The following is a 46680-nucleotide window of genomic DNA, read 5'->3' on the forward strand; positions in this document are numbered from 1 at the left end:
AGACGACGTCCCACACGTTGGTGAGGACCAGGATCTCCGGGGCGGTGTGCAGGTCGAGGAGGGTGCGGGCGCGGGTCGCGAGGTCGGTCACGAGACCTGACCGTACGGCCTCGTCCAGAGGCTCGCCCCGAGCCTGCGAGGGGTGAGGAGGACGAGGTCCTTCATCAACGGTCGCGCAGCGCCCGCAGGGCCGCCTTGCGGGCGTCCCCGGTGAGCCGGTCGAGGAACACCTTCCCGTCGAGGTGGTCGACCTCGTGCTGCAGGCAGCGCGCCATGAGGCCCGAGCCGGACAGCCGCAGCGGCTCGCCGTGCACGTCGAACCCCTCGACGACGGCGTGCATCGCCCGCACCGTGGGCGCCCAGATGCCCGGGATCGACAGGCAGCCCTCGTCGCCGTCCTGGGTCTCCTCCGACAGCTCGACGACCCGCGGGTTGACCAGGTGGCCGATCTCGCCGTCGACGTTGTAGCTGAACACCCGCGCGCTCACACCGATCTGCGGCGCGGCCAGCCCGGCGCGGCCGGGGTGGTCGACGGTCTGCTCGAGGTCGCGGACCAGGGCGGCCAGTTCCCGGTCGAAGGCCCGCACCTCGTCGGCGGGGGTGCGGAGCACGGGGTCACCGAGCTCGCGGATGGGGCGGATCGTCACCCGGGCAGTCTCCCAGCCGCCCGCGGGCGCCCGACCAGCACCATCTCGTCGCGGTGCACCACCTCGCGGCGGTACTCCGGGTCGAGGTCGGGCGTGCGCCGGCCGAGCAGGCCGGGCAGCTCGCGGGCGTCGTAGGCGACCAGCCCGCGGGCGACGACGGCGCCGTCGGGGCCGACCAGCTCCACCGGGTCGTCGGCGAGGAAGTCGCCGTCCACCCCGGTGATCCCGGCGGCCAGCAGCGACGCCGACCGCTCGCGCACCGCGCGCACCGCGCCGTCGTCGAGCACCAGGCGCCCGCGGGGGCGGCTGGCGTAGCGCAGCCAGAACTGGCGGCCCGACGGGCGGCGGCCCGAGGGCTCGAACAGCGTGCCCACCCGCTCCCCCGCCAGCGCGGCGGCGGCCTGCGGCGTGGAGGTGACGACGACGGGCACGCCGGCGCCGGACGCGATGAACGCGGCCTCCACCTTGGTCGCCATGCCGCCGGTGCCCACGCCGTTGCGGCGGGCGGTGCCGAGGGTGACCGCGGCGAGGTCGGCCGGCCCGGTCACCCGGTCGACCAGCTGCGCCGGGCCGGTGCGCGGGTCGCCGTCGTAGACGCCGTCGACGTCGGAGAGCAGCACCAGCGCGTCCGCGGCGGCCACGTGCGCGACGAGCGCGGCGAGGCGGTCGTTGTCGCCGAAGCGGATCTCCTCGGTGGCGACCGTGTCGTTCTCGTTGACGATCGGCAGCGCTCCGAGGGTGAGCAGCCGCTCCAGCGTCTGGCGGGCGTTGCGGTAGTGGCCGCGCCGGGTGAGGTCGTCGGCGGTCAGCAGCACCTGGCCGACGGTGATGCCGTGCCGGTCGAAGGCGTCGGCGTAGGTCTGCACCAGCCGCAGCTGCCCGACGCTGGCCGCCGCCTGGGCGGTCGCGAGGTCGCGCGGGCGGCCCTCCACGCCGAGCGGCGCGAGTCCCGCGGCGATCGCGCCGGAGGACACGAGCACGACCTCGCGGCCCTGCGCCCGCACGGCGGCGAGGACGTCGACCAGCGCGGTCAGCCGGGCCGGGTCGAGCCCGCCGGGCAGCGTGGTGAGCGAGGAGGAGCCGACCTTGACGACGACCCGGCCCGCCCCGGCGATCCCCGGGCGGGCGGTCACGCGTCGTCCTCGCCGGTCGGGTCGTCGGCAGGCAGCTCCTCGTCGGTCCAGGTGTCGGTGACCTCGTAGGGCACCCGGCGGGCCTTCTTGGCCGCCAGCCGCTCGGCGGCGCGCACGCGGTGCGGGGCGTCGATGCGGCTGTCGGTGCCGCGGCCGCCGAGGCCCGCGGTCTCCTCCGCCAGCGGCGTGCCGGCGGGCAGGCTCGGCTGGAAGTCGAAGGCGACGTCGCCGATGACGACGGTGTCGCCCTCCTGCGCACCGAGGCGGGTGAGCTCCTCCTCCACGCCGAGCCGGTTGAGCCGGTCCGCGAGGTAGCCCACGGCCTCGTCGTTGCTGAAGTCGGTCTGGCGCACCCAGCGCTCGGGCTTGGCGCCGCGGACGACGAAGGTGTCCTCGTCCTCGGCCGTGACGGTGAAGCCGGAGTCGTCGACGGCGCGCGGCACGATCGTCACCCGCGCGGGCTCCGGCGCCGGCAGCGCGGCCCGGTACTCCTCGACGGCGGCGGCCAGGGCGTAGCCGAGCGCGTCGAGGCCCTCACCCGTCGCGGCGCTGACCGGGAAGACCCGCAGCCCGCGCGCCTCCAGCGCCGGGCGCACCAGGTCGACCAGCTCCCGCCCGTCGGGGACGTCGATCTTGTTGAGGACGGCGACCCGCAGCCGGCCGACGAGGTCCAGCTCGTCGCCGCCGTACTCCGCGAGCTCCCGGGTGAGCGCGTCGATGTCGGTCTCGGGGTCGCGGCCGGGCTCGAGGGTGGCCATGTCGACCACGTGCACCAGCACCGCGCAGCGCTCGACGTGCCGGAGGAACTGCAGGCCGAGGCCCTTGCCGGTGGCCGCGCCGGGGATCAGCCCGGGGACGTCGGCCATCGTGAAGACGGTGTCGCCCGCCCGCACGACGCCGAGGTTGGGCACCAGCGTGGTGAACGGGTAGTCGGCGATCTTCGGCCGCGCCGCGGACATGGCGGCGATCAGCGAGGACTTGCCGGCCGAGGGGAACCCGACCAGCCCGACGTCGGCGACGCTCTTGAGCTCCAGCACGGCGTCGAAGGCCTCGCCCGGCTCGCCGAGCAAGGCGAAGCCCGGCGCCTTGCGGCGGGGGTTGGCCAGCGCCGCGTTACCGAGGCCGCCCTTGCCGCCCTGCGCCAGCACGACCCGGGTGCCGGCGCCCACCAGGTCGGCGACCACCTCGCCGCCGACGCTGACCACGGTGCCCTCGGGGACGCGCAGCACGCGCTCCTCGCCGTTGGCGCCGTGCCGGTGGCTGCCGGCGCCGGGGCGGCCGTTGCCGGCCTTCTGGTGCGGGCGGTGGTGGAAGTCCAGGAGGGTGTGGACGTTGGGGTCCACCTCGAGGACGACGTCGCCCCCGTTGCCCCCGTTGCCGCCGTCGGGGCCGCCGAGGGGCTTGTACTTCTCGCGGTGCACGGACGCGACGCCGTGACCGCCGTTGCCCGCGGCGACGTGCACGACGACGCGGTCGACGAACGCGGCCATCTCTGCTCTACCTGCTCACTGCCTGCTCAACGCCGACGAGCGCACGGGCCGGACGGCCCGTGCGCTCGTGGCGGTACGGAGATCTGGTCCCGAGCCTGCGGCTCAGGCGTCGACCGTCGTGATCGAGACGGTCTTGCGGCCACGGCTGGTGCCGAAGGTGACCGCGCCCGGGGTCAGGGCGAACAGCGTGTCGTCGCCGCCACGGCCGACGCCGAGACCCGGGTGGAAGTGGGTGCCGCGCTGGCGCACGATGATCTCGCCGGCCTTGACGACCTGGCCGCCGAAGCGCTTCACGCCGAGGCGCTGGGCGTTCGAGTCGCGGCCGTTGCGGGAGGACGAGGCGCCCTTCTTGTGTGCCATGTCGTCGTCAGCCCTTCGTGATGTCGCGGACGACCACGTCGGTCAGCGGCTGACGGTGGCCCTGACGCTTGTGGTAGCCCGTCTTGTTCTTGAACTTGTGGATGCGGATCTTCGGGCCCTTGCCGTGCCCGACGATCTCGCCGGTCACGGTCACGCCGGCCAGCGCCTGCGCGTCGCTGGTGACGGTGTCGCCGTCGACCAGGAGCAGGGCCGGGAGGGTGACGGAGTCGCCCGCCTCACCCGCGAGACGGTTGACCGTGAACCGGTCGCCCACGGCCACCTTGTGCTGCCGGCCACCGGCCTTCACGACTGCGTACACCACTGAACTCCTCGATCGCTGCTGTCTGTCCCGCGATGCGTCCTGGGCGCACCCCGGCGCGGGCACCGGGTGCTGGACGGGCCGCACCGCCTCCTCGGCCCCGGGAGGGAGCCCGGTCCGGGGCGGTGCAACCCGACCAGCGTACCCGAGCGCCCGGGACCGGGTCGAACGCGGCCCCGGGCGCCCGGAGGTCAGCTGGCGGGCGGGCCCGCCGGGCGGCTGGCGGCCCGGCGCCGGCGCGGGCGGGCGGGCGGGACGGCCGCGTCCTCGGCGCCGGCGGCGTCGCCGGTGCCGTTCCCCGCGACGCCGTCGGCGGGCACCGGCTCGTCGTCCCCGGGACCCGCGTCGTCCGGACCGGCGCCCGGGGGCACGTCCTCGTCCGCGGCCGCGGCGGTCTCCGGCTCGGGCTCGGCCGCGGCGGGCTCGGGCTCGGTCACCTCGGCCCCCGGGACCTCGGTGCCGAACTGCACCGTGACGTCGACCTCGGCCGGCCCGGCGACCGCGTCGGCCGCGGGCAGCTCCGGGGTGGTCTCGTCGGGGACGGTGACCTCGGTGGCGACGTCGGCGGGCGTCGGGTCCTGGGCCGGGGCGTCCTCGGTGGCGGCGTCCTCGGCCGGCGCGACGTCCTGGGCGGCGTCGGCGGCGGTGTCCTCGGCAGCGGTGTCCCCGGCAGCACTGTTCGCTGCCGCGTCCGCAACGGCGGTGTCCCCGGACGCCGTGTCGCCCCCGGCGGCCGCGGCGAGCACGGCGGCGTCCTCGGCGGCGCGCTCCTCACCGGACTGGCCGCGGTTGCGGCGTCCCCGGTTGCGGCGGCCGCCCGAGCGCTGCCCCTCCCCCGGGCCGTTGCCGGCGCCGGACCCGTCGCCGGAGCCGTCGGCGTCCGTCGCGGCCTGCTCGGCCGAGGCGGTCTCGGTGCGCTCGGTCTCCTTGCGCTCGGCGTCCTTGCGCTGGTCACCGCGCTGGTCGCGCCGGCCGTTGCCGCCGTTGCCCCCACCGGAGCCGCCGGAGCCGGAGCCGCCGCGGCGCTTGTCGTCCACCGGGTCGGTGTGCACGAGGACCCCGCGGCCGCGGCAGTGCTCGCACGGCTCGGAGAACACCTCGAGCAGGCCCTGGCCGACGCGCTTGCGGGTCATCTGGACCAGGCCCAGCGAGGTCACCTCGGCCACCTGGTGCTTGGTGCGGTCGCGGCCCAGGCACTCGGTGAGCCGGCGCAGCACCAGGTCGCGGTTGCTCTCGAGCACCATGTCGATGAAGTCGATGACGATGATGCCGCCGATGTCGCGCAGCCGGAGCTGGCGGACGATCTCCTCGGCCGCCTCCATGTTGTTGCGCGTGACGGTCTGCTCGAGGTTGCCGCCGGAGCCGGTGAACTTGCCGGTGTTGACGTCGACGACGGTCATCGCCTCGGTGCGGTCGATGACCAGCGAGCCGCCCGAGGGCAGCCACACCTTGCGGTCGAGCGCCTTGGCCAGCTGCTCGTCGACGCGCAGGTCGCGGAAGACGTCGCCCTCGCCGGTGTGCCGGGTCAGCCGACCGGTCAGCTCCGGGGAGACGTGCGCGACGTAGGCCTCGACGGTGTCCCACGCGTCGTCGCCCTGGACGACGAGCTCGGTGAAGTCCTCGTTGAAGACGTCGCGGATCACCCGGATGGCGAGGTCGGGCTCGCCGTAGAGCAGCGCCGGGGCGTTGCTCGTCGACTGCGACTTCTGCTGGATGACCTCCCACTGCGCCTGCAGCCGGGCGACGTCGCGGGTGAGCTCCTCCTCCGAGGCACCCTCCGCGGCGGTCCGGATGATCACGCCGGCGTCCTCGGGGACGATCTTCTTGAGGATGTCCTTGAGCCGCTGCCGCTCGGTGTCGGGCAGCTTGCGGCTGATCCCGGTCATCGACCCGCCGGGCACGTAGACGAGGAACCGGCCGGGCAGGTTGACCTGCTGGGTCAGCCGGGCGCCCTTGTGGCCGATCGGGTCCTTGGTGACCTGCACCAGCACCTTGTCGCCGGACTTGAGCGCCTGCTCGATGGAGCGCTGCTTGCCGGTCAGGCCGGCGGCGTCCCAGTTGACCTCACCGGCGTACAGGACGGCGTTGCGCCCCTTGCCGATGTCGACGAACGCCGCCTCCATGCTGGGCAGCACGTTCTGCACCCGGCCGAGGTAGACGTTGCCGGCGAAGGACGTCGCCTGCGCCTGGGTGACGTAGTGCTCCACGAGCACGCCGTCCTCGAGGACGGCGATCTGGGTGCGCTCGCCGCGCTGGCGGATGACCATGCGGCGCTCCACCGCCTCGCGGCGGGCGAGGAACTCGGCCTCGGTGAGGATCGGCGCGCGGCGGCGCCCGCTGTCACGGCCCTCCCGGCGGCGCTGGCGCTTGGCCTCGAGCCGGGTGGAGCCGGTGACCCCGCGGACGTCGTCGTCGCTGGTCGCGCGGCCGTTGCGGCCGGCGCGCTCGGGACGGTCGTCGTCGTCCTCGGCCGCCGCCTCGCCCGCGGGCTCCCCGCCACGGCGGCGGCGACGGCGGCGGCGCCGGGTGGTCGAGCCGCCCTCGGCCTCGTCGCCCTCGGCGTCGTCTCCGGTGTCGGCGTCGTCGTCGGTGTCCTCGGCGTCCTCGTCGGCGGCGCGCTCGCCGCCGCGCTCGCCGCTGCGCCCGGCGTCCTCGTCGACGTCGGCGTCGTCGCGGTCGGCCTCGTCGGCGGCGTCCTCGCCGCTGCGGCCCCGGCCGCGGCCCCGGCGGCCCCGGCGACGGCGGCGGCTGCTCCCGCCGGCCTCCTCGCGGTCGCCGTCCTCGGCGTCGTCGCGGTCGACCTCGTCGTCGGCGTCGTCGTCCCGGCCGGTGTCCCGGCCGGTGTCGGAGGTGTCCTCGAGCGGGGCCTCCTCGGCGGGCGCCTCGGCGTCCGCGGCGGCGCGGCGGCGGGAGCGGCCGCGGCGGGAGCGCGGCGCGGGCGCGTCCTCGTCGTCCGCGGCGGGCGCGGGGACGTCGTCGAGGCCCTCGAGCTCCTCGACGTCGGGCGACTCGGGCAGCGGCCGGCGGCTGCGGCGGCGCGGAGCGGGCGCGACCTCGGGCTCGAGCGGTGCCACGAAGCTGACGAAGGCCGGCCGCGGCGGTGCCGGCGGCGGGGGTGCGGCCTCGACGCTGCCGGGGTCGGCGGCGCCGGCGGGGCGGGTGGCCCGGCGGCGGGGTCGGGCGATGACGGCGGTGGGCTCCGGGGAGCTGAACTGGGCGCCGAAGCGGGGGCCGACCGGCTCCTCGTCCTCGGCCTCGTCGGCGGGATCCTCAGCAGTGGCCTCAGCAGGGGCCTCAGCAGGGGCCTCGACGGGAGGCGCCTCCGCGACGGGCGCCTCCTCGGCGGGGGCCTCCCCGGCGGAGGCCTCGGCCCCCGGCTCCGGGAGCGGCTCGCCGACGCTCTCTCCGGTCGCCGCCTCCCCGGTGAGGACCTCCGCGGCCGCGGCGTCGCCGGGTGGGAGGTCGGGGGTGCCGCTGCCGGCTCCCCCGGGCGTGGTGGTGGTGTCGTCGTCCTGGTCGGCCACGAGGGCTCGCCTCCTGTGTGGTGCTCCCGGGCGCCGGTCCCCGGCGGGGACAGGCGGCCGCGCAGGAGCACGGGTTGGGCGGGCCGGGCGGCCGCACTGGGTACGGCGGGCTCGCCCGGCCTGCGAAGTCTGTGGGTCGGTCCCGGGTCGGCGGTCGCCGCGGCCGGGGCCGGACTGCAGGTGGTGCGGACTGCAGGTGGTGCGGTGGTCTGGGTGGTGCGGTGGTGCCGGTGGTCTCGGGTGGTACCGGTCGGGGTGCGGCACGTCTGGCAGCCGTGTCGCGCGACGGCGGGTGGCTCCCGGGCTGCTCCGGTCAGACCGCGGCGTGCTCCCCCTGGCAGCGGGTGCGCGCCTCTCGGTCGGGACCGAGCGGATCGGCCACGGTCCCGCTGCCGTCGAGCCGGCCCTGCGCCTCACGCACGGCCCGTGGGGGCGACGGCGGGCGCAGGTCGGCGACGGCAGCCAGAGCGGCCACCACGTCGTCGGGTCGAACGGCGGGCGTCACCTGCCGGACGACCACGTGCAGTATGGCACGCCCTGCCGCACCGCCCACGGACGCCGACGCCACGGGGCCCCGCGCATCGACGTCGCGCAGGCCGTTCTTCGTGCGCTTGGCCACGGTCACCTCGTCGCGGGCGAGGAACTCCGCGACCACCGCCGACAGGTGCTCGGGCTCTATCCCGGGCAGCTCGATGCTCCACCGCGCCGCGTCGATCCGGTCGGCCAATGACCCGCCGCCCTCGGCCGCCTCGACGCACTCGAGGACGTCGATGCCCGGCGGCAGCGAGGCGTCCAGCGCCGCGCGGACCTCCTCCGGGTCGCGCCGCTCGGCCAGCCCGATCTCCAGGTACTCGGCCTCGCTGGCCGCCCCGGTGGGCGCCGCCCCGACGTAGCTGATCTTCGGGTGCGGGGTGAAGCCGGCCGAGTACGCCATGGGCACCCGCGACCGGCGCAGCGCCCGCTCGAGCGCGCGGGCGAGGTCGCGGTGGGAGGCGAAGCGCAGCGGGCCGCGCTTGGCGTAGCGCAGCCGCAGCTTCTGGACCGTGGGCGGCGGAGGCGGGCCCTCCGGCGAGCGGGCCACCCGTCAGCGCCCGACGACGGTGAGCGGCAGCAGGCTGCGCCCGGTGGGGCCGATCTGGATCTCGGTGCCCATGGTCGGGCAGACGCCGCAGTCGTAGCAGGGGGTCCACCGGCAGTCGGCGACCTCCTCCTCCGAGAGCGCCTCCTGCCAGTCGTCCCAGAGCCACTCCTTGTCCAGCCCCGAGTCCAGGTGGTCCCAGGGCAGGACCTCGTGCTGGGTGCGCTCGCGGGTGGTGAACCAGTCGAGGTCGACGCCGAACGCGGCCAGCTCCTCGGCCGCGGCGGCCGTCCACCGCTCGTAGGAGAAGTGCTCGCTCCAGCCGTCGAAGCGGCCGCCCTCGCGCCACACCCGCTCGATGACCCGCCCGACGCGGCGGTCGCCGCGGGAGAGGAGTCCCTCGATCACGCCGGGCTTGCCGTCGTGGTAGCGCAGGCCGATGGAGCGGCCGATGCGGCGGTCGGCGTTGATGGCCTGCCGCAGCACCCGCAGCCGGTGGTCGATCGTCTCGGCGCTGGCCTGCGCGGCCCACTGGAACGGGGTGTGCGGCTTGGGCACGAACCCGCCGATCGAGACGGTGCAGCGGATGTCCCTGCGCCCGCTGGCCTCGCGGCCGGCGCGGATGACCTCGACGGCGAGCTCGGCGATCTCGAGCACGTCCTCGTCGGTCTCCGTGGGGAGGCCGCACATGAAGTACAGCTTCACCTGCGTCCAGCCGTTGGCGTACGCGGTGGTGACCGTGCGGACCAGGTCCTCCTTGGACACGGTCTTGTTGATCACCCGGCGGATCCGCTCGCTGCCGCCCTCGGGGGCGAAGGTGAGCCCCGACCGGCGGCCGTTGCGGGACAGCTCGTTGGCGAGGGTGACGTTGAAGGCGTCGACGCGGGTGGAGGGCAGCGACAGGCCGGTGTTGGTGCCCTCGTAGCGGTCGGCGAGCTCCTTGGCCACCTGCGCGATCTCGGAGTGGTCGGCGCTCGACAGCGAGAGCAGCCCGACCTCCTCGTACCCGGTGGCGCGCAGCCCCTGGTCGACCATCGAGCCGATGCCGGTGATCGTCCGCTCGCGCACCGGGCGGGTGATCATCCCGGCCTGGCAGAACCGGCAGCCGCGCGTGCAGCCGCGGAAGATCTCCACGCTCATCCGCTCGTGCACGCTCTCGGCCAGCGGCACCAGCGGCGTCTTCGGGTAGGGCCACTCGTCGAGGTCCATGACGGTGCGCTTGCCGACCCGGGCGGGCACGTCGTCGCGGGTGGGGGTCACCGCGGCGATCGCGCCGTCGGGGCCGTAGGAGACGGCGTAGAAGCGCGGCACGTACACGCCGTCGACGCGGGAGAGGCGCGCGAGGAGCTCCTCGCGGCCGCCCGGGCGGCCCTGCTCCTTCCACGCCGCCACCACGTAGGTGACGTCGCCGACGACCTGCTCGCCGTCGCCGAGGACGGCGCAGTCGACGAAGTCGGCGACCGGCTCCGGGTTGAACGCCGCGTGCCCGCCGGCGACGACGACGGGGTGCGTCTCGTCGCGGTCGACCGCGTGCAGCGGGACGCCGGCGAGGTCGAGGGCCTCGAGGAGGTTGGTGTAGCCGAGCTCGGTGGCGAAGCTGACGCCGAGGACGTCGAAGTCCCGCACCGGGCGGTGCGCGTCGACGGTGAACTGGCCGACGCCGTGCTCGCGCATGAGGGCGGCGAGGTCGGGCCAGACGGCGTACGTGCGCTCGGCCAGCGCATCGGGGCGCTCGTTGAGCACCTCGTAGAGGATCATGAGCCCCTGGTTGGGCAGCCCCACCTCGTAGGCGTCGGGGTACATCAGCGCCCAGTGCACGGCGACGTCGTCCCAGGCCTTGACCTGGGCGTTCAGCTCACCGCCCACGTACTGGATGGGCTTCTGCACCTGGGCCAGCAGGGGCTCGAGACGGGGGTAGAGGCTCTCTCCGCTCATGACCGGTCCAGGGTAGACGCCGTCCCGCCCGGTTCCGACCGCCTCCATCAGGAGGCGCCGATGCGTGATCGTCTCTACACTGACGGTGACCAGCGGGGGCGGTTCCGAGGGGGAGCATGACCCAGCCGGCCGGGACCACCGGTACGCAGCCCGACGCCGAGGGCGTCGCTCCGACCCGACCCCGCGGCTGGGCGCGGGCGGTCCTCCCCGCGCTCCCGCACGGCCGCGCGATGCCGGCCGAGCAGTGGGACGCTCACCACGCCTTCGTCCTGCGCGCGCTGGCCGTCCTGGTCGCCGCGGTGCCGGTCTACGCGCTGCTGCGGGGCACCGGGCCGGGGCCGGCGGTGCTGGCCACCGCTCCCCTGCTGGCGCTCGCCTCCGTCGCCCGGCTGCCCTCGCTGCACCGCAGCACCCGCGCCGCCGCCGCCGCCCTCGGGCTCATGGCCACCGCCGCGGTGGTGGTGTACCTGTCCGACGGCGCCACCGAGGCGCACTTCCTGTTCTTCGCGCTGCTGCCGCTGGCCGCGCTGTACGCCGCGCGGGCGCCGTTCCTGCTCGCCGTCGGCTTCGTCGCGGCGCACCACCTCCTGCTCGGCACCCTCGTGCCGCACGCCGTCTTCTCGCACTCCGCCGCGCCGCTGCCGATGGCCGCCCTGCACGCCGGGTTCGTCCTGCTGGAGAGCTGGGCCTGCCTGGCGGCGTGGCGCCGCTTCGACGACCGGCGCGAGCAGATCGAGCAGGTGGTCGCCGAGCGCACCGGCGAGCTGCGGGCGCAGCGCGACGAGCTGGCCCGGCTGGCCGCCGTCGTGCAGTCGACCGATGACGCCGTCGTGACCACCACGGTCGACGGGACGATCACCAGCTGGAACCCCGGCGCGGAGCGGCTGTACGGCTGGCGGGCCGAGGAGGTGCTCGGCCGGCACGCCTCGCTGCTGTCCGGCGGCGCCGCGCTGCCTGCCGACATGACGACGCTGCCGCCCGGCGCCCAGGAGCGGGTGCACCGCCGCCGCGACGGCTCGGTGTTCGACGCCCTGGTGACCTTCTCCCTCATCCGCGGCGAGGACGGCCGGCCCACCGGCGTCGCCGGCATCAGCCGCGACATCACCGGGACCAAGCGCCGCGAGGCCGAGGCCCGCGCCGCCGCCCGGCAGCTGGAGGCGCAGGCCGGCGAGCTCGCCCGCCGCGCGCTGCACGACCCGCTCACGGGGCTGGCCAACCGCGCGCTCATGCAGGACCGGCTCGAGCACGCCCTCGCCGACCGGCGGGTGCGCCGGCACGCGGTGCTGCTGCTCGACCTCGACGACTTCAAGGCGGTCAACGACGAGTGCGGCCACGAGGCCGGCGACGCGGTGCTGGTCGCGGTGGCCCGGCGGCTGGAGTCGCACGTGCGCCCGGCCGACACCGTGGCCCGCCTCGGCGGCGACGAGTTCGTGGTGCTCATGGAGGACGTCGAGGGCCGCCGCGACGTCGTCACCGTGGCCGAGCGGCTGCTCGGGGCGCTGCGCGAGCCGGTGCCGTGGGGCGACGAGCGGTTCACCGTCGGCGGCAGCGTCGGCGTCACCCTCACCGACCCGACCGACCGCCGCGGCATGGACGACCTGCTGCGCGACGCCGACCTCGCGATGTACGTGGCGAAGTCCGGCGGCAAGAACCGGGTGCGGGTGTTCGAGCGGGGCATGCGCGAGGAGGTCGCCGCGCAGGACGAGCTGGTGCGCGACCTGCGCGCCGCCGTCGACGGCGGGGAGCTGCGGGTGCTCTACCAGCCGCAGGTGGACCTGCGCACCGGCGCGGTCACCGGCGTGGAGGCGCTCGCGCGCTGGCAGTCGGGCAGCCGCGGCCTGGTCGAGCCGGCGGGGTTCATCCCGGTCGCGGAGGCCACCGGCGTCATCGACGCGATCGACGACTGGGTGATCGGCCAGGCCTGCGGCCAGCTGCGCGCCTGGGACGACGCGGGCCTGCCCGAGCTGCGGATGGCGGTCAACGTGTCGCCGCGGCGGCTGGCCACCGGAGACCTCGCCGTCACGCTGGCCGCGGCCACCCGCGCCTCCGGGGTCGCCCCGTCCCGGCTGGAGATCGAGGTGCCCGAGGCGGTGGCGTCCGGGCCCGACGCCGCGGCCGGCATCCGCGACGTCCGGGCGCTCGGCGTGCACGTGGCGATCGACGACTTCGGCACCGGCTCCTCCTCACTGGCCCGGCTGCAGGACCTGCCGCTGGACCGGCTGAAGATCGACTCGTCGTCGGTGGCGCTGCTCGCGGCGGGCCAGGCGGCCGGCTCGCTGGCCGACGCCGTCATCGCGCTGGGCAACAGCCTGGGCCTGCAGGTGGTGGCCGAGGGCGTCGAGCAGCCCGGCCAGCTCGCCGCGCTGCGGTCGCTGGGCTGCGACGCCGCCCAGGGGCACCTGTTCGGCTCGCCGGTGCCGGCGTCCGCCGTGGAGCACATGGTGCGCTCGGGCCGCCCGCTCATCGCCGTGGCGTGACGCGCGAGCGTCAGCGCAGCAGCAACCGCTCCAGGCGGCGGGCGCCGACGGCCAGCCCGGCGACGCCCATGACCACCAGGTAGGCCGCCGACCCGAGCAGACCCCAGCGGACGTCGCCGGTCACGAGCCCCCGGACCAGCTCGATGCCGTGGTACAGCGGCGTGCACTCGACCAGCACCTGCAGCGCCCGCGGGTAGGTCGACAGCGGGTAGAAGGTGGTCGAGAACAGGAACAGCGGCAGGACGGCGACCTGCACGAACTCGAAGTCCTGCCAGCCGCGCAGCCAGGTGGTGGCGGCGAGGCCCACCGCGGCGAAGGCGAAGCCGATGAGCACCGCCGCCGGCAGCGCGAGCAGCGCCCACCACGAGCCGACCAGGCCCATCGCGAGCATCACCAGCAGGAACGCCGTCGAGTAGACCGCTCCGCGCAGCAGCGCCCAGACCGTCTCCCCCACCGCGGTGTCGGCCGCCGACAGCGGCGTGGCCAGCACGGCGTCGTAGGTCTTGGCGTGCCTCAGCTTGAAGTAGAGGTTGAAGACGGCGTCGTAGACCGCGCCGTTCATCGCCGCCGAGGCGAGCAGGGCCGGCGCGACGAACTCCTGGTAGGTGAGCGCCGCGCCGGTGTCGGTGACGACGTCGCCGACCAGGCCGCCGATGCCCACGCCGATCGAGAGCAGGTAGAAGAACGGCTCGAAGAAGCCGGAGACGAACACCAGCCAGCTGCGCCGGGCCACGAGCAGGTTGCGGTACACGAGCTGGCCGGCCCGGCGGGGCGAGAGCGGGTACAGCGGCACCACCCGCAGCAGCAGGGCCACCGGGGCGGGCGTCGCGGGGGTCGGGGGCGCCGTCACCGGACCAGCCGCCGCTCCAGCGCGCGGGCCGCCAGCGCCGCCCAGGCCGCCGTCCACACCAGCAGGTAGCCCAGGTGCAGCAGCGCCGAGCCGCCGTCGACGGTGCCCAGCGCCAGCTCCCGGGCGAGGGTGACCCCGTGCCACAGCGGGGTGGCGTACGCGAACCACTCCAGCGCCGCCGGCAGCTGGCTCACGGGGAAGAACGTGCCGCTGAACAGGAACAGCGGGACGACGAGGAAGCGCTGCAGCGCGGCGAACGCGGCGTCCTCCTCCAGCCGGGCGGCCATGGCGGTGACCGGCGCGGCGAACGCCAGCCCGGTGAGCAGCGCGACCGGCACCGCGAGCACCACCAGCGGGCTCTCCGCGGCGCCGAACAGGAGCAGGACGACGAGGAAGGCGGCGGCGGACGTCGCCACCCGGAACGCGACGTAGAGCAGGTGCCCGGCGAGCAGGTCGACGGCGCGGGCCGGGGTGGCCAGCACCGCCTCGTAGACCCGGTCCCACTTGATGGCGCCGAGCACCGGGTAGCTCGACTCGCCGGTGGCGGTCTGCATGGCGGCGGCCACGAGCAGGCCGGGCGCGAGGAACGCGAGGTAGCCGGCGCCGCCGGGCACGCCGGGGCCGCGGTCGACCAGCGTGCCGAGGGTCAGGCCCATCGCGGCGAGGAAGAGCACCGGCTCCAGCACGCTGCCTATCGCGCTGCTGCGCCAGTAGTGGCGGTGCGCGGTCAGGCGCTGGCGGAAGAACGAGACCGCGGCGGCGGTGGGCACGGTCAGTCCACCAGGCTGCGGCCGGTGAGGCGGAGGAAGACGTCCTCCAGCGAGCTGCGCCGCACCAGCGAGGAGACCGGCTGCAGCCCGTGCGCCAGCACCGCGGACAGGGCCGCGTCGCCGTCGGCGGTGTAGAGCAGCAGCCGGTCGGGCAGCACCTCGACCCGCTCGGCGAGCCCGCGCGCGACCAGCGGCGCCAGGGCGTCGGCGTGCGCGGCCGGCCCGGGCCCGCCCTCGGTCAGCGGGAAGCGCAGCTCGCACACCTCCCGGGTCGACCAGGTGGCGATGAGCTCCGCGGGGCTGCCCTCGGCGGCGATCCGGCCTCGGTCCATGACCACCAGCCGGTCGCACAGCTGCTCGGCCTCGTCCATGTAGTGCGTGGTGAGCACGAGGGTGACCCCGCGCTGCTTGAGCCGGTAGAGCCGCTCCCACAGGACGTGGCGGGCCTGCGGGTCCAGGCCGGTGGTGGGCTCGTCGAGCAGGACGACGTCGGGGTCGTTGACCAGCGCGCGGGCGATGGTCACCCGCCGGCGCATGCCGCCCGACAGCGGCTCGACGCGGTCGCCGGCCCGGTCGGTGAGCTGGACGAAGTCGAGCAGCTCCGCCGTCCGCTCGCGGACGACGGCCCGCGGCAGGCCGAAGTACCGGCCGTAGACCAGCAGGTTCTCGGCGACCGTGAGCTCGAGGTCGAGGTTGTCGGTCTGCGGGACGACGCCGAGCCGGGCGCGGATGGCCGGGCCGTCGACGGCCGGGTCCATGCCGAGGATGCGCAGCTCGCCCGCGGTCGGCGGGGAGACCGCACCCACCATCCGCATGGTCGTGCTCTTGCCGGCACCGTTGGGCCCGAGGAAGCCGAAGGCCTCCCCGGGCGCGATGTCGACGTCGATGCCGTCGACGGCGGTGTACGTGCCGAAGCGCTTGACCAGCCCCCGGGCCCGGACGAGCGGTTCTGCCATGGCTCCCATGCTCACCCGGGCCCCAGGGGCGCGGTCCACCCGATTACAGACCGGGGAAGAACAGCCCGATCTCGCGCGCGGCCGACTCGGCGGAGTCCGAGCCGTGGACGATGTTGGACTGCACCTCGAGGGCGAAGTCGCCGCGGATGGTGCCGGGGGCGGCCTTCACCGGGTCGGTGGCGCCGGCCAGCGCGCGGAACGCCTCGACGGCGCGCGGGCCCTCGACGACGAGGGCGAGCAGCGGGCCGCCGGTGATGAACTCGACCAGCGAGCCGAAGAAGGGCTTCTCGCGGTGCTCGCCGTAGTGCTCCTCGGCGACCTCGCGGGTCAGGGTGCGCAGCTCGGCGGCCACCAGGCGCAGGCCCTTGGCCTCCAGCCGCGAGACGACCTCTCCGACCAGGCCGCGGGCGACGCCGTCGGGCTTGACGAGGACCAGGGTGCGATCAGTCACGAGGCGGCACCCTACGGGACGTCGCGTGTCAACCCGAGTTGACATCGAGCCGGATGTCAACGATGGTTGACACATGGCCACTCCTACCGACGTCACCACCGCAGCCGCGGCCGACGACCCGGACACCGGCCTGCGCGCCGTCCGGGCGCTGCGCGAGCTGGCCGAGCGCCTCGAGGCGCTGCAGGTCGGCAACGCGCGGGCGCGCGGCTGGTCGTGGCAGCAGATCGCCGGGGCCCTCGGCGTCAGCCGGCAGGCCGTCCACAAGAAGCACGCCCGGAGCAGGAAGGACGTCTGAGGTGTTCGAACGCTTCGCCCACGAGGCCCGCACCGCGGTGGTCGTGGCCCAGGAGGAGGCCCGCGACCTGCGGGCCGGGCACATCGAGCCGGTGCACCTGCTGCTCGCGCTGGCCCGCGACCCCGGCCGCGGCGGGGCGGCCCTGCGCGCAGCCGGCCTCGACCACGCCACCGTCCGCGACGCGCTGACCCGGTCGGCCGGGCCGCTGGACGCCGACGCGCTGGCCGCCGTGGGCATCGACCTCGACCGCGTGCGCGCGGCGGCGGAGTCGGCGTTCGGTGCCGGCGCGCTCGACCGGGCGCCGGGCGCCCGCACCGGCCACCTCCCCTTCACCGACGGCGCCAAGCGGGCGCTGGAGGCCGCGCTCCGGCACGTCCTGGCGCAGCCGCGCCGGCGCCGCGTCCGGGTCATCGACACCGGGCACCTCGTCGTCGGCGTCCTCGCCCTCGCCGACCCGGTGGTGCAGCGGGTGCTGCGCTCGCTGGGCACCGACGTCGTGCGGCTTCGGGACGCGCTCGACGGCGCCTCCGACGCGGCCTAGCTGCCGGGGGGCGCCTCCGGCGGCGCGGTGGGCTCGCGGAACGGCGAGCCCAGCAGGTCCTTGCGGATCTGCAGCAGGTACAGCCAGATGAGCAGGAACAGACCGCCGACGAACCACATCGAGGCGTCGATCAGGCCGGTCAGCAGCAGCGGGACCTGCAGCGCGGTGCCGATCTCCAGGCCGCGCGGCCGCCGCTGGATGCCGCTGGCCAGCACCAGGAGCAGCGCCAGGACGAGCAGGATCGTCAGCCGGGCGCCGCCGAGGCCCGCCTCGGTCTGCGCGATGGCCCGCGGCACGAACAGCACGGCGATGCCCTCGAGCAGCAGGACGGCGGCGGCCGCGCCGCGCAACGCCCGCGCGGCGCGGACCGGGTCGGGCGCGGTCACGCGGTCCCGCCGAGCACGGTGCGGGCCTCCCCCGCGGTGATCACGCTGCCGGTGACGAGCACGCCGGAGCCGCCGAGGGCGTCGTCGGGACCGGCCTCGGCCAGCTCGATCGCCTCGGTGATCGCCTCGGGCAGCCGCGGCGACACGCTCACCCGGTCGGCGCCGAAGACGTCGACGGCGAGCGCGCCGAGCTCGTCGGCGGGCATCGACCGCGCCGAGCCGTTCTCCGTGACGACCAGCTCGGCGCAGACGGTCTCCAGCTCGCGCAGCATCCCCTCGACGTCCTTGCCGCGCACGCAGGCGACGACGCCGACGAGCCGGGTGAAGTCGAAGGACTCCCGGATCGCCTCGACGGTGGCGGCCATCCCGGCGGGGTTGTGGGCGGCGTCGACGAGCACGCTGGGGCTGGTGCGCACCCGCTCCAGCCGGCCGGGCGAGCGCACGGCGGCGAAGGCGGCGCGCACCGTCTCGACGTCGACCGGCCCGGTGGCCGCGCCCGCGCCGAGGAACGCCTCGACGGCGGCCAGCGCGGTGGCGGCGTTCTGCGCCTGGTGCGCACCGAACAGCGGGAGGTAGACGTCCTCGTACTCCCCGCCCAGGCCCTGCAGCCGCAGCTGCTGCCCGCCGACGGCGACCTTCCGGTCGAGCACGCCGAACTCGGTGCCCTCGCGGGCCACCACGGCCTCCACCTCGACGGCGCGGCGCACCAGGGCGTCGAGCGCGCCGGGCTGCTGGCGGGCGAGGACGGCGATCGCGTCGGGCTTGATGATCCCGGCCTTCTCGCCGGCGATGGTCGTCACGTCGGGGCCCAGGTACTCGGCGTGGTCCAGGGACACCGGCGTCACGACGGCGACCCGCGCGTCGACGACGTTGGTGGCGTCCCACGTGCCGCCCATGCCGACCTCGATGACGGCGACGTCGACCGGCGCCTCGGCGAACAGCGCGTACGCCATGCCGACGGTGACCTCGAAGAAGCTCATCGGGTGCTCGCCGGCGGCGTCGACCATCTGCACGTACGGCGCGATGTCGTCGTAGGTCTCGACGAACCGCTCGGCGTCGACGGGCTCGCCGTCGAGGACGATCCGCTCGCGCACCGACTGCAGGTGCGGGCTGGTGAACCGGCCGACGCGCAGGCCGAAGCCGCGCAGCAGCTCGTCGACCATCCGCGCCGTCGTCGTCTTGCCGTTGGTGCCGGCCACCTGCACCACCGGGTAGGCCCGGTGCGGGCTGCCGAGCAGGTCGACGAGGGCGGCGATGCGGCTGAGCGAGGGCTCCAGCCGCGTCTCCGGCCAGCGCGCCAGCAGCTCCTTCTCCACGCGTGACAGGTCGCTGCTCATCCTCCCCAGGATGCCAGCCACCGGGTTCCTAGGATGGAGGCCATGGTCGCCGACACCCGCACCCCGGTCAGCACCGCTCCGGGAGCCGGAGCGGGCGTACCCGACAAGCCCACCCTCGACGGTCTCGAGGACACCTGGGTGGCCCGCTGGGCCGAGCAGGACACCTACGCGTTCGACCGCGCCGCCGCGCTGGCCGCCCCGCGCTCCGACGTCTACTCGATCGACACCCCGCCGCCGACCGCGAGCGGGTCGCTGCACGTGGGCCACGTGTTCAGCTACACGCACACCGACATCGTCGCCCGCTACCAGCGCATGCGCGGCAAGCACGTCTTCTACCCGATGGGCTGGGACGACAACGGCCTGCCCACCGAGCGGCGGGTGCAGAACTACTACGGCGTGCGGTGCGACCCGGCCCTCCCCTACGACCCGTCCTTCGAGCCGCCGGCGAAGCCCGGCAAGGACCAGGTCCCGGTCTCGCGGCGCAACTTCGTCGAGCTGTGCGAGCGGCTGACCGAGGAGGACGAGCGCGCCTTCGAGCAGCTGTGGCGCCGGGTGGGCCTGTCGGTGGACTGGTCGAACGTCTACCGGACGATCTCGGCCACCTCCCGGGCCACCGCGCAGCGCATGTTCCTGCACAACCTGGCGCGCGGTGAGGCCTACGCGCAGGAGGCGCCGACCCTCTGGGACGTCACCTTCCGCACCGCCGTCGCGCAGGCGGAGCTCGAGGACCGCGAGCGGCCCGGCGCCTACCACCGGATCGCGTTCGCCGGCCCCGAGGGCCCCGTCTCCATCGAGACCACCCGGCCCGAGCTGCTGCCGGCGTGCGTGGCGCTGGTCGCCCACCCCGACGACGAGCGGTACCGGCCGCTGTTCGGGCAGACGGTGCGCACGCCGCTGTTCGGCGTCGAGGTGCCCGTGGTCGCGCACCGCCTCGCCGAGCCGGACAAGGGCTCGGGCATCGCGATGATCTGCACCTTCGGCGACCTCAACGACGTCACCTGGTGGCGCGAGCTGCAGCTGCCCACCCGCGCCGTCGTCGGCTGGGACGGCCGCTTCGTCGCCGACGCCCCCGACGGCGTGCCCGCCGACGTCTACGCCGAGCTCGCCGGGAAGACGGCGTTCAGCGCCCAGCAGCGGATCGTGGAGCTGCTGCGGGAGAGCGGCGACCTGCAGGGCGAGCCGAAGGCCATCACCCACCCGGTGAAGTTCTTCGAGAAGGGCGAGCGCCCGCTGGAGATCGTCACCACGCGGCAGTGGTACATCCGCAACGGCGGGCGCGACGCCTCGCTCCGGGACGCCCTGGTCGCCCGCGGCCGGGAGATCCAGTGGGTGCCCGAGCACATGCGGCACCGCTACGAGAACTGGGTCGAGGGCCTCAACGGCGACTGGCTGATCAGCCGGCAGCGGTTCTTCGGCGTCCCGTTCCCGGTCTGGTACCGGCTCGACGACGCCGGCGAGCCGGACTACTCCGCGCCGCTGCTCGCGCCGGAGGCGTCGCTGCCGGTGGACCCGTCCTCGGACGTGCCCGAGGGCTACGACGAGTCGCAGCGCGGCGTCCCGGGCGGGTTCATGGCCGACCCCGACGTCATGGACACCTGGGCGACGTCGTCGCTGTCGCCGCAGGTGGCGTCGGGCTGGGACACCGACCCGGAGCTGTTCGCGCACGTCTTCCCGATGGACCAGCGGCCGCAGGCGCACGACATCATCCGGACCTGGCTGTTCTCGACCGTCGTCCGCTCGCACTTCGAGTTCGGTGCGGTGCCGTGGACGCACGCCACCATCTCCGGCTTCGTCGTCGACCCCGACCGCAAGAAGATGTCGAAGTCGAAGGGCAACGTCGTCACCCCGGTCGACGTGCTGGAGCGCTACGGCACCGACGCCGTCCGGTGGCGCGCCGCCGGCGCCCGCCCGGGCGCGGACTCGCCGTTCGACGAGGCGCAGATGAAGGTCGGCCGCCGGCTGGCCATGAAGATCCTCAACGTCGGCAAGTTCGTGCTGGGCCTGGGCGTCACCGCCGACCTCTCCGCGGACCAGGTCACCGAGCCGATCGACCTCGGGCTGCTGCGCCGGCTGGCCGGCGTCGTCGACGAGGCGACCGCCGCGATGGAGGCCTACAACTACACCCGCGCGCTCGAGGTCACCGAGTCCTTCTTCTGGACCTTCTGCGACGACTACGTGGAGCTGGTGAAGTCCCGCGCCTACGGCACGGGGGCTGCGGCCGAGTCGGCGCAGGCCACGCTGGCGCTCGCGCTGTCGGTGCAGCTGCGGCTGTTCGCGCCGGTGCTGCCGTTCGTCACCGAGGAGGTCTGGTCCTGGTGGCAGGCCGGCTCGGTGCACCGCGCGTCCTGGCCGGCGGCCGGCGAGCTGCCCGAGGGCGGCGACCCGGAGGTCGTGCCGGTGGTGGCCGCCGCGCTGGCCGGGGTCCGCAAGGCGAAGTCCGACGCCAAGGTGTCGATGCGCGCCGACGTCGAGTCCGCCACGGTGACCGCGCCGGAGGCCCAGCTGCCGCTGCTGGAGGCCGGCCGCGCCGACCTCACCGACGCCGGGCGGATCGCGTCGCTGTCGCTGGTCGCCGGCGACGGTCCGCTGTCGGTCGACGTCGTGCTGGCCCCGCCCGCCGAGGGCTGATCCCCCGCTCGTCCCGGCCGGGGCTCAGGCGGCCTCCTCGTCCGCCCAGGCCGGGGCGGGTCCCATCCCGAGCCGCCAGCGGGCCGCCTCCTCCGACGGGCTGTGGCTACCCAGCGCGAGCCGCAGCCCGCGCAGCTGCGCCCGGGCGACGGCGATCTGCGGGGCGCCGCCGCGCCCGCGGCCGGGGACGCCGGCGCACCCGGCCAGCGTCGGTGAGACCAGGTGCGCAGCGGCGCCGGACAGCCCGCGGTAGAAGACCCGCTCGGGGGTGCTCAGCCCGGGCGGGGCAGCGAGGAAGGCGCGCAGCGAGTCGGGGACGGGGGCGAGCTGCGGGCGGTACGCGGCGAGCGCCTCGGCCAGCTCGGCGGCGCTGCGCGGGAGGTCGGTGGTGCCGAGCTGCTCGGCGCTGCGGGCCCAGTCGCGGACGTAGACGTCGGGCCAGCCGCGGCCGAAGCGGGCGGTGAGGTCGGTGCCGACGGCCTGCTGGGCGGCGAGGAAGGCGTCCGTGAAGGCCAGGTGCACCCAGCGGAGCAGGCCCGGGTCGGACGCGGAGTACGGCCGGCCCCGCACCCTGCCGCGCACGGTGGCGTGCATGCCGCGGACGCGGGCGGCCTCGCGCTCGGCGAGCTCCTCGGACCCGAAGGTGCTCACCACGAGCCAGCGGGCGGTGCCGGCGAGGCGCTTCCACGGGTCCTCGCGGTAGGCGGAGTGCTGCTGGACGCCGGCGAGCGCGAGCGGGTGCGCCGCCTGGCCGAGCAGCGCCGCGACGCCGCCGACGAGCGTGGACAGGTCGCCGTGCACCCGCCAGACGACGCCGTCGGGCTCGAACCAGCCGGGGCCGCTGCCGACGCGGGCGATGTCGCGCACCCAGTCCGGCGCGCCGGTCGGGTCACCCGAGACGCGGGCGCGGAACGCCTCGCGCGCCATCTCCGGCAGGGACGTCAGCGCGCGCACCCCTCCGAGGGTGCCAGCCGGCCGCTCCCCCGGCCCGCCGACCGCGTTGTCCCCGCCGGCTTGACCGTCCGTCGAACCGCAGTGGCCCGTTCCGCCGGTACTCCTGGGCCACCGGGGTACAGCGGTGCGGCTGTCCACAGGCCTCCGGCGCGAGCGGCGTCCGTCCAGCCAGGCTGCCCGCCGTGCACGATCTCGCCGCCCTCGTCCCGTACGGTGCCGCTCGCCGCGACCGGCTCACCCTGGCCACGAGTTCCAGCAGTGTCAGCCGGTGGATGGCCCAGGGCGACGTCGTCCTGCTCCACCCCGGCGTGCTGGCCCTCGCGGACCGCACCGGCGAGTGGCCGGTCCGGGCACGGGCTGCGGTGCTCTGGGCGCGGGGCCCGCTCAGCCACCTCTCCGCGCTGGCCGTGCACGACCTCGTGCCCGCGCCTCCCGGTCCCCTCCACGTCACCGTCCCCGCTGACCGTTGGCCCCGCGGGTCGGCCGGCGTCATCGCCCACCGCACGACGCTGCCGATGCGCCCCGTCGTCGTCTCCGGCCTACCGGTGCTCGACGCCGCCCGCAGTCTGGTCGACGCCTGGACGTGGGCGGCCACGCCGGGTCGCAATCCGCGAGCAGGATCCGAGGTCCCGGTCGTCCGGCAGGCGGTCATCGAGGCGGTGCGCACCCGCGCTGTGGACGTCGATGACCTGCGGTCGGTGTCGGACGCTCAACGGCGCCACGCCGGCCGGGTGGCGCTGGGCGCGCTGGTGGACCTGGTGGCGGGCGGGTGCCAGAGCGAGCTCGAGATCTGGGGCGTCCTGCAGGTGCTGGGCGGACCCGGCATCCCGCCGTTCGTCCAGCAGCACGCCGTGGCCCTGCCGGACGGGCGGCGGGTGTTCCTCGACGCCGCCTGGCCGGAGCTCCGGTTGGCCGTCGAACTCGACGACGCTGCTTTCCACGGCAGCCGGGAGCAGCGGGAACGGGACCTGCGCCGTGACACGGCGCTCGCAGCGCTCGGGTGGGTCGTCCTCCGCTTCAGCTACCGGCGGCTGACCACGGACCCGGACGGCTGCCGGCGCGAGATCGAGGCGGTCCTGCGCCGGTGTCGCACGGAGCTCTGAACGCCGGTGGCCCAGGACCACGCGGGTCCTGGGCCACCGGGGTACAGCGGTGTCAGCGCTGGATCAGGCGCTCTTCTCGCGGCGCTCGCGGGAGGGCTTGCGCGGCACGATCGTCGGGTTGACGTGCTCCAGCACGACCTCCTTGGAGATCACCACGGAGGCGACGTCCTCGCGGCTGGGCACCTCGTACATCACCGACTGCAGCACCTCCTCCATGATCGCCCGGAGCCCGCGGGCGCCGGTGCCACGGAGGATCGCCTGGTCGGCGATCGCCTCGAGCGCGTCGTCGGTGAACTCCAGCTCCACGCCGTCGAGCTCGAACAGCCGCCGGTACTGGCGCACCAGGGCGTTCTTCGGCTCGGTGAGGATCTGGATCAGCGCGTCGCGGTCGAGGGCCTGCACGCTGGTGATCACCGGGAGCCGGCCGATGAACTCGGGGATCATGCCGAACTTCAGCAGGTCCTCGGGCATGACCTCGGCGAACGCGCTGGAGGCCTCGATCTCCTTCTTGCCGCGGATCTCCGCGCCGAAGCCGATGCCCTGCTTGCCCACGCGCTGCTCGATGACCTTCTCCAGGCCGGCGAAGGCACCGCCCACGATGAACAGCACGTTCGTCGTGTCGATCTGGATGAACTCCTGGTGCGGGTGCTTGCGGCCACCCTGCGGCGGCACCGACGCCGTCGTGCCCTCGAGGATCTTCAGCAGCGCCTGCTGCACGCCCTCGCCGGACACGTCGCGGGTGATCGACGGGTTCTCGCTCTTGCGGGCGATCTTGTCGACCTCGTCGATGTAGATGATCCCCGTCTCGGCGCGTTTGACGTCGTAGTCGGCGGCCTGGATCAGCTTGAGCAGGATGTTCTCGACGTCCTCGCCGACGTAGCCGGCCTCGGTGAGGGCCGTGGCGTCGGCGATCGCGAACGGGACGTTGAGCATCCGGGCCAGCGTCTGGGCCAGGTGCGTCTTGCCGCAGCCGGTGGGGCCCATCAGCAGGATGTTGGACTTCGCCAGCTCGACGGAGTCGTCGCGGCTGGAGCGCTCACCGCCGGCCTGGACCCGCTTGTAGTGGTTGTAGACGGCGACGGCGAGCGTGCGCTTGGCCTTCTCCTGGCCGATGACGTACTGCTCGAGGAAGTCGTGGATCTCGCGGGGCTTCGGCAGCTCGTCGAACTTCAGGTCCGACGACTCCGAGAGCTCCTCCTCGATGATCTCGTTGCAGAGGTCGATGCACTCGTCGCAGATGTAGACGCCGGGGCCAGCGATGAGCTTCTTGACCTGCTTCTGGCTCTTCCCGCAGAACGAGCACTTGAGCAGGTCACCGCTCTCACCGATTCGTGCCACCTGCTGACCTCCACCTCGGGGGATGCAGGCCCTGGGGGAAGCGGACCTGCAGATGATGTGTCACTGATGTGCCCGTGCTCGGTCCCGCTGGTGGCGGGTGCCGCGAGGACGGTCCTCCCGGCGTTGCCGGCCGGGGATCGGGCGCTCGCCGACGGTACCTGTCACCGCCGACGCCGCGGGGCTCCGACGCCCCGGTGCGCCGGGGGCGCTCGACTCGCTCGTCACTCCCGGCACTGCCCCCCGAACGGTACGGGCTGCGGACGCGACACGCGCGAACTCTTCCCGCACCGTCCGGGGGACGACCGGCTCACGCCGTGGCGAACGCGTTGAGCTTCCGGCTCTGCACGACCTGGTCGACGAGGCCGTACTCCTTGGCCTCGTTGGCCGTCAGGATCTTGTCGCGGTCGATGTCGGAGCGGACCTGCTCGGCGGTGCGGCCGGTGTGCCGCGCGAGGATCTCCTCCATCTGCGTGCGCACCCGCTCGATCTCGGCAGCGTGGATCTCGAGGTCCGACACCTGGCCGCCGGCCTCACCGGAGGGCTGGTGGATCAGCACGCGGGAGTACGGCAGCGCCAGCCGCTTGCCGGGGGTGCCGGCGGCGAGCAGGACGGCGGCGGCCGAGGCGGCCTGGCCCATGCACACGGTCTGGATGTCGGGCCGGACGAACATCATCGTGTCGTAGATCGCCATCAGCGACGTGAACGAGCCGCCGGGCGAGTTGATGTAGATGGTGATGTCGCGGTCCGGGTCGGCCGACTCCAGCGTGATCAGCTGGGCCATGACGTCGTTGGCCGACGCGTCGTCGATCTGCACCCCGAGGAAGATGATGCGCTCCTCGAAGAGCTTGTTGTACGGGTTGGACTCCTTCATGCCGTAGCTGGTCCGCTCCACGAAGGAGGGCAGCACGTAACGGCTGGAGGGCATCTGGGGGTTGCTCATCGGGATCCCTCCGGACTCAGTTGTCGGTGACCGGGTTGGCGCTGTCGGTCATGGTGGCGCGGCTGACGACGTGGTCGACGAAGCCGTACTCGAGCGCCTCCTGCGCGGTGAACCACCGGTCGCGGTCGGAGTCGCGCTCGATCTGCTCGACCGGCTGGCCGGTGTGCAGCGACTGCAGCTCGTTGAGCTCGCGCTTGGTGCGGCGGAACAGGTCGGCCTGGATGGCGATGTCGGCCGCGGTGCCGCCGACGCCGGCGGAGGGCTGGTGCATCATGATCCGCGCGTGCGGCAGGGCGTAGCGCTTGCCCTTGGTGCCCGCGGTGAGCAGGAACTGGCCCATCGAGGCGGCCAGGCCCATCCCGTAGGTGGCGACGTCGCAGTCGATGAACTGCATCGTGTCGTAGATGGCCATGCCCGCGCTGACGGAGCCGCCGGGCGAGTTGATGTACAGGTGGATGTCGCTCTTGGGGTCCTCGGCCGACAGCAGGAGCATCTGCGCGGCCAGCTGGTTGGCGATCACGTCGTCGACCTGGGTGCCCAGGAAGATGATGCGCTCGCGCAGCAGGCGCTCGTAGACCGAGTCGTTGAGGTTCATCCCACCGGCGCCGCCCCGCAGGAGCGGGGAGTACGCCGGGTTCGGGTCGGTGCTCACGGGTGTGGTGACCTCCGTTGGCGGTGGTTCGAGTCGGTCTCGGTGGGCGGGAGCGGGGCCGGCGGCCCTGGCGGGCCGTACCCCCGGCCTCCACCCCGAGTCACGTCGACCCTAACGCGCACCCCCGGGCCCGGAGTCCCGGCGCGGGGGCCTGTTCGCCGTCGGCGCAGCGGGGCCCGGCCCCGGACGCGACGACGCCGCCCTCCCCCGCGCGTGCGGGGCAGGACGGCGTCGTCGGACGGTGCGGCGCGTCAGCTCTTGGCGACGTCCTCGGTGTCCTCGGTGGCACCCTCGGTCGCCTCGACGGCGGCCGCGTCGGCGACCTCGGCGTCGGGCGCCTCGTCGGCGGCGGCGTCGGTCTCGGCGGCGGTCTCCTCGGCGGCGGTCTCCTCGGCGTCCTCGGACCCCGCGCCGGCCCGGACGGTCTGCGGGCGCAGCGCGTCGAGGTCGACGGTGTTGCCCGAGGCGTCGGTGATCGTCGTCTGCTCGAGCAGCTGGGCCAGCGCCTTGGTGCGGCGCACGTCGGCGACGAACTCGGCGATGTTGCCGCCCTGCTGCAGCTGCTGGGCGTACTGCTCCGGGCTCACGCGCTGGCGGGAGGCCTGGGCCATGATCTGCGCAGAGAGGTCGTCGTTGTCGACGGTGATCTCCCGGGCGTCGGCGACCGCGTCCAGGATGAACTGGGTGCGGACGGCCTCCTCGACCTGCTTCGACAGGTCCGCGTCGTAGGCCTCGCGGCTCTCGACGCCGCCGGCCTGCAGGAAGGTCTCCCAGGTCATGCCGGCGCGCTGCAGCTCCTGGGACAGCGACTGGTTGCGCCACTCGACCTCGCGGGCGACCAGGCCCTCGGGCACGGGCACCTCGGTGGCCTCGAGCAGGTGCTCGACCAGCTTGTCGCGGGCCTGCGCCCCCTGCTGCATCGTCTTGGCGCGGCCCAGGCGGGTGCGGACGTCGTCGCGCAGCTCGGCGAGGGTGTCGAACTCGCTCGCGGTGGAGGCGAACTCGTCGTCGAGCTCGGGCAGGTCCTTGGCCTTCACCGAGCGGACGGTGACGGTGACGTCGGCCTGCTGGCCGGCGTAGGGGCCCTGGTGCAGGTCGGTCCGGAAGGTCGCCGACTCGTCGGCCGACAGCCCGCGGACGGCGTCGTCGAGGCCCTCCATGAGCGAGCCGGAGCCCACCTCGTAGGACATGCCGCTGGTGGTGCCGTCCTCGAGGACCTCGTCGTCGACGCGCGCCTCGAGGTCGAGGGACACGTGGTCGCCGTCCTCCGCGGCCCGCTCGACGGCGGTGAGCATCGCGAAGCGCTCGCGCATGACCGCGACCTGCTCGTCGATCTCCTCGTCGGTGACCTCGACGTCGTCGACGGTGACCGCGAGGTCGTCCAGGGACGGCAGCTCGATCTTCGGCGCGACGTCGACCTCGGCGGTGAAGGCGAGGGTGTCGTTGTCGTCGAGGCGGGTCACCTCGATGTCGGGCTGGCCCAGGACGCGGACCTGGTTCTCGCGGACGACCTCGGAGTAGACCTCGGGGATCGCGTGCTGGACGACCTGCTCGAGGACGACGGGGCGGCCGACGCGCTGGTCGAGCACCCGCTCGGGCACCTTGCCGGGGCGGAAGCCGGGGACGCGGACCTGCTTCTTGAGCTCCTTATAGACCTCACCGAAGGCGTGGTCCAGGTCCCCCCACGGCACCTCGATCGCCATCCGGACCCGCGTGGGGCCCAGTTCCTCGATGGTGCTCTTCACAGCGGCAGTGCTCCTCGGTACGACGGACGGGGACGCCGGGACGGCGCCGGGTCGACCCCCGAGTCTAGAGACGCCGGGGGCGGGGTCGGGGTGGCGGGATTCGAACCCACGGCCCCCCGCTCCCAAAGCGGGTGCGCTACCAAGCTGCGCCACACCCCGTGGCGCCGTCGAGTCTAGGCGGGCCTCCCCGGTCGGACGGCCGGACGCCGTCCCGCCCACGGCGCCGCCTCCTCCAGCGCGGCCGCCACGCGGACCAGCAGGTCCTCCCGGCCGGCCGCGGCGACCACCTGGACGCCGACCGGCAGGCCGCCGTCGGTGGTGTGCAGCGGCAGGCTGACGGCGGGCTGGCCGGTGACGTTGAGCTGCGCCGTCCAGGGGATGAAGGAGGAGACGCGGCGGCCCTCCTCGCGCGGGCCGGCCGCGGTGAACCAGCCGAGCTCCGGCGGCGGGGCGCCCACGGTCGGGGTGACCAGCAGGTCGAAGCCCCGGCCGCCGTCGGAGGCCGGCGTCCAGAAGGCGGCCATCCGGCGCGACCAGGAGCCGAGCCAGGCGCGCGCGGCCAGGTAGTCGGGGGCGCTCAGCCGGCCGCCGGTGACGCGGTAGCGGGCGTTGCGCGGCTCGATCTCGTCGTCGGTGATCGGGCGGCCGACGACGCGCTCGAGGTCGGCGAGGGTGCGGGCGGTGTCGGCGGCGACCGTGGTGTTGAAGTGCCGGGAGAAGTCGTCCTCGAAGAACGCGACCGGGTGTGCCTCCTCGACGACGACGCCGAGGGCCTCGAGCAGCCGCCCGGCGACGGCGACCGCCTCGCGGCAGGCCGGGTCGTCGAGCCACCGGTCGTCGGGCGGGGAGGCGCACAGGCCGGCGCGCAGCCCGGCGACCGGGGCGCCGAGCTCCTCGAACAGCAGGCGCGGCAGCGGCGGGGCGGCGTAGGGGTCGCCGGGCATCGGGCGGCCGATGACGTCGAGGACGGCGGCGGTGTCGCGGACGGTGCGGGTGACGACCCCGTCGATCGTGGCGCCGGCCCAGCCCTCCCCGACGTCGGGGCCCTGGCTCACGCGGGCGCGGGTGGGCTTGAGGCCGACCAGGCCGCACTCGCTCGCCGGGATGCGGATGGAGCCGCCGCCGTCGCTGGCGTGCGCGACCGGCACCATCCCGGCGGCGACCGCCGCGGCCGATCCGCCGCTGGACCCGCCGGTGGAACGGGCCGGGTCCCACGGGTTGCGGGCGGGCGCGTTGGCGGCGGGCTCCGTGGTGACGGTGGTGCCGAGCTCGGGGACGTTCGTGCGGCCGAGGACGACGAACCCGGCGGCGCGGAAGGCCGTGGCGAGGTGGCTGTCGCGCCGCCAGCGGATGCCGGCCTGCTGCAGCGGCGCCAGCCCGTGGGCGGTCTCCTCCCCCGCCATGTGGCAGCCCATGTCCTTGAGCAGCAGCGGCACGCCGCGGAACGGACCGTCGGGCAGGTCGCCCGCGGCCTCGGCGCGGGCGGCGTCGAAGCGGTCCCGGAGGACGGCGTCGAGCTGCGGGTTCGTGGCCTCGATGCGGGCGATCGCGGCGTCGACCAGCTCGGCCGGGGACACCTCACCGCGGCGGACGAGATCGGCCTGCGCGGTGGCGTCGAGCTCGGTGGTCTGCGTCACGCGGCGGACGCTATCGGGGGTGCCGGTACGCTGGTCGGGCACCTCGCGGGTGTAGCTCAATGGTAGAGCCCCAGTCTTCCAAACTGGCTACGCGAGTTCGATTCTCGTCACCCGCTCCACACCTCCGTCCCGTCCGCGGGGACCGCCGATCCCAGGACCCGCAGGCCCTCCCTCGCCCGCCGGCGGTCGCCCAGGCTCGTCGTCGAGGGCGCGGCGCCGACTCCGTCCGCCCGGCTCCGACCGCCGACGAGACGAGGTCCGCCATGCCCGCCGTGCCCGCCACACGCACCGCCCTCGTCACAGGGGCCAACCAGGGGATGGGCAGGCAGGTGGCACGGGAGCTGGCCGCCGACGGGGTGGCCGTCTACGTCGGCTCCCGCGACCTCGCCCGCGGCCGGGAGGCGGCGGCCGGGATCGGGGGCGGCGCCACCGCCCTCCAGCTCGACGTCACCGACGCGGTCTCGATCGCGGCGGCCGCCGCGCGGATCGGCGAGGAGGCCGGCCGGCTCGACCTCCTCGTCAACAACGCCGGCATCTCCACCACGCGCACCGGCCTGGACGTGGCCGCGTTCCGCGCGACGTCGAGGCCCAGCACCGCCCCGCTCGACGACGTGCGGGCGGTGTGGGAGGTGAACGTCCTCGGCGTCCTGGCGCTGTACCAGGCCGTCCTGCCGCTGCTCCGGCGGTCGCCCGACGCGCGCATCGTCAACGTCACCAGCGCGCTCGGCTCCCTGACGACCGTCGCCGACCCGGCCTTCCCGCTCCGCTCGGCGTTCGAACCGGTCTACGGCGCCTCGAAGACCGCCCTCAACGCCGTCACGCTGGCCATGGCGCTCGAGCTGGAAGGGACCGGCATCAAGGTCAACCTGGTCTCGCCGGGCTTCGCCCGGACCGCCCTCACCAACTTCGAGGGGACGGACTCGGTCGAGGACGCCGCGCGGGAGGTGGTGCGGGTCGCCCGCCTCGGGCCGGACGGCCCGACGGGCACGTTCACCACGTGGGAGGGCGCGCCCGTCCCCTGGTGACGGCGGCCGCCCCTACTCCGCGATCCCCCGCGTCAGCAGCACGACGGTCACGAACGTCCGGTAGAGCTCCACCGGGTACTCGCCGGTGATCGTCACCGCGAGCGTCCCGGCCCGCTGCACCCCGACGATCCGCGTCGCCATCTCGGCCAGGTCCGCGTTGCGGAAGGTGACCTCCAGCGTCGCCGGCAGGTCGATCGCCGGCAGCGGCGCGCCGTCGAGGCCGCGCAGGGCCGCGGCCGCGCCCTCGCGGATCAGCCGGCAGGCCTCGTCGGGGTGCAGGCTGTCGGCGGCGAACCGGCTCACCGACCGCTTCACCACGACGGCGGTCACCCCCGGGCAGACGGCCCGCGCCTCGTCGGCCGTCGTGTCGTCGCCGGTCACCAGCACCACCGGCACGCCGTGGCCGAGCGCCACCAGCGCGTTGATGCCCGACTCCCCCACCTCGACGCCGTTCAGCGTCACCCGCGCGATCGCCCGCGGGTTGTAGGTGTGCGACAGCGTGGAGGGCTCCGCGGCCATCGAGCCGTGGTAGCTGACCAGGAAGACGGCGTCGAAGGACGCGTCGAGGCCCTCCATCATGTACATCGGCTTGTGCCGGCCCGACAGGTAGCGCGCCCGCCCGAGCAGCTCGCCGGGCCGCAGGTTCTGCATCGTCGAGTGCGAGTCGTTGACGAGGAACTGCGTGGCCCCCGCGTCGAGGGCGCCGGCGATCGCCGCGTTGACCTCGTCCTGCAGCAGCCGCCGGTAGTGCTCGTACTCGCCGCCCGGGCCGCGGCACTGGTCCCAGTCGACGACGCCGGCGGTGCCCTCCATGTCGGAGGAGAGGTAGACCTTCACCGGCCCATCCTCGACGCAGGGGTTGACTGTCCCGGTGACCACCCTCAGCACCACGGTCGTCGAGGCCCTCCGCGCCGCGCTCCCCGCCGACCGGCTGCTGCTCCACGACGACGTCGTCGCCTCCTACGTGCACGACGAGGCCGAGTGGGCGCCGCACGGCCGCCCGGTCGCCGTCGTCCGGCCGCGGACGTCGGCCGAGGTGCAGGCGGTCGTGCGCGCCTGCGTGGCGCACCGGGTGCCGGTCGTGACCCGTGGCGCCGGCACCGGCCTGTCCGGCGGGGCCAACGCCGTCGACGGGTGCGTGGTCGTCTCCACCGAGGCCATGCGGGAGATCCGGGCCATCGACCCGGTCGAGCGCTACGCCGTCGTCCAGCCCGGCGTGGTCAACGACGACCTGCGCGCGGCCTGCGCGGCGCAGGGCCTGTGGTACCCGCCGGACCCGGCGAGCGCGCCGTGGTCGACCATCGGCGGCAACGTGGCCACCAACGCCGGCGGGCTGTGCTGCGTGAAGTACGGCGTCACCCGCGACTACGTCCTCGAGCTCGAGGTGGTCACCGGCACCGGCGAGCTGGTGCGGCTGGGCCGGCGGACGGCGAAGGGCGTCGTCGGCTACGACCTCGCCGGGCTGATGGTCGGCTCGGAGGGCACCCTCGGGATCGTCACCGAGGTGACCGTGCGGCTGCGCCCGGCCCGCCCGGCCGAGCGCACGGTCGTCGGCTACTTCGCCTCGGTGGTCGACGCCGGCCGCGCGGTGGAGGCGGTCGGCGCGGCGGGCATCGTGCCGTCGGCGCTGGAGCTGGTGGACCGGCACTGCCTGGCCGCCGTCGACGCCTGGAAGAACATGGGCCTGTCGGTCGATGCCGACGTCGTCCTGCTCGGCCGCTCCGACGCCCCCGGCCCGGCCGGCGACGCCGAGGCCGACGGGATGCTGCGCTGCTTCACCGACGCCGGCGCCACCTGGGCCGCCGCCTCCACCGACCCCGCCGAGGCCGAGGCGCTGTTCTCCGCGCGCCGGCTCGCCTACCCCGCCGTCGAGCGGCTGGGCCCGGTGCTCACCGAGGACGTGTGCGTGCCGAAGGCCGCCGTCCCGGAGATGCTCGGCCGGGTGGAGGCCGCGGCCCGGCGCAACGACGTGCTCATCGCCAACATCGCGCACGCCGGCGACGGCAACCTGCACCCGCTGATCATCACGCCGCCCGGCGACGACGCCGCCCGCGAGCGCGTCCAGGTGGCGTTCGCCGAGATCATGCGCGACGCCGTCGAGCTCGGCGGCACCGTCACCGGCGAGCACGGCGTGGGCCTGCTCAAGCGGTCGGGCCTGGCGCTCGAGCAGAGCCCCGCGGTGGTGGCGATGCAGCGGGCGGTCAAGGCGGCGCTCGACCCGCTCGGCATCCTCAACCCCGGCAAGGTGCTGCCCGACGAGTGAGGCCCGAGCGGGCCGGCGGCCGGCTCAGTGCAGGGCGTGGACGACGGCGTGCCCGCGCCCACGGCCCATCAGCCAGCGGTTCACCGGCGTGGTGACGACGAACGCCACGGCCAGCGCGACGGCGAGCGCGCCCCAGAAGAACGCCGAGTCCAGGCCCGCCTCCATGGCGCCGGGGACGCCCAGCATGACGCCGTTGTCGACGAGCTCCATGACCGCGATCGAGACGGTGTCGGCGGCCAGCGCCACCCGCAGCGCCCGGCGGAACGGCAGCCCGGCGCGCAGCACGCCGCGCATGGTGAACGCGTAGCCGAAGACGAACGCCAGCCCGACGGCCAGCGCCACCGTGGCGCCGGCGGACCACCCGAGCGCCGTGCCGATCACCATGCCGAGCACCTCGCCGATGGCGCAGCCGACGAGGCAGTGCAGCGTGGCCTGCGCGGCCGTGGCCCAGCTGACCGGGCCGCCGTGGGATCCGTGTCCGTGTGCCGGCTGGCCCGCCGTCCCGTGGGTGCCGTGGGTCGTCGCGGGCGTGTGGTCGGTGTGCATGTCCCCTCCTCCGGTCGACGCGACCGTTGTACCCCCCGGGGGTATGCAGCGCAACCACCCCGGACACGGCACCGCCGCCACACCCGGGCGGGCGGAGCGGCGGTGGCGAGGAGCGGGCGGCGTCAGGGGACGGCGACGCCCTCCGGGGCCGCGACGGGCAGCCCGAGACGGGCGAACAGGTCGTTGTCGAGGTCGAGGAAGCTGGTGATGTGCCGGATCCGGCCGTCCTCGATCTCCAGGACGTGCAGCGCCCAGGGCACGTGGCCGCCGTCGTCGGTGGGCCGCCACTGCGCGACGGCCGGCGAGCCGTTGGCCTCGGTGAGCATGAGCCGCGAGTTCCGGCAGCCGCTGCCGGGGCCGAGCATCCAGGTGCCGATGTCGGCGGCGCTGCCCAGCCACATCTCGAACGGCGGCATGTGCTGCGTGGCGTCCTCGTGCAGCAGCTTGACGAACGCGTCGATGTCGTAGCGCTCGAACGCGTCGAGGTAGCGGGTGAGCAGCTCGCGGTGGTCGGCGTCGAGCGGGCGCTCCTCCGGGTCGCCGCCCACGGCCGCCAGCGTGGCGCGGGCCCGCTGCAGCGCGCTGTTCACCGAGGCGACCGTGCTGTCGAGCAGCTCGGCCACCTCGTCGGCCCGCCAGCGCAGCACGTCGCGCAGCAGCAGCACCACGCGCTGGCGGGGCGGCAGGTGCTGCAGCGCCGCGACGAACGCCAGCCGCACCGACTCGCGGGCCACCGCGCGCTCGGCCGGGTCGCCGTCCTCGGGCAGGACCTGCCGGTCGAGCACCGGCTCCACCCACGCCTCGGCCGGCCGCTTGGCGGCCAGCGACGCCTCCACCGGCGACCACGACTGGCCCGAGAGGTCCATGGGCAGGGCCCGGCGCTGGCGGCCCGAGAGCTGGTCGAGGCAGACGTTGGTGGCGATCCGGTACAGCCAGGAGCGCAGCGAGGAGCGGCCCTCGAAGTCGCCCAGGCTCTTCCAGGCGCGGACCATCGTCTCCTGCACCGCGTCGTCGGCGTCGAAGCTCGACCCGAGCATCCGGTAGCAGTAGCCGGTCAGCTCGCGCCGGTGCTCGAGCAACCGTGGGTCGAGCTCGCCGGACACCCCGCGCAGCACGCTGGTCACCGCAGACCACCTCTCCTCGTCGGCATCCCCGTCGGCGGGCGTCAGTCCACCACGGGGCACCGACCGAACGGGAGTCCCCGGCGGGCTACTGGTAGGTGACCAGCTCCGGGCGCGGGGAGACCTGCGCGATCGTCTCCTCGGGCGTGAGCATCGGGGCGTCCTCGTCGTAGAAGTTCTTCCAGCCCCAGGTCAGCCCCTCGGGGCCGATGCCGCGCAGCACCCGCCAGGTGTCCTGCTTGCTCGGCTGGGGCCCCTGCCCGTCGGCGTGCACCATCACCGAGAGCTCGTCGCGGGAGAGGTCCACCCGCTCGCGGCCGGGGATCATGTCCACCCGGAACTGGTGCAGCACGAGCAGCTTCTGCGGCAGCCGGTTCTCGCGGGTGAGGTCGGCCAGCCAGGTGACCACGCGGTTGACCTCCTCGACGTCGACCGAGCCGATCTGGGTCAGGTGCACCTCGTTCGGGCCCAGCCGCCACTCGGGGTCCAGCGCCAGCCCGACGTGCGGCAGCTCCAGCAGCGGCCGGTAGACCTCGGCCTGCGTGACGAAGTCGGTGCGGCCGGGCTGCAGGTCCAGGACGACGTAGATCCCGGCCTCGCCGGCGGCCTCGACCAGCGGCCGCAGCTCCTCGACCGGCGCCTCGTAGGAGTAGTCGTTGCCCTCGGTCGGGAACTCCGAGGCGACGGTGGCGATGATCTCGAAGGCCGGCACGACGGTGGCGTCGGGCACCAGCGCCTCGTAGGGCGCGGCGGTGTCGCGGGCGCGCTGCACGGTGGCCGGCACGTCCTGCTCGCCCAGCACGCCGAGCGCGCCGGTGCCGGGGTGGCCGTAGAGGGCGACGAGGAAGTGCTGCGGGAACAGCACCTGGCCACCGCCCGGGAGCTGGGCGCCGGTGGCCGCGGTCTCCAGCTTCCAGTCCAGCCCGTCCTCGGCGCCGAAGCCCGCGCCCAGCGCGACGACGGTGTCGGCGCCCGCGACCGCGTCGACGACGTCGGCCGAGCCGCGCGGGTCGGTCTGCCCGTCGGTCACCTGCACGGTGGCGCCGGCGGCCCGCGCGGTGGCGACACCGGCCAGCGCCGCGGGGTCGCCGTCGGAGAGGACGACGGTGCCCTCCAGCGGCTCGGCGCGCTCGACCTCGGGCAGCTCCCCGGAGGCCTCGCCCTCGGCCGCGTCGTCGCCGTCCTCGGGGCGCAGCGCGGCCGGGGCCTCGGGGTCCAGCCCGGCGACCGCCGCGGCCTCGCCGCCCTCGGCCACCGGGTCGGCCTCGGCGAGGTCGAGGCCGGTGGCCGCGGCGACGGCGTCGGCGGTGGCGGGCACGGAGACGACGTCGGCGTCGCCGGGCGCGGTGTCGGCGCCGACGGCGAGCACGGTGGTGGCGCCGAGCCGGTCGAGCTCCCCGGCGACGGCGTCGTCGCCGTCCTCGCCCTCGGGGTCGAGCAGCAGCGGCACGCCGAGGCCGACGGCGGCCGAGGCGCCGAGCAGCGCGGCGGCGCGGTCGCCGTCGGGCGCGACCACCACGACGCCGGCCTCCTCGAACAGCGCGCGGCTGGTGCTCACCGCGGCGGCCACGGGCCCGGCGTCGGCGACCACGGTGAGCCGCTCGCCGGGCGCCGCGGCGGCGACCGACGCGGGGCCGGCGTCGTCGTCCCCGCCGGACCCCGACGAGGTGCAGCCGGCGGCCAGCAGCAGGGCACTGACGGCGAGGGGCGCGGCCCTGTGTCGCACGCGGGGACCTCCGTCCGCCGGGCGCCCGGTCGCGGGGGACGCGACGACGGCGGCTCGCCCGACCCCGACGACCCTACGAGGTGCTGGACACCGCGGCCCGGGTGCCGGGAGCATCGCGCCCGACATGGACGCGGCGGCGCAGGGTGTCGGGCCAGCCCGACAGCGGATCGACCGGCTGACGGGATCGGCCGGGCGCCGCCGCGTCGCCAGGCTCGGGACATGACCACCGACACCCTCGTGATGCCCACCGACACCGCCCCGTCGCACGCCCGGTCCCCGCGCGTGCGCCAGCTGCTGGTCGACTCCGGCTACGCCCTGCTGTCCTTCCCGCTCGGGATCGCCGGCTTCGTCCTCGCCGTCACCGGGATCGCCCTCGGCGTGGGCACCCTGGTGATCTGGGTGGGCGTCGCCGTCCTCGCCGTCACCCTGCTCGCCGCCCGCGGCCTGGCCGGCATCGAGCGGGCGCAGCTGCCCGCGGTGCTCGGCCGCCCGCTCCCCCGCCCGGCCTACCTGCGGCCCGACGGCGGCCGGGTGCGGCGGATGCTCACCCCGCTGCGCGACCCGCAGTCCTGGCTCGACGTGCTGCACGCGGTGCTCCGCTTCCCGCTGGCGGTGCTGGCGTTCTCGGTCACCGTGGCGTTCTGGGCGCTCGCCCTCGGCGGGCTGAGCTACGGCCTGTGGGACTGGGCGCTGCCCCAGGAGGACAACCAGGACCTCTTCGAGCTGCTCGGGTTCGAGGGCGGCAGCCTGCTGCGCGTCACCGGCTACACGCTCATCGGCCTGGTCGGCGCGCTGGTGCTGCCCTTCGCCGTCCGCGCCGTGGCGGTGCTGCAGGCCTCCCTCGGCCGGGTGCTGCTGACCTCCCGCGCCGCCACGCAGGCCGAGATCGGCCGGCTGTCGCGCGGCCGCGACGCCGCCGTCGCCGCCGAGGCGGTGGCGCTGCGCCGGCTCGAGCGCGACATCCACGACGGCCCGCAGCAGCACCTCGTCCGCCTGGGCATGGACCTCTCCCGCGCCCAGCGGCAGCTCGACCGCGACCCGGCCGCCGCCCGCACCACCCTCGCCGAGGCCGGCGTCCTCGCCCGCGAGGCGCTGGAGGAGCTGCGGGCGCTGTCCCGCGGCATCGCCCCGCCGGTGCTCGCCGACCGCGGCCTGGCCGCCGCGCTCGCCGCGCTGGCCGCCCGCTCGCCGGTGCCGGTGGAGCTCGCCGTCGACCTGCCCGAGGGGCGGCTGGCCCCCGTCACCGAGAACACCGCCTACTTCGTCGTCAGCGAGGCGCTGGCCAACGTGGCCAAGCACAGCGGCGCCGGGGTGTGCCGGGTCGAGGTGGCGCGGGCCGGCGACGCGCTGCGGGTCGTCGTCGAGGACGACGGCGTCGGCGGGGCGCAGCTGGTGCCCGGGCACGGCCTGGCGGGGCTGGCCGACCGGCTGCGCGCCGTCGACGGCGTGCTGACCGTCGAGAGCCCGCGCGGGGGCCCCACCCGGACCATCGCCGAGCTGCCGTGGGGCTGACCCCGGAGGGCCGGCCGCTGCGGGTGGTGCTCGCCGAGGACTCGGTCCTGCTCCGCGAGGGGCTGGTCCGGCTGCTCGAGGAGGCGGGCACCACCGTGGTGGCCGCGGTCGGCGACGGCCCGTCGCTGGTGCGCGCCGTCGGCGAGCACCGGCCCGACGTGGCCGTCGTCGACGTGCGGATGCCGCCCACCCACACCGACGAGGGGCTGCGCGCCGCCGTCGAGGTCCGCCGGGCGGTGCCGGGGACGGCGGTGCTGGTGCTGTCGCAGTACGTCGAGGTGGCCTACGCCGACGAGCTGCTCGCCGACGGCCGCGGCGGCGCCGGCTACCTGCTCAAGGACCGGGTGACCGACCTCGACCAGCTGCTCGCCGCGCTCGCCGAGGTGGTCGCCGGCGGCACGGTGCTCGACCCGCAGGTGGTGGCCCAGCTGTTCGCCCGCCGCCGCGGCGACGACCCGGTGCGCCGGCTCACCCCGCGGGAGCGGGAGGTGCTCGGCCTCATCGCCGAGGGCCACTCGAACACCGCGATCGCCCGGGCGCTGGTGGTCACCCCGGGCGCGGTGGAGAAGCACACGCAGCGGATCTTCGCCAAGCTCGGCCTCGCGCCGGACGAGGACCGCAACAGCCGGGTCATGGCGACGCTGGCCTACCTGCGTGGCTGACTGGCCCCCGGCCCTCCGGCAGACCACGGTGGTGCCCGTGACCCGCCGCCCGGTGCTCCTGCTGCTGACCGCCGTCCTGCTCGCCGGCTGCGCCGACGTGGCCACCCCCGACGACGAGGAGCTGCCGGGCGCGGCGCCGTCGTCGACGTCGGCCTCCGCCACCCCCTCGCCGACCCCGGCCTCCGACGACCCGGCCGGCTGCCCCGTCGACGGCGCGGCCGGCGTCCCCGACGGCGCGGCCTCCCGGCCGACGATCGACGTCGACGGCGACGACCGGCCCGACACCGCCTGGATCGCCGACGCCGGCGACGGCGAGGTGCGCTTCGGCGTCGCGACGGCCTCCGGCGGCGGCGCGTCCGCGCCGTTCCCGTCGGCCAGCCCCGTGACGCGCTCGGTCCTGGTCGCCGACGTCACCGGCGAGGGCGAGCTGGTGGCGCTCGCCGACGACGGCCGGCAGGTGCTGCTGTTCGCGCTCAGCGGCTGCGAGATCGTGCCGGTGACGGACCCGGAGGGCGCCCCGTACGCCTTCGACCTCGGGTTCACCGGCTACGGCACCGGGGTGGGCTGCGTCGACGTCGACGGCGACGGCGTGCGCGACCTCGCCGGGCTCGACGCCGCCGACGACGGCACCGGCTACACCGCCACCGCCGTGCGCCTGGACGGGCCGCGGGCGAGCAACACCGACGTGAGCATCACGGTCTCCGACGCCCCGCCCGCGCAGGTCGAGGCGGCCCGCTCGGTCACCTGCGGCGACCTCAGCCTGCTCGACGACGGGGTCGCGCTGCCCGGCTGAGCCGGAACGCGGTCGCGGGCCGTCGGTGCCGCCGGGTAGACAGCGGGGGTGACCGATCCCGCCGACCTCCGCCCCGTCACCGCCGAGGAGTGGCCCGCGTTCAGCCGGGCGATGCTCGAGGTCTTCGGCGACGAGCCGATCGACGACTTCACCGAGAAGGTGCCGGCCACGGCGGAGCTCGACCGGTCGCTGTCGCTGTGGTCCGCCGACGGCCGGGTCGCCGCCACCGCGGGCCTCTACAGCCGGCAGCTCACCGTGCCCGGCGCCGTCGTCCCGTGCGCGGGCGTCACCTGGGTGACCGTCTCCCCCACCCACCGCCGCCGGGGCGTCCTCACCGCGGTGATGCGGCGGCAGCTCACCGAGCTGCACGAGCAGGAGCGCGAGCCGCTGGCGGCGCTGTGGGCCTCGGAGGGCTCCATCTACGGCCGGTTCGGCTACGCGCCGGCCACCCTGCGCGGCAACTGGCGGGGCAGCACCCGCCGGCTGGGCTTCCGGCCGGGCGTCGACGTGGGCACCGGCACCGTCGCGCCGGCCGACGCCGACACCTACCTGGCCGGGGCCTCGGGCGTGGCCGAGGCGCTGCGCCGGTGGGTGCCCGGCGTCCTCGACCGCGACGAGCGGTGGTGGCGGCGCTCGCTGCGCGACCCGGCCGGGCGGCGGAACGGGGCGAGCGCGCTGCGGTTCCTGCTGCACCGCGAGGCCGACGGCGAGGTGACCGGCTACGCCGCCTACCGGGTGCGCTCCCGCTGGACCGACGACGGCGAGGCCGACGGCACCGTCCTGGTCGACGACGTGCGGGCGCGCAGCACGGCCGGGTACGCGGCGCTGTGGCGGTACCTGCTCGACCTCGACCTGGTGCGCTCGGCCGAGTTCGGCTACGGCCCGGTCGACGACCCGCTGCGCCACCTGCTCGCCGACCCGCGCGCGCTGCACACCCGCCCGCTCGACGGGCTGTGGCTGCGGCTGGTCGACGTCGGCCGGGCGCTGGCCGCGCGCCGCTACCCGGCGCCGATCGACATGGTGCTCGAGGTGCGCGACCCGTTCTGCCCGTGGAACGACGGGCGCTGGTGGCTGCGCGGCCACCCGGCCGGGGCGTTCTGCGCGCCCAGCGAGGGCGACCCCGACCTGGTGGTCGACGTCGACGCACTGGCCGCGGCCTACCTCGGCGGCACGTCGCTGGGCACGCTGCAGGCGGCCGGCCGGGTCACCGAGGTGAGCCCCGGCGCGGTCACCCAGGCCGCGACGGCGTTCTCCTGGCCGGTGACCCCGTGGTGCAACGACCAGTTCTGAGCCGTGCCGGCGGCGGGTCCTAGACGACGTCCTCGCGGGTGGGCAGGCCGCCCGCGGGCCGGTGGCGGTTCTGCTCGTAGTCGTGGACCAGGCCGATGCGGCGGACGTGCCGCTCGTCCTCGCTGAACGGCGTCCGGAGGAACTCCAGCACCAGCTCGGTGGCCTCCTCCACGGAGTGCTGCCGGGCGCCGATGGACACGACGTTCGCGTCGTTGTGCTGGCGGGCGAGCTGCGCGGTCTCGGGATTCCACACCAGCGCCGCGCGCACGCCGGGGACCTTGTTGGCCGCGATCTGCTCGCCGTTGCCGGAGCCCCCGATGACCACGCCGAGGGTGCCGGGCTCGACGACGACGCGCTCGCCCACCTCGAAGCAGAACGGCGGGTAGTCGTCGACCGGGTCGTACTCGAAGGCGCCGCAGTCCACCGGCTCGTGGCCGGCCTCGGTGAGCGCCTGCTTGAGGTGCTCCTTGAACTCCAGGCCGGCGTGATCGGTGCCCACGAAGACGCGCATGGCCCGAGTCTGTCAGGGTCGGCGCGTGGCGGTGCTCGGGGTCGACGGCCGGCGCGGGGCCTGGGTCGGGGCGCTGCTCGACGGACGATCCGTCCGGTTGCTGCACCTGCGCGACGCCGAGGCGGTCCTCGCCGTCCCGGACGTCGAGGTGGTCGCCATCGACATGCCCATCGGCCTGTCCGACGACGGCCCCCGCGTCTGCGACCAGGAGGCCAAGGCCCTCCTGGGCAGCGCGGGGAGCTCGGTGTTCGCCTCGCCGGTGCGGCCGGTGCTCGCGACGGACGACTACGCCGAGGGGCGCCGCATCTCCGTCGCCGCCACCGGCGGCACGTCGCTGTCCGCGCAGGCGTTCCAGCTGGTCCCGTCCATCCGCGCGCTCGACGACGCCCTCGGCGAGCCGCCGGCCGACCACGTCGTCGAGGTGCACCCGGAGCTCGCGTTCCGCGTCGGCCTCGGCGGCGTCAGCGACCCGAAGGGCACCGCACGCGGGGCGGCGCAGCGGCTGGCCGCCCTGCGCGCGGTGATGGACGTCGAGGAGGCGATGCTCGCCGCGCCGCCGCGGGTGCCGGCGGTCGACGCGCTCGACGCGTGCGCCGCGGCGTGGTCGGCCCGGCGCGTCGCCGACGGCACGAACGCGTGCGTGGGCGACGGAGCCCTCGATGCCCGCGCCCGGTCGATGCGGATCTGCTGGTGACCTTCCGCGAGGTCGGCGACGGGGTCTTCGTCCGCCGGCACGCGTCCCTGGACCTCAACTGCGGCCTGGTCGTGGGCGACGGCGCCTGCCTCGTCGTCGACACCCGCTCCTCCCCCGCCGAGGCCGCCGACCTCGCCGCAGCCGTGCGCCGGGTGACGCCGCACCCGTGGGCCGTGGTGAACACCCACGCCCACTACGACCACTGCTTCGGCAACGCCGCGTTCCGGCCGGCGACCGTCTGGGGCAGCCGGGGCTGTGCGGCGGACCTGCGCGCCACCGGGGAGGCGCAGCGCGCCGCCCGGGTGGCCGAGCTGTCGGCCGCCGGGGACGCCGAGGCGGCGGCGCAGGTCGCCGGGGCGCCCCTCGACCCGCCGGACGCGCTCGTCGACGACGTCGCGGTCCTCGACGTCGGCGGCGTCGAGGTGGTCCTGCGGTTCCTCGGGCGGGGGCACACCGGGCACGACCTCGTCGTCGAGGTGGAGGACGGGACCGTGTTCGCCGGGGACCTCGTCGAGCAGGGCGCCCCGCCGGCGTTCGAGGACGCCTTCCCCGCCGAGTGGCCGGCGACGCTGGGCCGGCTGCACGCCATGGCCCGCGGCGCCGTCGTCCCGGGGCACGGCGCGGTGGTGGACGCGGACTTCGTCGGCGCGCAGCGCGAGGAGCTGCTGGCGGTCCTGGCCGCCGTCCGCGCCGGCCGGCCCGACCGCGGCCCCTACGACGCGGCGACCATGCGCGTGGCCGCGTCCCGGCTCAGGTGGGGCGGGGTCAGGTGAGGCGGCGGACCACCGGCAGCGGGAGCACCCGCAGCAGCGCCGACACCGGCCGCCACGGCCACTCCGGCACGTAGGCGCGGACCGGCTCCCGCTCGATGGCGGCGACCAGCGCGTCGACGCCGGTGTCGAGGTCGACGGTGAACGGCCCGCGGCGGCCCACGTTGATGTCGGTCTCGATGTAGCCGGGCAGCACGGTCGTCACCCGGATGCCGGTGCCGAGGAGATCGGACCGGATGCCCTCGGCGAGCGCGTTGAGCGCGGCCTTGCTGGCGCCGTAGGCGGTGCGGGTGCCGCGCATCCCGCGCACCGAGGCCACCGAGCTGATGACGACGAGGTGCCCGGAGCCCTGCGCGCGGAACAGCTCGACGGCGGCCTCGCACTGGGCGTGGGTGCCGAGCACGTTGGTGAGCAGCGTGGCCCGGTTGGCCCGGCCGGCGCCGGTGCCCACCGAGGCGCCCCTGCCGATGCCCGCGTTGGCGACGAACCGGTCGATGCCGCCGAGCTCCGCCGCGAGCTCCGGGACGCCGCGCGCGACGGCGTCGGCGTCGTCGACGTCGATCGCCGCGGTGACCACCCGGATGCCCGGGGACGCGGCGAGCAACTCGTCGCGGAGCTCCTCGAGCAGCTCGCCGCGGCGGGCGACGAGCGCGAGGTCGCGGCCGCGGGCGGCGAAGCGGCGGGCCAGGCCCCGGCCGAGGCCGGAGCTGGCGCCGGTGACCAGGATGCGCTGGCGGACGGGTCGCGGCACGCGCTCAGCATGCCGCGCCCGTCCGGACCGGCTCAGCGGCGGGTGAGCTCCAGGGCGTCGGCCGGCACCGAGGACATGTCGGGCTCGGACGTGCGGGTGCGCTTGAGCTCCCAGAAGTCGGGGAGGTTCGCCAGCAGGACGGCGCCGTCGAAGGCCCGCCCGGCGTCCTCGCCCGTGGGCACCTTGCTGATGACGGGGCCGAAGAACGCGACGCCGTCGATGTGCATGACCGGCGTGCCGACGTCGTCACCGACGGGGTCCATGCCCGCGTGGTGGCTCTTCTCCAGCGCCTCGTCGTACTCGGTGGAGGTCGCGGCCCCGGCGAGCTCGGCGGGCAGGCCCACCTTCTCCAGCGCCGGCGCGATGATCTCGTCGAGCTCGCGGCCCTCGTGGTGCCGCAGCGTGCCCATGGCGGTGTAGAGGTCGCCGAGGACCTCGTCGCCGTGCTGCTGGGCGGCGGCGATCGCGACCCGCACCGGGCCCCACGCCTGCTCCATCATCCGCTGGTACTGCTCGGGCAGGTCGCGCCCGCGGTTGAGCACCGCCAGCGACATGACGTGCCAGTGCAGGTCGATGTCGCGGACCTTCGCCGCCTCCAGGACCCAGCGGCTGGTCAGCCAGGCCCACGGGCACAGCGGGTCGAACCAGAAGTCCACCCGGGCCTTCGTGGGGGCGCTCTGCACTGCCTCGGTCATCCGTCGTCTCCCTCTCGTCGTCGGCGGCGCGGGGCCTGTGCACCCCGCGTCCCTGCCGGCTGCCAAGTGCCCCGGACCTGCCCTTGTTCCCCGTGCCCGCCGGGCGTGTCGGCCGTCCGTGGGAAGCTGCCGGTCGTGGCCGTACCCAACCTGACCCGCGACGACGCCGCCGCACGCGCCCGCCTGCTCGCCGTCGACGCCTACGACCTGCAGTTCGACCTGACCGACGGGGACGGTCGCCCCGGCGCCGGCACCTTCCGCTCGACGACGACGGTGACGTTCACCTGCCGCGAGCCCGGCGCCGACACGTTCGTCGACCTGGTCGCCGCGACCGTCCGCTCGGCCACGCTCAACGGGGTGGAGCTCGACGTCTCCACCTACACCGAGGAGGGCGGCCTGCCGCTGCCCGGCCTCGCCGCCGAGAACACCCTCGTCGTCGACGCCGACTGCCGGTACTCCAACTCCGGCGAGGGCCTGCACCGCTTCGTCGACCCCGAGGACGGCCAGGTCTACCTCTACACGCACTTCGAGCCGGCCGAGGCCAAGCGCGTCTTCGCCTGCTTCGACCAGCCCGACCTCAAGGGCACCTACACGGTGCACGTCGTCGCGCCGTTCGACTGGCAGGTCGTCTCCAACACCGGCGGGCGCACGATCGAGGCCGGGCCACAGGGCAGCCAGCTCGTGCACTTCGAGCCGACCAAGCGCCTGTCGACCTACCTGGTCGCGCTGATCGCCGGCCCCTACGCCCGGGTGACCGACGCCTACGAGGGCATCCCGCTGGGGCTGTACTGCCGCGCGTCGCTGGCCCAGCACCTCGACCCGGAGGAGCTGTTCCGGGTGACCAAGCAGGGGTTCGAGTTCTACCACCGGGTGTTCGACTACCCGTACCCGTTCGACAAGTACGACCAGCTCTTCGTGCCGGAGTTCAACGCCGGCGCCATGGAGAACGCCGGCGCGGTCACCGTGCTCGAGGACTACGTCTTCCGCTCGCGCACCAGCCGCGCCCGCTACGAGCGCCGCGCCGAGACGGTGCTGCACGAGCTCGCGCACATGTGGTTCGGCGACCTCGTGACCATGCGCTGGTGGGACGACCTGTGGCTCAACGAGTCCTTCGCCACCTACATCTCCACGCTGTGCCAGGCCGAGGCCACCGAGTACGAGACGGCGTGGACGACGTTCGCCAACGCCGAGAAGGCCTGGGCCTACGCGCAGGACCAGCTGCCCTCCACCCACCCGATCGCCGCCGACATGGTCGACGTGGCCGCCGTCGAGGTGAACTTCGACGGGATCACCTACGCCAAGGGCGCCTCGGTGCTCAAGCAGCTGGTGGCCTACGTCGGCCGCGAGGAGTTCCTCGCCGGCATCCGCCGCTACTTCCGCACCCACGAGTACGGCAACACCACCCTCGCCGACCTGCTCGACCCGCTGTCGGAGGCCACCGGCCGCGACCTCACCGAGTGGTCGCAGCAGTGGCTGCAGACCAGCCAGGTCAACACCCTGCGCCCGGTGTTCGAGCTCACCGACGACGGCCGCTACGCCTCGTTCGCCATCGAGCAGACCGCCGTCGCCGAGCACCCGGTGCTGCGCCGGCACCGGCTGGCCGTCGGCCTCTACGACCGCGGCCCCGACGGGCTGACCCGCACCACCCGGGTGGAGCTCGACGTCGACGGCGAGCGCACGGAGGTCGCCGAGCTGGTCGGGCACCCGGTGGCCGACCTGGTGCTGGTCAACGACGACGACCTCACCTACGCCAAGCTCCGGCTCGACGAGCGGTCGCTGGCCACGCTGCGCACCGACATCGGCGCGCTGCCCGACTCGCTGCCCCGCGCGCTGTGCTGGTCGGCGGCGTGGGACATGACCCGCGACGCCGAGCTGCCCGCCCGCGACTGGGTGCAGCTGGTGCTCGCCGGCATCGACGCCGAGACCGAGATCAGCGTCGTGCAGTCGCTGCTGATGCGGGTGCAGTCGGCCCTGACGTCCTACGCCGACCCGGCCTGGGCCGAGACCGGCTGGACGGCGCTGGCCGACAAGGCGCTGCAGGCGCTCGAGGCCGCCGCGCCGGAGAGCGACGAGCAGCTGCAGTGGTCGCGCACCTTCGCCGCCGCCGCGCGCACCGACGAGCACGCCGCCGTGCTGCGCGGCCTGCTCGACGGCTCCCGGACGTACGAGGGGCTGGCCGTCGACGCCGACGCCCGCTGGGCGTTCCTCAACGGGCTGGTGGCGACCGGCGCGGCCGGCGACGCGGAGATCGACGCGGAGGCCGAGCGGGACGCCACCGCCACCGGCGTGCGCCGGGCGGCCACCGCGCGGGCGCTGCGCCCGACGGCGGAGGCCAAGGAGGAGGCGTGGCAGCAGGCCTTCCACGACGCCGACGTGCCGAACGCGGTGCACGAGGCGCTGGTGGCCGGCTTCTGGCACCCGGCGCAGCGCGAGCTCACCGCCGGCTACGTCGACCGCTACTTCGCCGAGATCGGCCCCATGTGGGACCGCCGCCCCGGGGAGATCGCCAAGAACGCCGTCCAGTACCTGTTCCCGCCGGTGGTCGAGGAGCGCACGGTCGAGGCGGCCGACGCCTGGCTGTCCGGCGGGGAGCACCCCGCGCCGCTGCGCCGGCTGGTGAGCGAGGGCCGCGACGGCATCGCCCGCGCGCTGCGCGCCCGCGAGCGGGACGCCGCCGCCGGCTGACCGGCAGGGACGACCGAGGCCCAGGTCCCCCCGGGGGGGCGGGCCGCGGTAGTGGATGGGGGCCTGGGCCGGGGGGGCGCGGTGGCTCAT

42 protein-coding genes and 2 tRNA genes (1 of these 44 running past the window's edge) are annotated in these 46680 nt (G+C 75.3%); 15 read left to right on the top strand and 29 right to left on the bottom strand.

Translation table 11 applies throughout. The features are described from left to right. The 9 genes from ACI78R_RS03620 to ACI78R_RS03660 form a co-directional block, all read right to left on the bottom strand. A protein-coding gene (locus ACI78R_RS03620) for an isocitrate lyase/PEP mutase family protein (RefSeq protein ID WP_457039705.1) crosses the window boundary here: on the bottom strand, positions 1-91 show its beginning. It extends 692 nt beyond the left edge of the window; only the first 91 of its 783 coding nucleotides appear in the window; the start codon lies at positions 89-91; its stop codon lies beyond the left edge, outside the window. 73 nt (positions 92-164) lie between these two features. Next, entirely contained in the window at positions 165-647 is a 483-nt protein-coding gene (gene def / locus ACI78R_RS03625; RefSeq protein ID WP_073419151.1) for a peptide deformylase, read from the bottom strand. Further along, positions 644-1780 carry a glutamate 5-kinase gene (gene proB, locus ACI78R_RS03630; protein WP_336028703.1) on the bottom strand — a complete coding sequence of 379 codons (1137 nt, stop codon included), beginning with the start codon at positions 1778-1780 and terminating at the stop codon, positions 644-646. Before proB ends, def begins: the two co-directional genes overlap by 4 nt. After that, entirely contained in the window at positions 1777-3270 is a 1494-nt protein-coding gene (obgE, locus tag ACI78R_RS03635) for a GTPase ObgE (protein ID WP_457039706.1), read from the bottom strand. The genes proB and obgE overlap by 4 nt, the downstream gene beginning before the upstream one ends. Before the next feature lie 102 nt (positions 3271-3372). Further along, positions 3373-3630 (bottom strand): 50S ribosomal protein L27, encoded by a 258-nt coding sequence (rpmA, locus tag ACI78R_RS03640; RefSeq protein WP_073419148.1) that lies wholly within the window; start codon positions 3628-3630, stop codon positions 3373-3375. Between the two features lie 7 nt (positions 3631-3637). Then, complete coding sequence (rplU, locus tag ACI78R_RS03645; protein WP_073419147.1) at positions 3638-3949, bottom strand: 50S ribosomal protein L21; 312 nt, start codon at positions 3947-3949, stop codon at positions 3638-3640. A gap of 191 nt (positions 3950-4140) precedes the next feature. Further along, entirely contained in the window at positions 4141-7473 is a 3333-nt protein-coding gene (locus ACI78R_RS03650) for an Rne/Rng family ribonuclease (RefSeq protein ID WP_457039707.1), read from the bottom strand. Positions 7474-7786: 313 nt separating this feature from the next. Next, the gene (locus ACI78R_RS03655; RefSeq protein WP_073419145.1) at positions 7787-8554 is read right to left on the bottom strand and encodes a TIGR03936 family radical SAM-associated protein; all 768 of its coding nucleotides are present in this window, start codon (positions 8552-8554) and stop codon (positions 7787-7789) included. A 3-nt stretch (positions 8555-8557) separates the two neighbouring features. Beyond that, on the bottom strand, positions 8558-10486 hold the full coding sequence (locus ACI78R_RS03660; RefSeq protein WP_457039708.1) for a TIGR03960 family B12-binding radical SAM protein: 1929 nt from the start codon (positions 10484-10486) through the stop codon (positions 8558-8560). 116 nt (positions 10487-10602) lie between these two features. On the opposite strand from ACI78R_RS03660, the gene ACI78R_RS03665 reads away from it, so the two are divergent. Beyond that, positions 10603-12963 (top strand): putative bifunctional diguanylate cyclase/phosphodiesterase, encoded by a 2361-nt coding sequence (locus tag ACI78R_RS03665; protein WP_457039709.1) that lies wholly within the window; start codon positions 10603-10605, stop codon positions 12961-12963. A 10-nt stretch (positions 12964-12973) separates the two neighbouring features. Here the strand turns inward: ACI78R_RS03665 and ACI78R_RS03670 are convergent, their stop codons facing one another. Genes ACI78R_RS03670 through ndk form a run of 4 tightly spaced genes read right to left on the bottom strand, consistent with a single transcriptional unit; the run spans position 12974 to position 15990 of the window. Beyond that, positions 12974-13813: an ABC transporter permease gene (locus tag ACI78R_RS03670; RefSeq protein WP_457039710.1), complete on the bottom strand. Its 840-nt coding sequence runs from the start codon at positions 13811-13813 to the stop codon at positions 12974-12976. Next, positions 13810-14583, bottom strand: a complete 774-nt coding sequence (locus tag ACI78R_RS03675) for an ABC transporter permease (protein ID WP_457039711.1) — start codon at positions 14581-14583, stop codon at positions 13810-13812. The genes ACI78R_RS03670 and ACI78R_RS03675 overlap by 4 nt, the downstream gene beginning before the upstream one ends. A gap of 2 nt (positions 14584-14585) precedes the next feature. Next, entirely contained in the window at positions 14586-15539 is a 954-nt protein-coding gene (locus ACI78R_RS03680) for an ABC transporter ATP-binding protein (protein WP_457039712.1), read from the bottom strand. Positions 15540-15582: 43 nt separating this feature from the next. Then, positions 15583-15990: a nucleoside-diphosphate kinase gene (gene ndk, locus ACI78R_RS03685; RefSeq protein WP_073419141.1), complete on the bottom strand. Its 408-nt coding sequence runs from the start codon at positions 15988-15990 to the stop codon at positions 15583-15585. A gap of 73 nt (positions 15991-16063) precedes the next feature. Here ndk and ACI78R_RS03690 point away from each other — a divergent pair, with 73 nt between their 5' ends. Both ACI78R_RS03690 and ACI78R_RS03695 read left to right on the top strand, forming a co-directional pair. After that, the gene (locus tag ACI78R_RS03690) at positions 16064-16285 is read left to right on the top strand and encodes a helix-turn-helix domain-containing protein (protein WP_073419140.1); all 222 of its coding nucleotides are present in this window, start codon (positions 16064-16066) and stop codon (positions 16283-16285) included. A 1-nt stretch (position 16286) separates the two neighbouring features. Then, positions 16287-16826, top strand: a complete 540-nt coding sequence (locus ACI78R_RS03695; RefSeq protein WP_457039713.1) for a Clp protease N-terminal domain-containing protein — start codon at positions 16287-16289, stop codon at positions 16824-16826. Here ACI78R_RS03695 and ACI78R_RS03700 read toward each other — a convergent pair. Further along, positions 16823-17212, bottom strand: a complete 390-nt coding sequence (locus tag ACI78R_RS03700) for a DUF4233 domain-containing protein (protein WP_073419138.1) — start codon at positions 17210-17212, stop codon at positions 16823-16825. The two genes, ACI78R_RS03695 and ACI78R_RS03700, sit on opposite strands and share 4 nt — an antisense overlap. Next, the gene (gene folC, locus ACI78R_RS03705) at positions 17209-18549 is read right to left on the bottom strand and encodes a bifunctional tetrahydrofolate synthase/dihydrofolate synthase (RefSeq protein WP_457039714.1); all 1341 of its coding nucleotides are present in this window, start codon (positions 18547-18549) and stop codon (positions 17209-17211) included. Before folC ends, ACI78R_RS03700 begins: the two co-directional genes overlap by 4 nt. Positions 18550-18591: 42 nt before the next feature. Here folC and valS point away from each other — a divergent pair, with 42 nt between their 5' ends. Continuing rightward, positions 18592-21177: a valine--tRNA ligase gene (valS, locus tag ACI78R_RS03710; protein ID WP_457039715.1), complete on the top strand. Its 2586-nt coding sequence runs from the start codon at positions 18592-18594 to the stop codon at positions 21175-21177. A gap of 24 nt (positions 21178-21201) precedes the next feature. Here valS and ACI78R_RS03715 read toward each other — a convergent pair whose 3' ends face one another. After that, positions 21202-22131 (bottom strand): oxygenase MpaB family protein, encoded by a 930-nt coding sequence (locus ACI78R_RS03715; RefSeq protein ID WP_457039716.1) that lies wholly within the window; start codon positions 22129-22131, stop codon positions 21202-21204. A 182-nt stretch (positions 22132-22313) separates the two neighbouring features. Between ACI78R_RS03715 and ACI78R_RS03720 the strand changes: the two genes are divergently transcribed. Further along, the gene (locus ACI78R_RS03720) at positions 22314-23234 is read left to right on the top strand and encodes a DUF559 domain-containing protein (RefSeq protein ID WP_457039717.1); all 921 of its coding nucleotides are present in this window, start codon (positions 22314-22316) and stop codon (positions 23232-23234) included. A 63-nt stretch (positions 23235-23297) separates the two neighbouring features. On the opposite strand, the gene clpX is transcribed toward ACI78R_RS03720, so the two are convergent. From clpX to ACI78R_RS03750, 6 genes are all read right to left on the bottom strand, one after another. After that, a complete protein-coding gene (gene clpX / locus ACI78R_RS03725) occupies positions 23298-24572 on the bottom strand; it encodes an ATP-dependent Clp protease ATP-binding subunit ClpX (RefSeq protein WP_073419135.1) in 1275 nt (424 codons plus the stop codon). 307 nt (positions 24573-24879) lie between these two features. Further along, a complete protein-coding gene (locus ACI78R_RS03730) occupies positions 24880-25512 on the bottom strand; it encodes an ATP-dependent Clp protease proteolytic subunit (protein WP_073419134.1) in 633 nt (210 codons plus the stop codon). 16 nt (positions 25513-25528) lie between these two features. Then, complete coding sequence (locus ACI78R_RS03735) at positions 25529-26164, bottom strand: ATP-dependent Clp protease proteolytic subunit (RefSeq protein ID WP_425432411.1); 636 nt, start codon at positions 26162-26164, stop codon at positions 25529-25531. A gap of 251 nt (positions 26165-26415) precedes the next feature. Beyond that, complete coding sequence (gene tig, locus ACI78R_RS03740) at positions 26416-27909, bottom strand: trigger factor (RefSeq protein ID WP_457039718.1); 1494 nt, start codon at positions 27907-27909, stop codon at positions 26416-26418. Between the two features lie 85 nt (positions 27910-27994). Then, a tRNA-Pro gene (locus ACI78R_RS03745) sits at positions 27995-28068 on the bottom strand. 14 nt (positions 28069-28082) lie between these two features. Beyond that, positions 28083-29546: an amidase gene (locus ACI78R_RS03750; RefSeq protein WP_457039719.1), complete on the bottom strand. Its 1464-nt coding sequence runs from the start codon at positions 29544-29546 to the stop codon at positions 28083-28085. A gap of 45 nt (positions 29547-29591) precedes the next feature. Between ACI78R_RS03750 and ACI78R_RS03755 the strand changes: the two genes are divergently transcribed. Continuing rightward, positions 29592-29665 (top strand) — tRNA-Gly (locus ACI78R_RS03755). Between the two features lie 144 nt (positions 29666-29809). Beyond that, the gene (locus ACI78R_RS03760; RefSeq protein ID WP_457039720.1) at positions 29810-30571 is read left to right on the top strand and encodes an SDR family NAD(P)-dependent oxidoreductase; all 762 of its coding nucleotides are present in this window, start codon (positions 29810-29812) and stop codon (positions 30569-30571) included. A 12-nt stretch (positions 30572-30583) separates the two neighbouring features. Here the strand turns inward: ACI78R_RS03760 and ACI78R_RS03765 are convergent, their stop codons facing one another. Continuing rightward, positions 30584-31408, bottom strand: coding sequence for a M55 family metallopeptidase (locus tag ACI78R_RS03765; protein WP_457039721.1), 825 nt, complete (start codon positions 31406-31408; stop codon positions 30584-30586). A gap of 34 nt (positions 31409-31442) precedes the next feature. On the opposite strand from ACI78R_RS03765, the gene ACI78R_RS03770 reads away from it, so the two are divergent. Continuing rightward, positions 31443-32834 carry an FAD-binding oxidoreductase gene (locus tag ACI78R_RS03770; protein ID WP_457039722.1) on the top strand — a complete coding sequence of 464 codons (1392 nt, stop codon included), beginning with the start codon at positions 31443-31445 and terminating at the stop codon, positions 32832-32834. A gap of 24 nt (positions 32835-32858) precedes the next feature. On the opposite strand, the gene ACI78R_RS03775 is transcribed toward ACI78R_RS03770, so the two are convergent. The 3 genes from ACI78R_RS03775 to ACI78R_RS03785 form a co-directional block, all read right to left on the bottom strand. Then, positions 32859-33380 carry a DUF4396 domain-containing protein gene (locus tag ACI78R_RS03775; RefSeq protein ID WP_457039723.1) on the bottom strand — a complete coding sequence of 174 codons (522 nt, stop codon included), beginning with the start codon at positions 33378-33380 and terminating at the stop codon, positions 32859-32861. Positions 33381-33502: 122 nt separating this feature from the next. Then, positions 33503-34504 carry a sigma-70 family RNA polymerase sigma factor gene (locus ACI78R_RS03780; RefSeq protein WP_083628332.1) on the bottom strand — a complete coding sequence of 334 codons (1002 nt, stop codon included), beginning with the start codon at positions 34502-34504 and terminating at the stop codon, positions 33503-33505. Between the two features lie 85 nt (positions 34505-34589). Beyond that, the gene (locus tag ACI78R_RS03785; RefSeq protein WP_457039724.1) at positions 34590-36227 is read right to left on the bottom strand and encodes a hypothetical protein; all 1638 of its coding nucleotides are present in this window, start codon (positions 36225-36227) and stop codon (positions 34590-34592) included. Between the two features lie 219 nt (positions 36228-36446). On the opposite strand from ACI78R_RS03785, the gene ACI78R_RS03790 reads away from it, so the two are divergent. The 4 genes from ACI78R_RS03790 to ACI78R_RS03805 are packed head-to-tail and all read left to right on the top strand — an operon-like array spanning position 36447 to position 40484. After that, a complete protein-coding gene (locus ACI78R_RS03790) occupies positions 36447-37739 on the top strand; it encodes a sensor histidine kinase (RefSeq protein ID WP_457039725.1) in 1293 nt (430 codons plus the stop codon). Beyond that, on the top strand, positions 37730-38401 hold the full coding sequence (locus ACI78R_RS03795) for a response regulator (RefSeq protein WP_245794317.1): 672 nt from the start codon (positions 37730-37732) through the stop codon (positions 38399-38401). Before ACI78R_RS03790 ends, ACI78R_RS03795 begins: the two co-directional genes overlap by 10 nt. Beyond that, the gene (locus tag ACI78R_RS03800; protein WP_457039726.1) at positions 38394-39194 is read left to right on the top strand and encodes a hypothetical protein; all 801 of its coding nucleotides are present in this window, start codon (positions 38394-38396) and stop codon (positions 39192-39194) included. Before ACI78R_RS03795 ends, ACI78R_RS03800 begins: the two co-directional genes overlap by 8 nt. A 48-nt stretch (positions 39195-39242) precedes the next feature. Then, positions 39243-40484 (top strand): GNAT family N-acetyltransferase, encoded by a 1242-nt coding sequence (locus ACI78R_RS03805; protein ID WP_457039727.1) that lies wholly within the window; start codon positions 39243-39245, stop codon positions 40482-40484. Positions 40485-40503: 19 nt separating this feature from the next. Here the strand turns inward: ACI78R_RS03805 and ACI78R_RS03810 are convergent, their stop codons facing one another. Beyond that, the gene (locus ACI78R_RS03810) at positions 40504-40995 is read right to left on the bottom strand and encodes a ribose-5-phosphate isomerase (RefSeq protein WP_457039728.1); all 492 of its coding nucleotides are present in this window, start codon (positions 40993-40995) and stop codon (positions 40504-40506) included. A gap of 25 nt (positions 40996-41020) precedes the next feature. Between ACI78R_RS03810 and ACI78R_RS03815 the strand changes: the two genes are divergently transcribed. After that, on the top strand, positions 41021-41689 hold the full coding sequence (locus tag ACI78R_RS03815; protein ID WP_457039729.1) for a DUF429 domain-containing protein: 669 nt from the start codon (positions 41021-41023) through the stop codon (positions 41687-41689). After that, positions 41686-42462, top strand: a complete 777-nt coding sequence (locus tag ACI78R_RS03820) for an MBL fold metallo-hydrolase (protein WP_245794315.1) — start codon at positions 41686-41688, stop codon at positions 42460-42462. The genes ACI78R_RS03815 and ACI78R_RS03820 overlap by 4 nt, the downstream gene beginning before the upstream one ends. Here ACI78R_RS03820 and ACI78R_RS03825 read toward each other — a convergent pair. Next, the gene (locus ACI78R_RS03825; RefSeq protein ID WP_457039730.1) at positions 42455-43210 is read right to left on the bottom strand and encodes an SDR family oxidoreductase; all 756 of its coding nucleotides are present in this window, start codon (positions 43208-43210) and stop codon (positions 42455-42457) included. The genes ACI78R_RS03820 and ACI78R_RS03825 overlap by 8 nt on opposite strands. 32 nt (positions 43211-43242) lie before the next feature. Continuing rightward, positions 43243-43905, bottom strand: a complete 663-nt coding sequence (locus tag ACI78R_RS03830; protein WP_457039731.1) for a mycothiol-dependent nitroreductase Rv2466c family protein — start codon at positions 43903-43905, stop codon at positions 43243-43245. 135 nt (positions 43906-44040) lie between these two features. On the opposite strand from ACI78R_RS03830, the gene pepN reads away from it, so the two are divergent. Continuing rightward, positions 44041-46590 carry an aminopeptidase N gene (gene pepN, locus ACI78R_RS03835; protein WP_457039732.1) on the top strand — a complete coding sequence of 850 codons (2550 nt, stop codon included), beginning with the start codon at positions 44041-44043 and terminating at the stop codon, positions 46588-46590. Positions 46591-46680 lie beyond the last annotated feature (90 nt).

This window comes from Geodermatophilus sp. SYSU D01106 (genome assembly GCF_054049995.1).

Excerpts from the sequence above, each read along its gene's own strand:
- obgE (WP_457039706.1), bottom strand. The coding sequence starts at position 3,270 with ATGGCCGCGTTCGTCGACCGCGTCGTCGTGCACGTCGCCGCGGGCAAC.
- rpmA (WP_073419148.1), bottom strand. The coding sequence starts at position 3,630 with ATGGCACACAAGAAGGGCGCCTCGTCCTCCCGCAACGGCCGCGACTCG.
- ACI78R_RS03660 (WP_457039708.1), bottom strand. The coding sequence starts at position 10,486 with ATGAGCGGAGAGAGCCTCTACCCCCGTCTCGAGCCCCTGCTGGCCCAG.
- ACI78R_RS03665 (WP_457039709.1), top strand. The coding sequence starts at position 10,603 with ATGACCCAGCCGGCCGGGACCACCGGTACGCAGCCCGACGCCGAGGGC.
- ACI78R_RS03680 (WP_457039712.1), bottom strand. The coding sequence starts at position 15,539 with ATGGCAGAACCGCTCGTCCGGGCCCGGGGGCTGGTCAAGCGCTTCGGC.
- ACI78R_RS03690 (WP_073419140.1), top strand. The coding sequence starts at position 16,064 with ATGGCCACTCCTACCGACGTCACCACCGCAGCCGCGGCCGACGACCCG.
- folC (WP_457039714.1), bottom strand. The coding sequence starts at position 18,549 with ATGAGCAGCGACCTGTCACGCGTGGAGAAGGAGCTGCTGGCGCGCTGG.
- valS (WP_457039715.1), top strand. The coding sequence starts at position 18,592 with ATGGTCGCCGACACCCGCACCCCGGTCAGCACCGCTCCGGGAGCCGGA.
- ACI78R_RS03730 (WP_073419134.1), bottom strand. The coding sequence starts at position 25,512 with ATGAGCAACCCCCAGATGCCCTCCAGCCGTTACGTGCTGCCCTCCTTC.
- ACI78R_RS03760 (WP_457039720.1), top strand. The coding sequence starts at position 29,810 with ATGCCCGCCGTGCCCGCCACACGCACCGCCCTCGTCACAGGGGCCAAC.
- ACI78R_RS03775 (WP_457039723.1), bottom strand. The coding sequence starts at position 33,380 with ATGCACACCGACCACACGCCCGCGACGACCCACGGCACCCACGGGACG.
- ACI78R_RS03790 (WP_457039725.1), top strand. The coding sequence starts at position 36,447 with ATGACCACCGACACCCTCGTGATGCCCACCGACACCGCCCCGTCGCAC.
- ACI78R_RS03810 (WP_457039728.1), bottom strand. The coding sequence starts at position 40,995 with ATGCGCGTCTTCGTGGGCACCGATCACGCCGGCCTGGAGTTCAAGGAG.
- ACI78R_RS03830 (WP_457039731.1), bottom strand. The coding sequence starts at position 43,905 with ATGACCGAGGCAGTGCAGAGCGCCCCCACGAAGGCCCGGGTGGACTTC.